Genomic DNA, 40,866 nt, shown 5'->3' with positions numbered 1-40,866 from the left:
CGAATTAACCTCCGCCCTGTCCCTTTTTGCAGACAGCCCTGTCCCCTTTTGAAAAATGCACAAATCACCCAGGTAATTAATGGCAACTTTATTATTCGTTTTAGTGAATATGCACATGGGGGACACAGTAAATCTCAAAAAGGGACGGGGCGATATAGCAGTTGGGGACGTAGTAAAATTGAATTTTACTACGTCCCCAACTGCTTAAATTTCTACCAGCACCGTCTTTATCTCATACGCTCCGACTTCCATCCTGATCTCTTTTTCTTCGCTCCACTCTCCAATCCTTCTTTCCATCAGATCGCCTTCCGCCCAGGAAGCGAACTCAAATCCCATCCGCAGTGTCACCTTCTGCCTGCTGCCCGCATATTCGTGGAAACGTACCACCAGATATTTCCCGTCTTCCGACTTCTTCACCGCATCCAGTTCCACCTGATCGTTATCGAATGTCAGGAAGCTTCTAAACGGAAGCACCGCCTTCCCCGGGACAGCCTGCAGCGGCTCATTTACATCGAAAGCTTCCTGTACGGTTCTTCCCTCCACGAAATCTCCGGCATGCGGAAGCAGAGAATAAGTAAACTCATGCATCCCCTGATCCTGCAGGTAATCCGGCTGAATCGCGCTTTTTATCAGGGTGATCCGCATCACATTATCTTTGATATCATGTCCGTATTTACAGTCATTTAAAATGCTTACACCGTAATTTCTCTCCGACAGATCCGCCCAGCGGTGTGCAACGGTCTCGAACTTTGCCTGATCCCAGCTGGTATTCCAGTTATTCGGGCGTCTGACATTGCCGTACTGCACATCATATGTGGCATATGTGGAACGGATATTCACCGGGAAGGCGGCTTTTAAGAGCTGCTGCCGCTCGTGGAAATCCACTCTTGTCCGGAAATCAATCCTCCTGCTGCTGCCATAGAGAATCATGTCCTGTTCAATTCTGGAATTCATGTATTTCCATTCCAGGTGAACCTTCATCTGCAGGCTGCCCTCGCTGCTCACCTCGAATTTTGTCAGCTCCGTAATCTCCCGCATCTTATCCTGATAGAAAATATCTATATCCCAGGCGTCGAAATCAAGCGGCTTGTCCTCAAACATCTGAAATACATTTGCCCTGGCGCCCTCCGGGATCACTTCCCTGTCAAATGTCCGGTCATACAGCCTTGTGATCTGTCCGCATTCATTCAGGCTGATCTCATAAACCGGAGTCGCAATCTTCCATCCGGACACTTCAAACGCCGGCTCTGCGCTCACTGCTCCGAATATATCTGCACCGACCGCCTCAACCGTCTCATATCCCATTCCCGGCACATCCCGCACTTCCACGTAAATGCCGTCGCCTTCCTTCTGCCACCGCAGTACATTTCCGCTGCCGTCCCGGTACGCTTTTGCCCCGGTATCGGGCAGGCGCACCAGACCGGTTCTCGCCCATGTGGAATCATTGAACACAGTCCAGACATTTTCCTGTTTTTCCAACACCGCATCATAGAAATCCTCCTGTACCTCTGCGGCTGTACGCTCGATCCGTTCATAATCTTTTCGGCTGTCCTCGTATACGTCGTGGACAGACGATCCCGGAATAATATCGTGGAACTGGTTTGTCAGAAGCAGTTTCCAACCCTTTGTCAGCTTCTCCTGCTCCGCCTTCGCCAGCTTTCCGTCCGCTCGGCGCACATCCTCTGCCATATTCTCTGCCTGACTGTTCCCTGCCGCGTCTTCCGCCGTAAAACCGTCCTCTTCCGACCCTCCCTGCGCTAGCGCGCCCATGACGGTCATCCACTCCGCCCTGCGGTAGAGCATCTCCATCCTGCGGTTCATCTTCTTGTTATAAGCATGACTGGTATAGGTTCCCCGGTGGTATTCCAGATACAGCTCCCCGTCCCACGTATGGACATATCTTCCGCTGTTCTCCACGTTCTCATGTAGCTTCCGGAAATATTCTCCGGCTCTCAACGGTTTCACAGACGGCAGCCCGGGTATCCGGTCGATCCTTCTCCGGTTCTCAAGCATGTCGCGGGTCACGCCTCCCCCGCCGTCACCATATCCATAAGCCATCAGAAGATCTCTGTTAATCTCCTTATCCCGGTATGCATCCCAGGTTCCCTTTACAACTCCGGGAAGGACATTACCGCTGTAGGTATAATGGCAGACACGCTCCTCATTTCCCGGCTCCGGATTCCACTCCTCCGGCACAGTAAGGAAATGTGTCAGTACCTCGCTGCCGTCAATTCCTCTCCACATAAACGTGTCGTGGGGCATCCGGTTGTACTGGCTCCAGCTTATCTTAATTGTCATAAATGTATGGATTCCCGCTTTTTTCAAGATCTGGGGCAAAGCCCAGGAATATCCGAACACATCCGGAAGCCATAAGAACTCCGGCTCGTGTCCGAACTCCTCCCGGAAAAACCGGCTTCCTAGGAGAATCTGTCTTGTCAGTGACTCTCCGCCTGTCAGGTTGCAGTCAGCCTCCACCCACATGACGCCGTCCGTCTCCCATCTTCCCTCTGCCGCTCTCTTTTTGATCTGCTCATAGAGTTCCGGAAACTCTTCCTTTACATATTCATAGAGCTGGGGCTGCGACTGGAGGAAAATGTATTCTGGAAACAGCTCCATCAGGCGCAGGACTGTGGCAAATGAGCGGGCTCCTTTTCCTTTCGTATGTTTCAGCCTCCAGAGCCATGCCATATCGATATGCGTATGTCCCACACACCAGACAGTTACATCGCTGTGTTTTCCCATGGAGTCAATCCGCTCATTTAACATCCGGTCTGCCCGGTATACCGACTCATAGAACCCCCCGCTTCCCGGATAAGCCCAGTCAATCAGCTTCAGCGACTCGTCAAGAGCCACTCGAAGTGCAGTTCTCACCGGATTGTGCTCATCCAGGCACTCCACTGTCTTCAGCACCATGGACGCCATATAATACAGATCGTCCGTCTTTTCATCAAGCCATGCCAGTTTCGCACACGCCAGACGGAACTCCTGCACTGTCGGAGGACCGGACTCCTCCACCCCGGACCAGAGACGAAGCGTCACATCCGCCGTGGTTCCGCACAGACTGTCGCTTAAGAAAACCTCTCTGTGATTCTCATCTACCCCCTGATAAATGCTGCCGTTCAGATAGAACATGAGCTCAAACCGTCCCATATTCGCCCGGCTCACTCTCCCGGCGTCAAGAAGGGCCACGATCTTCCTGCCCTTCCACGACTCAGGAATCTCAAGATCTTTATGCATCCACAGATACTGATCGCGCCCGGACCAGTAATCTCCCACTTTCATGGTTTCCCATCCGTCAAATTCCCGCGGCACCTCCGGATTGATCAGACCGCTTGTATCTTCAGATACGGAAAATTTCTCCAGATCGATACATTCCCGATATCTGTACTGTTCCAGTTCCTTGATCCTCCTGCCGTTTTTCTCATTTATAAAAAACATGTCCATATGTAATTCCTCGCTCCTGTGCGAAATATAATAATGTCAAATATATCTTTCTGATTTCCACCTGCAATTTCTTCTTAGTTTTATTCCTTCTCCGGATACACTCCGTATTTTCTCCACAGTTCCACCATCTTCTCATAACGAGCCAGAGGCATTCCCGTGTAGACACAGTTTGAAGTAGAGAAAATATATCCCTTTCCCCCTGCCATGCCTTCCCGCAGTGACCGCATAATATCCTGCTCACATTCCTCATCCGTCCCGGTCTGAAGCAGACCGCAGTTTACATTTCCGATGAGGGCAATCCTGTCCCCCACAATCTCCCGGACCTTCGGAAGCTCCACGCCGCCCTGGGGATCCAGGGAATGGATTGCATGGGGACCGCAGTCCGCCATCTGTTTGAGGATCGGCATTATATTTCCATCCGTATGTTTGATCACGTAGTATCCCAGCTTCCGGTACTCAGAAATAATTTCCTTCAGAAACGGCACGATCAGCTCGTCAAACATCTCACAGTTAAAGAACGGATTTACATTGAAACAATAATCCGAACAAAGTGTGAAGCCATCCAGAAGATGCCCGTGGCTGTCAAAATACTCCGCCATCTTTTCATGCTCTTCCACCCGTCTCTTTGAAATCTCGTTGAGCTCTTCCGGCTCCTCATACATCTTTGCGGCAAACTCCATCATATCGTCCCCGGTCGGAATCGCCCAGGTCGGGTCGCCGTGGATCATCAGATAATACTCGTCCCCTGACTTCTCCCGGATCGTCTCCAGAAGCCACTGCATATGATCCAGCGCCCTCACGGGAGTCTGGACAAAGATGGCGCTGTGATCATAGGCTTTTGCCGTATCGATATAAAGCTGTGCCATATCTTCAATATGTAATTTTTTCTCCTCGTAGCTCATCTGGTTCCACTGCTCGTAATTTCTGTGGTTCGGATGCACTTTCCCGAACTTTTCCATGGTCAGGAAATACACCAGTTCAAAATGGGGCACCCTGCCCCCGATATCCTCACAGAGCAGCGTCCGGATAAACCGCTCCCTTTCTGTCATCCTCTTTTCCGTCTTTCCATTCATTTCTCCTGCCATTTCTTTCTCCTTCCTGCCTTTCCTTTATTCCAGGTTGCTTTTCATACCCACGCCATCCCCCAGGCTGTACTGCCCCATGTTGTCACAAAGATCCGTAGTGGAGCGCCGGTTCTTGGACCGCGTCTTTTGCGGTCCTATGTACCGCTGCGCTTCACTCCCGAGCGAAAGCGTGGCCACCGGGGCAACATGGGGCAGTACAGCCGGATGACTGGCGGACGTGTGAAAAGTAACTATTTCAGCACCTCATCCCATGCCCGGAACACTTCATACACGTTTTCCGGATTTGCGCCCGGTCCGAACTCGCACTGGGCAACACACCCGCCGTCTCTCCACAGCGTCTCTTTCACTTTCTTTACAGCCTCAAAAATATCCTGCCGAGTTCCTTCTACCAGAAGATGTTGGCGGTCAATCTCTCCCCAGAACGTCATCTTTCCCGCATACGGCTCCAGTTTCTCAACGCCAATGCAGAAGATCTGGGCGTTCAGCGCATCCAGTCCCAGATCGATCAGTTCCGGGATAATCTGCAGTGTATTTCCGTCCGAGTGCATGAACATCGCCTTGTTGTGCCGTTTTGCTATGTCAATATAGTCTTTGTACATCGGCCTGAAGATCTTCTTCCACATCTCCGGGTTGATCAGAAGCGTATTCTGGCTGCCCCAGTCATCCATGATCCGCAGAGCATCAACATCTGTCTTTCCCCATTCCTCCAGAAGTTCGCAGTAAAATGCATGCATCTTCCCCAGAAATTTCTCCATGTTCTCCGGCATATCCATAAGATCCATATACAGGTTCTCCGTGCCGCGGATAAACTGCAGCTGCTCAAACGGTCTCGGACACACGCCGGAAAATACATACTTGTCCGTACTGCGGCAGAACGCATTTACCGCATCTCTGTCAAAGGTAAGCTGTTCCACCGGAATGTGAGCCGCCTCTACATCTTCCCAGTCCTCTCCTTTTATAATCGGTTCTTTTACCTCCCCGATAATCCCCGGGTGAATATTCTGGAAAATGCAGCCCCACTGGTCCCTGTAGGTTCCCGGTGTATACGGATCGCCCTCCTCAACAGTTCTGGTTCCCAGAAGCTCCGGCGCACACACAAAGTCACTCTCATACTCTCTCTGGATCTTATGCAGCATCTCCCCGTGGTTCATCTCCGCCCAGGGCAGCGTCCACAGATCCCTGGGCGCCCTGCCGTCCCTGTTTTCAAAATTCAGTGTTCTTTTTACAAGTTCTCTCGATGTCATTGTTCTCCTGACCTCCCTGCCTGTTCGTCTGATTTTCTGGTTCCCCTGTTCCGGCTCCATTATTCCGGAAAAACAGTTCTGCCTTTCTGCTATTGTATAAACTGCCCGCCGCATTCTCAACTACGAAATCTGATGATTACTCCCAAAATTAACAGCTCTCCCCATACTGCAGAATTCGAATTTTCAGAATCACTCTGAAAACACTTTTTATTTCCCAGAGACTTTAATTTCTAAAAAAGTTTCCCCATAATTTCAATTTTACAATTGACATGTTTAAACAAGCATGTTATATTCAAGTTGTTCAAACAAGTTTAGGTTTAAAATACTTGTTTCCGGAAAAAATATCTGAATCAGAGTAAGAAAGGAAGAGAACGATGGGAAAGTATGAAAATGATGTAAAAAGCCTGCTTCGTCTCGTTGGCGGGAAAGAGAACATCCAGGCAGTCTCCCACTGCATGACAAGAATGCGTTTTGTTCTTGTTGATCCGAAAAAAGCAGATGAAAAGGCAATCGAGGAACTGCCGAGCGTAAAGGGAACATTTACCCAGGCAGGCCAGTACCAGGTCATCATCGGCAACGATGTGTCTGTATTTTACAATGAATTTACCGCCTACGCCGGAATCGAGGGCGTGAGCAAGGATGCGGTGAAAGCGGCGGCAAAGACGAATCAGAATCCGCTACAGAAAATTATGGGCGCCCTGGGCGAAATCTTCGCACCGCTGATCCCTGCCCTGATCTGCGGCGGTCTTGTCCTCGGCTTCCGCAACGTCATCGGCGAGATCAACTTCTTTAACAACGGAACCCAGAGCCTTGCAGATATCTCCCAGTTCTGGGAAGGCACCTACAATTTTCTCTGGCTGATCGGTGAAGCGGTCTTCCACCTGCTGCCCGTCGGTATCGTATGGTCCATCACAAAGAAAATGGGAACCACACAGATCCTCGGTATCATCCTCGGACTGACCCTCGTCTCCTCACAGCTGCTCAACGGCTTCAGCGTTTCCAGCACTCCGGCTGACGAGATTCCGGTGTGGGATTTCGGATTTGCAAAAGTGGAAATGATCGGCTACCAGGGACAGGTCATCGCCGCCATGATGGCAGGTTTCGTCCTCGTCTATCTGGAAAAATTCTTTAAGAAAATATGTCCGGAAGTCATCAGCATGATCGTCGTTCCGTTCTGCTCCCTCGTTCCGGCAATTATCATCGCACACACCATCGTAGGCCCGATCGGCTGGGCAATCGGAGACGCTATCGGAAATGTTGTATACACCGGACTGACTTCCAACTTCCGCTTCCTCTTTGCTGCTGTCTTCGGACTGCTGTATGCGCCCCTTGTCATGACCGGTCTGCACCACATGACAAACGCCATCGACTCACAGCTGCTGGCGATCCCGCCGAAGACTACAATCCTCTGGCCCATGATCGCACTTTCCAACATCGCACAGGGCTCCAGTGTCCTCGCAATGAGCGTTCTCCAGAAGAAAAACGAGCGAGCACAGCAGGTCAATGTTCCCGCTTGTATCTCCTGTTACCTGGGCGTTACGGAACCGGCACTGTTCGGTGTAAACCTGAAATATGTGTTCCCGCTTGTGTGCGGTATGATCGGCTCCTGCTGCGCGGCCATGATCTCTGTAGGATGCGGCGTACAGGCGCTCAGCATCGGTGTCGGCGGTCTTCCGGGCATCCTCTCCATCAAGGCAGAGTACTACCTGTACTTCCTTATTGCCATGGCAGTTGCGATTGTAATACCGTTTACCCTGACATTCATTGTAGGTAGAATCAAACTTTCCAAAGAAGACAGATTCGGTAAGGAAACAGCAGGCGCAGAAAACGCAGCGGATACAGCTGCAGATACAACAGAGAGCACCGCAAATACAGCAGGAAACGCTGCAGACAGCACAGCGGTTTCCGACACAGCAAATGCGGCAGACAGCGCAGCAGATGACGTAAAAGAACTGAAATCCATCCTCGACGGAAAGGTAATGCCGATCGAGGAGGCGCCGGATGATGTGTTCTCCCAGAAGATCATGGGTGACGGACTTGCCATCGAACCGTCAGGCACAGTTGTAACCGCTCCGGCAGACTGCGATGTGTCCATCGTCATGGCAGATACAGGGCATGCATGCGGTCTCACCCTGGCAAACGGTCTGGAACTGCTCATTCATGTAGGTGTGGACACCGTGGACATGGGCGGCGACGGGTTCAAACTGCTCGTCAAAGAAGGCGATCATGTGAAATGCGGGGATCCGCTGATCGAGTTTGATCCGGAGAAAATCAAAGCGGCGGGACATCCGTGCACGACAATGCTGATCGTGACAGGAGAAGGCAGCGCGGCGAACATCACCATGCACTCCGGCATGGAGGCAAAAGCAGGCGTAACCCCGGTAATCACCTGGGAATAAAGCACGGCAATAACAAGGAAAGGGTTGGGAATATTATGAAGAGAGATTTCAGAAAAAGCACCGTATACCAGATTTACCCGAAGTCATTCTGCGACACCAACGGCGACGGGCTCGGAGATCTTCGCGGCGTAATCAATAAACTTGACTATATTAAAGAACTGGGCGTGGATTATATCTGGCTCACACCGTTTTTCGTATCTCCCCAGAACGACAACGGTTACGATGTGGAGGACTATTATAATATCGATCCCCGCTACGGAACGATGGCTGACGTGGAAGAGCTGATCGCGGAAGCAGACAAACGCGGGATCCGCCTCATGTTCGACATGGTGTTCAACCACGTCTCCACCAACCACGAGTGGTTTCAGAAAGCCATGGCAGGCGACCCTTACTACAAAGATTTCTTCTTCTTCCGCAAGGGGAAAACGGACGGAAGCGCTCCCACTAACTGGGAGAGCAAGTTCGGCGGAAGCGCCTGGGAATATGTGGAGAAATTCGATGAATACTATCTTCACCTCTTTGACGTGACCCAGGCGGACCTGAACTGGGACAATGAAAATGTCAGAAAAGAAGTACAGAAAATCCTCCGCTTCTGGATGGACAAAGGTGTGAAAGGATTCCGCTTCGACGTGATCAATCTGATCAGCAAGGAAGCCTTTGAGGATGATACGGCGGGAGACGGACGCAGGTTCTATACAGACGGTCCAAACATCCACAAATACTTAAAAGAGCTCAATGAAGCCACCTTCGGAACAGACGCGGAGATCGTCACCGTCGGCGAGATGTCCAGCACATCCATTGAGAACTGCTACCAGTACGCGGGCAGAGACACCCATGAACTCTCCATGGTGTTCAGTTTCCATCACCTGAAAGTGGACTTTATGGGAAATGAAAAGTGGGTGCTTGTCCCTGTTGACTTCGGCAAACTCAAACACATCATGTTCGAGTGGCAGACGAAAATGGCGGAGCACAATGCCTGGAACGCCGTATTCTGGTGCAACCACGACCAGCCCCGCCCGGTATCCCGTTTCGGCGATGAGGGAAAATACTGGAAAGAATCCGCAAAGATGCTGGGAACCATCGTTCACTGCCTGCGCGGCACCCCCTATGTATACCAGGGCGAAGAGATCGGTATGACCAACACAGACTTCACTGATATCAGCCAGTTCCGCGACGTGGAAAGTCTGAACTATTACCAGATTCTCCAGGACAAAGGGCTGTCCGCTTCCGACGCCCTCCGGATCGTGCAGATCCACTCCCGTGACAACGGGCGTACTCCGATGCAGTGGGATGCTTCCGAATACGCCGGATTTACCGCAGCTGACGGCACAGAGCCGTGGATCGGCGTGAACAGCAACCACATAAGAGTCAACGCAGCGGAACAGCTCTCTGACCCGGATTCCATTTTCCACTATTACCGGAAGCTCATCGCACTGAGAAAAGAACTCGATGTCATCGCTTACGGCGGCATCACTCCTCTCGCAGAGAAAGATCCCTGTGTCTTCGCCTATGAAAGAGAGTACGACGGACATAAGCTGATCGTAGCATGCAACTTCTACGGAAAAGATTACGAGTGGAAAGGCGCTCCGGATGTAAGCGGATATAAGCGCGTGATCGGAAACTATTCTGCTGAGACCACACCGGAAAACGGCGTGTGGAAAATGAGACCGTACGAAGCGGCAGTATGGTATAGGTAAAGGCTGGTATAGTTACTTTTTATACCGGCGGCCATCGTCCGGCTGTCCTGCCCCGTGACAACACGGAGCAGGACAGCCTGGTTATTGACGTGGGCGTAAAAATGACATAATACGAATATAAAAGAATCCCGACATTTATCTGCAGGCATCTTCTGAATCATCCTCTTATTTCTTAAAATATCTTTTTGTTTTCCCACGTCCTGTTATTCCGATCAATCCCGCATCCGCAAGCTGCTTCATGATCACATATGCTCTTGTTTCCCTGATATTTAACAATTCCCGTACCTCTTCAGAACTCATTTCCGAATGTTCAGAAAGATATTCCAGAATCATCTCCTGCTGTTTTGAAATTTTCACAGAATTTTCAGCCTTCTCTGATCTTTCTTCCGTTTCAGTAATTTCTTCACCGGCAGTATTCATGTTAGGAAGTACGATCCTGAAAGAATTCTGTGTAATCATGAGTTCCGGATGCCTGCGGCAGTTTTTATACAAGGAATATATCCTTCTTATGCCGGTTCCATATGCTTCTATAAAGCGGAGCCTGTGAAAAATTTCGGAGAGTTTTGGATTTCTTGACAAAGAAATTCCGTTACGAATGTCCTCCTGAGAAATTCCCGGCATCAGCCCTCCAATGGATACAACTTCCAGTTCTTTTCTGTTTATATTGATGATAATGCTGCCGCTGTAACTGTAATCGCGATGAATCAGTGCATTCAACAGGGCTTCTCTTAGAGCTGCTTCCGGGTAATCCCAATGATCTTCCCGCTCGAGCCCGCTGATTACCGCGTGATTCTGATTACATAACCTAAGATATTCATAAGCTTCCTCCAACTGTTTAAAAACAGACCCTGAAAATTCTTTTTTGTCTTGAAAAACAGTATTATCCTCATCAGAAAAGACTGCAATCTTCACAGTATGATAACACTGATCAGAAATAATCAGCCCAAGATTTGTATATAAGTCTGACTCAGGATTTTTTATCCCAAGCCGGAAATACTTTTTCTCAGAGAAATCTATTCCGTTTTTCTCAAAAACATCTTTTGCCTGCTCAAAGGTAAGTTCCTGCTCCACAGAACGAAAAGTTTCAAATTCATCACCATCTGTTGTTTTAATCATCTGTCGAATCTGTTCAGGCGATGCCGGAACTGATGATGCTCCCTGCCGGACATATACTCCGGAGGGTTTCAGTCCTTTTCCTTTCAGATAATACGGTTTACAGGACCCCTCTGCGATTTCTATACGGATAATTCTGTCATTTGCCAGTGTATATTTCACGAACATCGTTACATCCGGAAGAATCCCATCCCGAATTCCGTTTGTAATACGTGTATAGATATCATCAATATTTTCAAGTCCTGTCGGATTTCCTTCATCATTTACTCCGATGTATATAATACCGCCTTCTGTATTGGCAAATGCAATAACTTCTTTATAAATCTCAGGGGTGAACGTTTCTTTATACTCTATTTTTTCACTTTCATACTGCATGAGCAGCCCTCCTATGTGTGTTTTTTACATTATAAAATGAATTTTCACTCTTGTCGAGTGAAAAAAGTGAAAATTCACATTTTTCACAATTTTTTCATTGACATCCTCCCCTTATCGTGCTATCCTTAACAACATCAAACCGATGAGGCGGAGATAACGGCGATGATGCCTTTACAGAGAGTCCGGGATGCTGAGAACCGGATGAGAAACAAGTCGTCAAATGGACCGCTGAGGGTGCAGTCAAATGCGCAGGGTTCCCGGGAGAGTTCCTGTTACTCTCACCTGGAAAAGTCCTCGCAGAGTATTCTGCAACGTGCAGGCATACGTTAGTTGCCGGGGATATGATGGTATCCTGACAAGTGCATGACGTCATTGTCATGAATCAAGGTGGCACCGCGGATAAAGCGTTTTTATTCGTCCTTGACAGAAGATATCTTTCTGTCAGGGGCGTTTTTTTATTTCCATCATCTCCCTGCACGAAAGACAGACAAAATGTAGTAAGGAGGTATCTTATGAAATTTCTACCTGACATCGACACGGTCAGAGAGATCGCCCGCAGCGGAGAGTACCGCACTCTTCCGGTGAGCTGCGAGATCCTCGCCGACGGATGTACGACCATCGAAGCACTCCGTATCCTGAAAAATGTCTCCACCCACTGCTATATACTGGAGTCCGTCACAGAGCGGGAAAAGTGGGGACGTTATACCTTCCTGGGCTATGACCCGAAGCTCGAGATCACCTGTCTGGACGGCGAGATGAAGGCCGGAAGCATTACATTTCACACAGACGATCCTTCCACTTTCATCCGGCAGATTCTCTCGGAGCACAAAAGCCCCCGCTTCGACTACCTGCCGCCCTTCACGGGAGGGCTCGTAGGTTACTTCTCCTATGATTATCTGGGCTACAGCGAACCGTCCGTGCGCATGAAAGTACAGGACGAGGAATCCTTCCGGGATGTGGACCTGATGCTCTTTGACAAAGTGATCGCCTTTGACAGCGTCCGCCAGAAGATCATCCTTATCGCAAACATGTCCCTGGATGACCCGGAAACCAACTACAACAAGGCAGTTCTTGAGCTCCGGCAGATGCGCAGCCTGCTCCGCACCGGAGAAAAGAAGCAGGAACAGCCGGGACATCTGCTCGGCGAAGTCACTCCCCTCTTTGACCGGGAAACCTACTGCAGCATGGTAGAGCAGGCGAAGAGCCACATCCGGGAGGGAGACATTTTCCAGATCGTGCTCTCCAACCGGCTTTCCGCTCCTTTCGAGGGAAGTCTGCTGAACACCTACCGAGTCCTCCGGACGCTGAACCCGTCCCCCTACATGTTCTACTTCTCCGGAACCGATGTGGAGGTGGCAGGAGCCTCGCCGGAGACACTGGTAAAACTGGAAAACGGTGTGCTCCATACCTTTCCCCTCGCCGGAACCCGTCCGAGAGGGCGCACGGAGGAAGAGGATCTGGCACTGGAGAAGGAACTCCTGGCGGACGAAAAAGAACTCGCCGAACACAACATGCTCGTGGACCTTGGACACAATGACCTGGGAAAGATCAGCCGCTTCGGCAGCGTGAAAGTGGAAAACTTCCACACCATCGAGCGCTACTCCCACGTTATGCATATCGGCTCAACTGTAAGGGGTGAGATCCGGGATGACTGCGACGCCCTGGATGCGGTGGAAGCAGTCCTTCCCGCCGGAACCCTCTCCGGCGCCCCGAAGATCCGTGCCTGCCAGCTCATCGGAGAACTGGAGAACAATAAACGCGGCATTTACGGCGGGGCGATCGGCTACATTGACTTCACCGGAAATATGGACACCTGCATCGCTATCCGTATCGCATACAGGAAAAACGGAAAGGTATTCGTCCGCAGCGGAGCCGGGATCGTCGCCGACTCGGTTCCGGAAAAGGAATACGAGGAATGTATCAACAAGGCAAAGGCAGTCGTCACTGCCCTGAAACTTGCAGAGGAGGTGGACCTGTGATCTTACTGATTGACAATTACGACAGCTTTTCCTACAACCTGTATCAGCTCATCGGTGAGATAAATCCCGATATTAAGGTGATCCGAAACGACGAAATGTCCGTAGATGAGATTCGGAAACTCGCCCCGGAACGGATCATCCTCTCCCCGGGTCCCGGCCGCCCGGAGGACGCCGGCATCATCGTGGAAGCCGCCCGGGAACTGGGACCGGAGATCCCGCTTCTGGGCGTCTGTCTCGGGCATCAGGCAATCTGCACCGCATTCGGCGCCGACGTCACTTACGCCAGAGAACTGATGCACGGCAGGCAGTCTGTGGCACAGCTTGACCGGAATACTCCTCTGTTCGACGGACTGCCGGAAGAGATTCCCGTTGCCCGCTACCACTCCCTCGCCGCCGACGCGCAGACGATCCCGGAGTGCCTGAAAATCACTGCCGTCACAGCCGACGGGGAAGTGATGGCCGTTCAGCACGAGACGTTTCCCATATACGGCGTACAGTTTCACCCCGAATCGATCCTGACCCCGGACGGACGGAAGATCCTGGAGAATTTCCTCTCCGCGAAATGCGGAAGCGCCGGATAAGCACGCGGAGGGAACCGGCGCATTTTAAAAAATTTTATAAAAAGCAATCTCAACATATACTGCATATTACAGATTTTACAGAAAAGGAGCCAGCACCATGATCAAAGAAGCAATCGTAAAAATCGTAAACAAAGAAGACTTAACCTATGATGAAGCCTACGCCGTCATGAATGAAATCATGAGCGGAGAGACCACTCCCACCCAGAACGCAGCCTTCCTGGCAGCACTCTCCACCAAGAGCGCCCGTGCGGAAACCACAGACGAGATCGCCGGATGCGCCAATGCCATGCGGGATCATGCAGTGAAAGTCGAGACCGGGATGGACGTATTCGAGATCGTCGGCACAGGCGGGGACAATGCACACAGCTTCAATATTTCCACCACCTCCGCCCTTGTGGCTGCCGCAGGAGGCATGAAAGTTGCCAAACACGGCAACCGCGCCGCTTCCTCCCAGTGCGGTACTGCGGACTGCCTGGAAGCCCTGGGCGTAAATATCCGCCAGAGCCCGACCCGGTGTGTAGAGCTTTTAAACGAGGTAGGCATGTGCTTCTTCTTCGCCCAGGAATACCACACCTCCATGAAATATGTGGGAGCCATCCGCAAAGAGTTGGGATTCCGCACCGTGTTCAACATCCTCGGTCCCCTCACCAATCCGGGAGCACCGGCCATGCAACTCCTGGGCGTCTACGACGACTATCTGGTGGAACCTCTGGCACAGGTGCTCATCAGCCTGGGTGTGAAACGCGGCATGGTCGTCTACGGGCAGGATAAACTGGACGAAATTTCCATGAGTGCGCCTACGACAGTCTGCGAATTCAAAGACGGATGGTTCAAATCCTATGTGATCCAACCGGAAGATTTCGGATTTGAGCGCTGTACAAAGGAAGACCTGAAAGGCGGTACGCCTGAGGAAAATGCACAGATCACGATCTCTGTTCTCAAAGGAGAAAAGGGTCCCCGCCGGAACGCGGTTCTCATGAACGCAGGTGCTTCCCTCTACATTGGCGGGAAGGCGGAGAGCATGAAAGACGGTATTGCCCTCGCCGCAGAACTCATCGACTCCGGGAAGGCATATGAGACGCTGCGGAAACTCATCGAAGTAAGCAACCGCCCGGAAGAATAGAGCAGCGGAATAAAACAGAGGAATAGAACGGAGGAGTAAAACATATGAAGACCATCCTTGACCAGCTCGCAGAACACGCCCGCGAGCGCACCGAACAGGCGAAAATAAAGCTTTCCCTTCACGATATAAAAGCTCAGGCACTGGCACTGCCCGGAGGGAATTTTGCCTTTGAAAATGCCCTGAAGGGACCGGACATCTCCTTCATCTGCGAGTGCAAAAAAGCTTCTCCCTCAAAAGGGCTGATCGCCCCCGACTTCCCTTATGTGGAAATCGCCAGGGAATACAAGGCGGCAGGAGCAGACTGCATTTCTGTCCTCACGGAACCGAAATGGTTTCTCGGGAAAGACAGTTACCTGAAAAAAATCGCAGAAGCTGTCTCCATCCCCTGCCTGAGAAAAGACTTTACCGTGGATGAGTACATGATCTATGAGGCTGCTCTCCTGGGCGCCTCTGCCGTTCTGCTGATCTGCTCCATCCTCACGGAAGAACAGCTTGCAGAATATATCGGCATCTGCGATGACCTCGGGCTTTCCGCCCTGGTGGAAGCCCACGACGAAGAGGAGATCGGCGCCGCACTCCGCGCAGGCGCACGGGTCATCGGGGTAAATAACCGGAATCTGAAAGATTTCTCCGTGGACACAGAAAACAGCCGGAAGCTCCGCTCACTTATCCCGGCGGATGTTCTCTTCGTCTCGGAGAGCGGGGTTCGCACTGCCGGGGACGTGGCACAGCTGCGGGAGATCGGCGCTGACGCAGTCCTGATCGGCGAAACACTCATGCGGGCGCCGGACAAAAAGGCAAAACTTGCGGAACTGAGAGGGAAAATATGAACAGCATGACAAAGATCAAGCTCTGCGGACTGATGACAGCAGCCGACATCCTCACAGCCAACGAGCTGATGCCGGACTACATCGGCTTCGTCTTTGCCCCGAAAAGCCGGCGGTATGTTGTCCCCGGGCAGGCAGAAAGGCTGAAGGGACTGCTGGATCCCCGCATCCGGGCAGTCGGTGTTTTCGTAAATGAAGCGCCGGAACGAATCGCGGAACTTCTTGAAGAAGGAATCATTGATATCGCCCAGCTTCACGGAAGCGAGACTCCGGAGTATGTCAGGGTGCTCCGGGCGCTGACAGACCGGCCCCTGATCCAGGCATTCCGGGCGGATTCTCCTGCTGATCCGTCCGCTGATTCTCCGCTGTCCTCTGCTGCAGAATCCTTCTCCTCGGAGTCCTCCGCTAAAGAATCCTCCGCCGCTGAATCCTCCGCTGCAGAAACCTCCGCCGCTGAATCCTCCGCCGCGGACTACATTCTCCTTGACTCCGGCAGCGGCGGAACGGGAGAGACATTCGACTGGGAGCGGATCCGGCATATCCGACGCCCCTATTTTCTCGCCGGAGGGCTCACCCCGGACAACGCCGCCGAAGCAGTCCATCTGCTGCATCCCTACGCAGTGGACGTAAGCTCCGGCATCGAAACAGACGGACATAAGGACCGTGACAAAATGATAAAATTCGTTCACGCCGTAAGAGAGGCGTGCAGAAAGGAAGATGAACAATGACAAATCCAAAAGGACGTTTCGGCATCCATGGCGGCCAGTACATTCCGGAAACACTGATGAACGCCGTCATCGAACTGGAACAGGCGTATGACCACTATAAAAACGACCCGGATTTCAACCGGGAACTCAACTATCTTCTCAATGAATATGCGGGAAGACCTTCCAGACTTTACTATGCGGAAAAGATGACAAAGGACCTGGGCGGCGCGAAGATCTATCTGAAACGGGAGGATCTCAACCACACCGGCGCCCACAAGATCAACAATGTCCTCGGGCAGGCGCTTCTGGCAAAAAAGATGGGCAAGACCCGCCTCATCGCAGAGACCGGCGCCGGGCAGCACGGTGTTGCCACTGCCACAGCCGCCGCCCTGATGGGTATGGAGTGCGTTGTCTTCATGGGCGAGGAAGATACGATCCGCCAGGCGCTCAACGTTTACCGCATGAGGCTCCTGGGCGCGGAAGTGATTCCTGTCACATCCGGAACCGCCACATTAAAAGACGCGGTATCCGAGGCCATGCGCGAATGGACGTCCCGGATTGACGACACCCACTACTGCCTCGGCTCCGTCATGGGTCCCCATCCGTTTCCTACCATTGTGCGGGATTTCCAGGCGGTTATCTCCAAAGAGATCAAAGTGCAGATCATGGAGAAGGAGGGGCGGCTCCCGGATGCCGTGATCGCCTGCGTGGGCGGCGGTTCCAACGCCATCGGAAGCTTCTATCATTTCATCGAAGACAAAGAAGTACGGCTGATCGGATGCGAAGCAGCGGGACGGGGCATCGACACCTTTGAGACTGCCGCCACGGTAAACACCGGGAGAGTAGGCATTTTCCACGGCATGAAGTCCTACTTCTGCCAGGATGAGTACGGTCAGATCGCCCCGGTCTACTCCATTTCCGCAGGGCTTGACTATCCTGGCGTCGGCCCGGAGCACGCATGGCTCCACGACACCGGCCGGGCAGAATATGTCCCCGTTACCGACGACGAAGCGGTAAACGCCTTCGAGTACCTGGCGCGCACCGAAGGGATCATCCCCGCCATCGAGTCCGCCCACGCGGTTGCATACGCCATGAAGGCAGCTCCTCAGATGAGAAAAGACCAGATCATCGTTATCACGATTTCCGGCAGAGGCGACAAGGACTGCGCCGCCATTGCCCGCTACAGAGGGGAGGATATCCATGAGTAATATCAGAAACGCATTTGAAAATAAAAAGGCATTTATTGCATTTGTCACCTGCGGAGATCCGGATCTTGAGACCACCGGAGCCGTCGTCCGCGCAGCCGTGGAGAACGGGGCTGACCTGATCGAGCTGGGCATCCCCTTCTCCGATCCCACCGCGGAAGGTCCGGTAATCCAGGGGGCGAATATCCGCGCCCTGAAAGGGGGCGTCACCACAGATAAAATTTTCGACTTTGTCCGGGAACTGCGCCGGGATGTAACCGTCCCCATGGTGTTCATGACCTATGCAAACGTGGTATTTTCCTACGGAGCGGAACGCTTCATCTCCACCTGCCGGGACATCGGCATGGACGGACTGATCCTGCCCGATATTCCCTATGAGGAGAAAGAAGAATTTCTCCCGATCTGCAGGAAATACGGTGTGGATCTGATATCCATGATCGCGCCGACCTCGGAAAACCGCATCGCCATGATTGCAAAGGAGGCGGAAGGATTCCTGTACATCGTCTCGAGCCTTGGCGTCACCGGAGCCCGAAGCGAGATCACCACAGACCTTTCTTCCATTATAAATGTTGTCCGCCAGAATACGGATATTCCCTGCGCTATCGGTTTCGGCATCTCAACGCCGGAACAGGCGGGGAAAATGGCAGAACTTGCAGACGGAGTTATCGTCGGTTCCGCCATTGTGAAAATTATCGGGGAGCACGGGAAAGAGGCAGCACCCTATGTGGGAGAATATGTGAAAAAGATGACGGATGGGATGAGAAAATAAGCGCTGACCAGCCTGTGGCTTAAGCCACCATACCAAAAACGGAATAGAAAATCCCGAAGGTGTGCAGACCTTCGGGATTTTCGGTTCGGGATTTTCGTTTTGTGTTTTTCAAAAAAACCCTTGCATTTCCCCTCATCTTATGCTATGATAGACACCGGTCGCTGCGGAAGCAGTGTCATCCTATGGCCCCGTGGTCAAGCGGTTAAGACATCGCCCTTTCACGGCGGTAACACGGGTTCGATTCCCGTCGGGGTCACTTGAACACAGTAAGGCGAACAAAAGACGGTCGCTAAGTGCTCATAGCTAGGCGCAGTAGCCAAGTGGTAAGGCGTGGGTCTGCAACACCCTGATTCACCGGTTCAAATCCGGTCTGCGCCTCTTGTCAAAATAAGGAGAAACGTTGAAAAATCAGCGTTTCTCCTTATTTTTTTCCTTTTTTCGCCTGTATGCACATCTCAGGATACGGAACCGGCTCCATTGCTGTTCTTTATAGTTGTACAATAATGTTTCTGCAGCAGGCAATCTGAAGAAAGATGCATAAAATCGTTGACACAGAACGAGAAGAGATGTACAATATATACAAAACTGGTAGTAATACTACCATAAAGAAGAAGGAGGAACTATGAGCGGATCAATTACCCGGGAGCGACAGCGCGCCTGCCGTTCAGAACAGATCCTTGCTGCGGCCCTTGATCTTTTCTGCAAACGCACCATAGAAGATGTCTCGATCGAAGAGGTGGCAAAACATGCCGGAACAGGTCCGACAACTGTCTACCGTTATTTTTCCACTAAAGCTGAGCTTGCCGTCAGCAGCGCGGTTTTTTATTGGAAAACAATCTCCGGAAAATACGTAAAAAAGCTGGATTCTCCGACATATCGGGAAGCAGACGGCAGGGCGCAGATGGAGCAGATCATGGATATTTTTCAGGAGCTGTTTGAAACGGAATTTTCATTTCTGAAGTTTCTTTATGAATTTGACTCATTTATTATGAAATATCATATTCCATGGGATCGGCTGGAGGAGTACGAAGCTCAAATTCTGGATCTGAAGCAATATGTGACCCGGGCGTTGGAAAAGGGACTGGCAGATGGAAGCCTTTGCTTTTCATGGTCTGTAGACGAAACGTATTTTACACTGACTCACATCATGCTGAGTCTGATGCAGAAGCTGGCGGCCGGCGGCCGGCTGCTCCCTTCTGATGAGAGGGTCTCTCTTTTCCGGCAGGTAAAGATCGCCGGGGAACTCCTGATCCTGGGACTGTCGAACACACAGAGGCAAAGCTGACGGTAAATGAAGGAGGAAGGAAAATGAAGAAACTTACAACAGGAAAAATCTGGCAATTTGCAGCGGGCCAGTTCGGATGGGCGCTCCTGTCCGGTCTTATTTCCAACTGGCTGGTATACTTCTATCAGCCCGATGAGGTGGCAGTCAGCCAGGGGCAGACCGTATTTGTTCCTCAGGGTCTGGTGATCTTCGGAGTATTCACTGTGATCGGCGGCATTACAGCTTTCGGACGTATATTTGATGCCGTCACAGATCCGATGGTAGCTTCCTGGTCAGACCGTTGCAGAGCAAAAGAAGGCCGGAGAATTCCTTTTCTTAAGTGGGCTTCATTTCCCCTTGCGCTTTCTACCGTGCTGGTGTTCTGGTCTCCGGTAAACGGTCTGAGCCGGATCAATGGGGTCTTTCTCTTTGTAATGGTTCTTGTCTATTATTTTTCGATCACAGCCTACTGCACGCCGTATAATGCCCTGATCCCGGAACTGGGACATACGCAGAAAGAGAGGCTTGACATTTCCACAGTCATCTCATTTACCTTTATCGCCGGAACAGCGGTGGCTTACCTGGCGCCTGTGCTCTGGGGATTTCTGATCCCCGCCCTTGGGAGGGTAAACGCGATCCGTACTACGTTTGCCGTGATGGCGGTCATTGCATTTATCTGTATGCAGATTCCGGTATGGACAATCCGCGAAAAGGATTATGTAAATGCCGCGCCCACAGGGGACAGTGCTCTCCGGTCGCTTGCCGCCACGTTCCGGAACAGGGAATTCTGCAAGTTTGTGGGATCGGATATTATGTACTGGATCGGACTGACGATGTTCCAGACCGGACTTCCTTTTTTTGTCACAAGCCTTCTGAAGCTGCCGGAGTCCATGACCACACTTTACTTCGTAAGCATGACAGCGCTCTCTCTGATCTTTTATATACCCATCAACAGGATTGCTCCCCGAACCGGCAAGAAAAAGCTGATTCTCTTTGCATTTGCCGCATTTTCCATCGCATTTCTTTACACAGGCTTTATGGGAAGAATCAGCGTGATTTCGCCGGAGATACAGGGGTGGATCCTTACCGTGGCGGCTTCTCTGCCTATGGCCATCTTCGGCATCCTGCCCCAGTCTGTCATTGCGGATATCGCTGAAGGAGACGCGAACAGGACCGGAAGTAACCGGGAGGGAATGTTTTATGCTGCCAGAACTTTCGCTTTCAAGTTGGGGCAGAGCGTATCCATGCTGATATTTACGGCCGTCTCCACCATCGGCACGGCTACAGGCGCCGGCTATCGGATTGCCGCTTTTGGAGCAGCCGGATTCTGCTTCCTGGGAGGAATCCTGCTGGTCTTCTACAATGAACAGAAAATCAATGCCGGGATCGGATTGAAAGGATGAAAGTCGGATATATGAAAGAAGCGGGTGTAAATAGTTTTATTATAGACGAAAGAAATTATGTCTCCGCAATGGACGAAAAGGTGATCCCGTACCTGACAGAACACCGGAAAGTCTTTTTTCTGGAACGGGAAGCCGGGAAAAAGCTGTACTGTGTCTCCTATCGGGCAGACACACCCCGTGGCGTCATTCTGATCTCGCACGGATTCACGGAGACAGCGGAAAAGTATCTTGAGCCGGTTTATTATTTCTTAAAAATGAATTTTCATGTTTTCTGTGTCGAGCACTGCGGTCACGGGCGCAGCTACCGGCTGGCAGATGATCTTTCCCTTGTACATACGGACAGCTTTGACAGGTATGTAAATGATCTTGTCTATACAGCAGAATTTGCGAAGAGAAAATACCCGGATCTGCCGCTCTTCCTTTATGCACATTCCATGGGCGGAGGGATCGGGGCTGCGGCGGCATCCATATATCCCGGACTGTTCAAAAAAGCAGTCCTGAGTTCTCCCATGATCCGGCCGCTGACCGGAAATATCCCATGGACTGCCGCGCAGATAACCGCCGGCGTATTCTGCATGGCAGGGAAAGAGCGGGATTATGTTATGGGGCAGAAACCTTATGACGGACAGGAGCAGTTTGAAGACAGCGCAGCCACGTCACGGGCAAGATTCGAATACTACCGGAAAAAACGTGACGCGGATCCGCTGTTTCAGATGAATGCAGCCTCCTACGGATGGCTTGTGTCTGCCGGACAATTAAATCATTTTCTGATGCGTAAGAGCTGCCGGACGATTCGGACTCCTCTTCTGATATTTCAGGCAGAAAAGGAAACATTTGTATCCAATAAAGAGACAGAAGCGTTTGCGAAAAAATGCAGTCAAAACACGGCGGTTTCCCTCGTAAAGATTCCCGGGACAAAACATGAAATCTATCAGTCGGGAAATCGGGAACTGGAAGAATACTGGAACCGGATCTGCAGATTTCTTTCCTGATCCTGCTCCCCCTTCCCAAAATGGTTCTGAGTTATGAAAAGACAGGCTGCCGCACGAAGAAGTTTTCATCCCCGTGCGGCAGCCTGCATCTCTTTATCCGCCTGATTTCACCCTTTATTCTCCCTGTTATTCTCCATTTTCTTCCCGTACATTCTCCGGTACGCCTGATAGATCCTGGAGCCTGTAATTCCCCGGATCACGTTGGCGGCACATCTTCTCAATGCTGTCTCGTCCAGCTCACCGGATTTCAGTTTTTTCTTAAGTTCTCTGACGACGCCGCTTCCTCCCGGCATAATCAGATCATTTCCCGCCATGATCGCCTCGCTGTGGCTTCCCAGCCCTTTGCCGGTAGCGGACCAGTCAGTCATCACCACGCCGTCGAAGCCCCACTCATTTCGCAGAACGTCTGTGAGCAGATCATAGCTGTTGTTGACATAGGTGCCGTTTAACTTGTTATAGCTTGTCATCAGCGCCTTCGGTTTTCCTTCTTTCACAGCAATCTCGAAACCTTTCAGATAGATCTCACGGAGCGCTCTCTCATTTACATTGGCGTTCGTGCGGTTGCGGTTGTCCTCCTGGTTGTTGCAGCAGAAATGCTTCACCGTCACATAGCAGCCTCTTCTGGACTGCACGCCCCGGCTCATGGCTGCCGCCATCTTTCCCGTAAGCAGCGGGTCTTCCGAGTAATACTCAAAGTTTCTGCCGCACAGCGGATTCCTGTGGATATTCATGCCCGGCGCCAGCCAGTAAGTAACTCCGTAGGCTTCCATTTCCTTTCCCACAGCTTGTCCGACTCTCTCGATCAGTCCGGTATTCCAGGACTGAGCAAGGGCTGTCCCCACCGGAAATGAAGTGGCAAACTGATAGACACATGGCTGTTTTTCCGGATTTCCAAGCGCCGCCTTTTTGAAAAACTCCGGGAAATATTCCATAACGGAGATCATCGGATCCACCGGTTTGAGCCGTCCGCTTCTTGTCACTGTAGATCTTCTCTGAAGCCGGAGTCCTGCCGGTCCGTCCGCCAGACATACGTTAGGAAGACCCTTACCGATCAGCTCACCGGTCGTATAGCCTGCTGATCCCGGCGCATCGAAAAACCGCGGTCCGTTTCCCATCACACCTGCCCCTGCAACCACACTGCACAGCTCCTCCGGAGTAAGTACATTGAGGACTGCATCCGTCACAGCGGAGGAATACACTTCCGGCGCCTCATACACATGGGAAACTGTCTCAAACTCCGCTGCACTTACTGCGATCCGCTCCAGATCATTATCCTGCTGGTCCGCAGTGTCCGCCGTCATCATGGACTCCTTCTGCGGCGGATCGATCTCTTCCACAAGAGTTTCCGGTCCGTGGATATGCCTGCACTCCTCCGTGACAACCGCATCGTCAAGGACAAGCACTGCTGCCGCCTCGGTATTTCTGGAAGATGTCCCAAGACGCAGGATATAATCGCCTCCATCCAGGACGAACGCCCCGCGCTCCTCCCGGTAAGAAGCCAGCTCTTCCATTTTAAATGTAAGCTTGACGTTCTCACTTTCACCCGGCTTTAATTCTCCGGTCTTTGCAAATGCGACAAGCCTCTGATACTCTTTTGCCATCCCGGTCTGGGGGCAGCTGACGTAGAGCTGAACCGCTTCTTTGCCGGAATAGTATTCTCCGGTATTCGTCACTTTCGCCTCGGCCGTCACTTCTGTTCCCGCTCTGCTGACTCCCATTTGCTCCACAGAAAATGTTGTATAGGAAAGCCCGTAACCGAAGGGATAGCGCGGCTCCACATCATAGCTGTCAAAATAGCGGTACCCCACAAAAACTCCTTCCCGGTAATATTCCTCATCCACATTTCCGTTGAGATAACTGTACTCCGAAGCAAAGGGGATATCCTCGTATTTCACGGGCCATGTGTCCACCGTCTTTGCAGACGGGCAAACTTTTCCGGAAATGATGTCCGCGAACGCCTTTCCGCCTTCCATTCCCTGCTGCGAATAGTAGACCACCGCGCCGATTCCCTGAATCTCATCAAGAAAACTCATATCAAAAACAGATCCTGTATTGATCACAACGATCAGTTTCTCATAGTTGGCAGCACACATGGCAAGATTCATCTTCTCCTCATTCGAAAGGGAATATGCATGCTCGTCCAGTTTCCGGTCCGCCCCTTCTCCCGCCTGGCGGGCGATCACATAGATACACACATCGGTATCCGATTCCTCAACATCTTCTATGGTGACCGGCTGCCCGAAGGGGTACTGATACGGATCACTCATGATATTGACCATGTCCAGTTTCAGCATCCTGCGCTGAAACTCGGCTTTATACTCTTCCAGCCCTTTCCGGTACTCCTCTGCATACGCCTCGATCCAGCGCTTCGTCGTCACGGTATATCCCGCCTCTTCCATACCTTCCAGGATCGAAACTGCATGGCGCTCGTTCACTTCGCCGGAACCGGATCCTCCCTTGATAGTCATGCCCGCGCCCGCTCCGTACAGCGCCACCCTGCCCGGCGCCAGGGGCAGGACTCCGTCATTTTCCAGAAGGACGATTCCCTCCAACGCCGCCTCGTACGCCACCCGGGCATTTTCCGCCTCCAGAGACGTCACCGCATTGGTAAATGCCGTTTTGTTCCTGACTTTCATCTTCATAACTGTTTCCTCCTTACCTTTTTCTTTTATGCTTCCCGTGACTCGATCAGCACTTCTTTCCCTTTAAATGCGAAGCCATATTTCCGGATTCTTTCTTCCGGTATCCCATTCTCGATCAGCTCTCTGGCATAATCTTTCTCTTCGATCTGCCTCAGCGCATTTGCCGCCGTTTCCTCCAGGTTCTTCTCCCGACGGGCGTTAAACACCTTAAATTCTATAATAAACGCATCCAGATCCTCCCGCCGCGGCGTCAGCATCACATCATACCGCCCGAAACCGCTTTCCCGGTTCGAAGTCAGCCGGTATCTGTCCGAAAGATCCACCATCAGGCCGAGAACAAAGCCGTGGTAAAATTTTTCCGGCTCCGTATGCTCTGCATCTCCCGCCGTATCAAAATAGCTGAACGTTCCCCGCGCCACCCGGTTCATGTACTCGTTCATCGCATCCACATCTCCCGCAAGCAGTGCCCGGATAAATTCATTGTAACTGGACGCTGCAGCGGAGAACCAGCCTCTCACCATGTGCCGGAACATTACTTTCACCTCAAAATTCGTCAGCTCCAGTGTATAGATCTGCTTCCACTCCTCATACCCGGACTGGAACACTTCCATCTCCCTGACTTTCAGATACCCGCTGGCAAGCAGAAGACTCCAGATCGCCCTTTCATCCAGGTCAAGCTGATGATAAACGATCTGTTCGTCGATCTCTGTCACCACAGTTCCGCCCTCCAGAAGATTGCGGAAGTCGTCTTTCACTTTTCCGGAACTCTCCCGGATCAGCTTCCCTACCAGGCTGTTGCTGCTCGTATTCGCCCAGTATGGCGCCGTCTTTCTCTCATCCAGAAAATTAATAATCGACCATGGATTATAAATATCTTTCTGCTTTCCGAAAGTAAATCCATCGTACCAGGATTTCACTTCTTCCTTTTTCTCTGTCAGTCCAAATTCCTCCAACGCTTCAAAGACCTCATTCTCCGTAAAACCAAAACATGATTCATACATCTCCGTCGTTGAAATTACAACTTTCAGATTATTCAAGTCCGAAAAAATCGATTCCTTACTCACCCGTGTTATCCCTGTCATCAGCGCCCGTTCCAACCATGGATTTGTCTTGAAGGTATAGTTAAACAGGCTTCTTGTAAACGATACCAACTGTTCCCAGTATCCGTTCACATAAGCCTCCTGCATCGGCGTGTCGTACTCGTCAAGAAGAATCACGGCTTTCTCCCCGTAATATCTGAACAGATAATCGGACAGATTTCTTAAGGACGCCGCTGCCGTACTGTCATCCATATGCGCCGTCACTTCGCTGTAGTATTTCTTCTCCTTTTCATTGAGAAGCTCCCCTTCCGTCAGAAAATCAAACCGGTTGTAAAGCTCCTCGAGCACCCTGCAGATGCTCTCCCGCGCAGACGGATAAGTAGTGTCCTTGATTCCCGCAAATGTCAGGAAGATAACCGGATATTTCCCCTGGAGACCACGGAACTTCTCTTCTTTCCATATTTTCATTCCTTCAAACAGGTCACTGCGCCCCGCATAGTCGACAGAGAAGAACTTTTCCGTCATACTCATGTTCAGCGTCTTTCCAAACCGCCGCGGACGTGTGATCAGCGTCACGATATCTCCTGATTCCCACCATTCCCGGATGAAATCTGTCTTATCAATATAGAAATAGTTGTTCACTCGGACCGTCTCATAATCCTGATGTCCGATTGCCACTGTCCTTGCCATCTTTGCACCTCATATATTCATGATTTCCCCATATTTTCACGCCGCATATAACATATAAAAAGAACCGCCTGTACTTTTATAAAAAGTATAGACGATTCTTCCTGTTTTCACAACCGGATTTTCTATCTTCAGAAAAGTGTTTTACTTTAAAAGGCTCAAACAGCGCCGGATAACGTAATTCGCTCATAAGTATCCCTCCTGAATCACAATATGTATGAAATGTGTTCTGAACATATTCTGAATATGTTCTTATTCTAAAATTGTTTTCCCGATTTGTCAATAGAAACGCCCGCTGAAAATTTTTCATTTTCTGCCGGTTCCCCTGAGATATAATTTTTCTCATCTGTCTGTGTTAATTATTGAAAACAAAATTGAAATATTCTATAATCAAGGCTATGGAAAAAAGAACAATTGAAACAAAGGAAATGAAAAACAGAAAATTGAAGCAGCACATCTTTGACGTGGCTCTGAAGCTGATGAAAGAGATCGGATTTGACAATATCACGATCCGTATGATCTGTCAGGAGGCAGGAATATCTACAGGAATGTTTTATCAGCATTTTTCCAACAAGGAGGATCTGCTCGCATATTATTACGATGAGGCGCAGGAGCGGTTTGATGACGTTGTAAATGAAAAGCTTGCGGGAAAGGAGATCCGGGAACAGCTGATCGAATTCTACACCTGGCTTTTCGAATTCACCTCTGACCTGGGCGTGGATTTCTGCCGCAATTTCTTCAGCAGCAAAAACAAGGTTATGAATACCAACCTTTTCCATAACCGGATCATCGACATCACCAACCGCGCCATGGAGGATGCGATTGCCGGTGGATTTCAGCTCTCTCCGGGGCGGGCGCCTTACCAGGTCTCAAAGTTCCTGTGCGTCATGGCGAAAGGTGTGATCTTTGACTGGAGCGCCCACGAAGGCAGCTACGACATGACCGAATTCGGAAAGCAGCTGATCACACTGACCATCGACGGACTGCTGTAGAAACAAACCGTTCCAAATCTTACGGAGGTACCCCTATGCCCCAGAAAAGAGTAGACCGCTTTTTCCCCGCCGAATCCGTCATTCACAAAAAGAACGCCCTCTCCACCGTCTACTGCATGGAATTCGCAGAAGGAACCGGCACCATGACCTCATGGAAGGTCATGCCCGGCATCACTCTCATTTTCAATGATTTCCACACTCCCTGCGGATTTCCGGAGGAGGCGCGCTGCCCCGGGCTGTTTGAGATCAACCACTGTCTGGAGGGGCGCTTCGAGTGTACCATGCGCGACGGCCGCTGTGTGTGGCTCGGTCCCCAGGATTTTGCCGTCAGCGACATGGGACATCCGCCGACCGGCTGCAGTTTCAGCCAGGGCGTCTACCGGGGAATCAGCCTTGTTGTAGATCCGGAAAAAGCAAATCCGGAACTCTCCCGCATACTGGGAGAAGGAGCGCCGGACCTTCCGGAACTGTTCGCCCGCCTTCTGGATGAGCAGACCTTTCTCCTTCTGCGCTCCGAACCGAAGATTCAGCACATTTTCTCCGAAATGTACGACGCCCCGGAAGAAGGGCGCCTCGCTTACTATCGCCTGAAATCCGCGGAACTGATGCTCTTTCTCCGGGAATGTCTCTCCGCTGCCCGTCACAACAGCGCCTATCTGCACAACAGCACGGCAGAGGAGCGTGTCCGCCTGATCGCCTCCCGTATGACGGAGGATCTGCGGACTCATCTTCCCCTTTCCGAACTTGCCGCACAGTATCGCCTAAGCCTTTCCACCGTGAAGAAATATTTCCGAAAGCTGTACGGGGAATCCCCCTACGCTTATCTGAAACGCAGGCGCATGGAGGAAGCCGCCTTCCTTCTGACTGCATCGGATAAGTCCGTGACCTGGACCGCCGCGGCTGTGGGCTACCAGAACACAAGCAAATTTTCCGCAGCCTTCCGGGACATCTACGGAATTTCCCCCACGGAATATAAAAAGGAACACAAAAATACAAAAGCTTTTCAGAGCCATACGGCTCTATGGAGTAGCACAGACGCCTCCGGTTCTCTATAATTCTGCATTGCAGTTAGTTATAGCGAACCAAAGGAGGGATTTCATTGAACAACAAGAAACAAGGCAGCATTTCCCGTATGCTCGGCTACGCAGGAGGACACAAAGGCCTGACCATCCTCGGATGCACCCTGTCAGGAATCGCCGCTGTTCTGGGGCTGATTCCCTACGTGTGCGTATGGCTGGCAGCCCGCGACGTCCTGAATGTGTTTCCGGACGTGACAAAGGCTTCCGGTCTTGAGAGATGGGGATGGGCTGCCGTTATTTTTGCCGTGGCAAACATCTTGCTTTATTTTGCCGCGCTTATGTGTACACATATTGCAGCGTTCCGCACGGCGCGGAATATCCGCCGGGCGGGAATGGCTCACGTCCTGGGACTTCCCATGGGATTTTTCACCGGGAACCAGTCCGGACGTTTAAGGAAACTCATCGACGACAACGCAGGGCTGACGGAGGATCTGCTTGCCCACAAGCTCCCGGATCTGACCGCAGCTATCCTCACTCCCGTTGCAGCAGTCATCATGCTGTTTCTCTTTGACTGGAGAATGGGGCTTCTCTGCCTGCTGACCATGGTGCTTGCGCTCTGCTGCATGATGGCCATGATGGGCGGGAAAAATGCAGGCTTCTTCCACCGCTACCAGAAAGAGATCGAGAAAATGAGCGGGGAGGCAGTAGAGTATGTCCGGGGCATCCCGGTAGTAAAGATGTTCCAACAGACCATCTATTCCTTCAAGGCGTTCTACAATGCCATCCAGTCCTACAGCGACCTGGCAAGCCAGTACGCCATGAGCTGCCGGAACGGACAGACCGGATTCCTCACCTGTATCAACGGCGCCTTTGCCCTGCTCATCCCCGCGGCACTGCTCCTCGCATCCGGCGGAAATGTGAAGCAGGTTCTGGTAAACTTCATTTTCTACGCCCTTTTCGCCCCCGCATGCGGCGCCATGATCAACCGGATCATGTACATGAGCGAAGCCGTCATGGAGGCGGACGAGGCGATGGCACGTCTGGATGAGCTTCTGGCGGAAGAACCGCTTCCGGAACCGCAGGCCAGACAGAGAGCTGCAGATGCGCAGATCCGTTTCGACCATGTTTCCTTTACTTATCCCGGAACATCCCGGCCGGCTCTTGACGACGTAAGCTTTGTCGTACAGCCGGGAAGCACTGTGGCGCTTGTAGGGCCTTCCGGCGGCGGCAAGACCACCGCGGCGAGCCTCATCCCCAGATTCTGGGACGCCACTTCCGGCACAGTCTCTGTGGGCGGAGCCGATGTCCGCAATCTGGACAGCCGCGCCCTCATGAACCAGGTCGCCTTTGTCTTCCAGGATACCCGTCTCTTTAAAGAAAGTATCCTGGAAAATATCCGCGCCGCCAGACCCGGCGCCTCCCGGAAAGAAGTGGAGCAGGCCGCCCTCGCCGCACAGTGCGGGGATATTCTGGAGAAAATGCCCGACGGACTGGACACAGTGATCGGCACAAAAGGCGTCTATCTCTCCGGCGGGGAGAGTCAGCGCATCGCCCTTGCCCGCGCCATCTTAAAAGACGCGCCCATCGTCGTGCTCGATGAAGCTTCCGCTTTCGCCGATCCGGAAAATGAATATCAGATCCAGAAGGCATTTGAATCTCTGACCCGGGGCAAAACCGTCCTTATGATCGCGCACCGTCTTTCCACAGTCCAAAATGCGGACTGCATCCTTGTTCTTAAGGACGGAAAGATCGAGGAGCGGGGCTCTCATGAAGAACTGCTCGCCGCGGGAGGCGTATACGCTGAAATGTGGAGCGACTATCAGCGCAGCGCGCAGTGGAAAGTCGGAAAGGAACGGGAAGCCGGAAAGGAGGACGAGGCATGACGAAGAAATTACAGCATATATTTGCCCTCACCGAACAGGGCGCGAAAGATCTTGTAAAAGCGGTCATCTGGTGTTTTATCTGCAATATCAGCCTGATGATCCCTGTGGGCGTGGTCATGTGGGTGATCATGCACCTGACAGACGTACTGGAATACGGGGGCAATCCCATGGAGCACTTCTGGCTCTATACACTCAGCGGCGCGGCAGTGGTCGTCCTGCTGTTCATCCTTCACTATTTCCAGTATGCGTCGCTGTACCTGGCAACTTATAAGGAAAGCGCAAACCGCCGTATCGGTCTGGCGGAAACACTGAGGAAACTCCCCCTCTCCTTCTTCGGGAACCGGGACTTAAGCGATCTGACTTCCACCATGATCGCCGACTGCTCCGCGCTGGACCAGATGTTTTCCCACTACATCCCGCAGCTCTTTGCGTCCATATTTTCCACTGTCGTAATCGGAATCCTTATGTTCCTCTGCGACTGGCGCATGGCGCTGTCCGTACTCTGGGTGCTCCCCGTGGCGGTTCTCCTCACGGCAGGTTCCAAAAAGCTGCAGGATGCCTTCGGGACGAAAAACATTCTCACCAAGCGTGCCGTCGCGGAACATATTCAGGAAGGACTGGAAACGGTGCGGGATATCCGCGCGTGCAGCCGTCAGGATACTTACCTGGCGGAACTGGATGAGAAACTCTCCGATATGGAGCGCAGCTCCATCCACTCAGAGCTTGCCACCGGCGTGTTCGTGTGCTCCGCCCAGGCATTCCTCCGTGTGGGGCTTGCAACTACCGTTCTCACAGGCTCCTCCCTGATGGTTGCAGGGGATCTGGATTTCCTGTTTTTCCTGGGCTTCCTCTTCGCCGCGGCAAGACTTTACGATCCTCTGGGAATGGTGCTCCAGAACATCGCCGCCACCTTCAGCGCGAAGCTTAAGATCGAACGGATGCGCGCCATCCAGGAACAGCCGGTTCAGGAGGGAAGCGAAGAGTTCCATCCGAAGAATTTCGACATTACATTCGACCATGTACGGTTCTCCTATCATGATGGCGAAGGCGTTCTCGACGATGTCAGCTTCACTGCGAAACAGGGTGAAGTCACTGCCCTGATCGGACCTTCCGGCGGCGGAAAGTCCACGGCGTGCAAGCTTGCCGCCCGCTTCTGGGATGTAAACGGAGGCAGGATCACTCTGGGCGGCACGGACATCTCCGGCATCGATCCCGAGACCCTGCTCACCCACTATGCCATGGTATTCCAGGACGTGGTTCTCTTCCGGGATACGGTCATGGAAAATATCCGTCTCGGACGCAGGGACGCCACAGATGAGGAAGTCCTTGCCGCTGCCCGCGCCGCCCAGTGCGACGAGTTCATCCGCAGGCTGCCCGACGGATACCAGACCGTAATCGGCGAGAACGGCTCCACTTTATCGGGCGGAGAGCGTCAGCGCATCTCCATCGCCCGGGCGCTCTTAAAAGACGCTCCGGTCATCCTCCTGGACGAGGCAACTGCAAGCCTCGATGTGGAAAATGAAAGTGCCGTACAGGCTGCCCTCTCCCGGCTGATCTGCGACAAGACCGTGCTGATCATCGCCCACCGCATGCGGACCGTGGCAGGCGCAGACCACATTGTCGTCCTTGACGGCGGAAAAGTTGCGCAGCAGGGGACGCCAGAGGAGCTGATGAAAGAAGGCGGGCTGTACCGGAGGATGTCCGAGCTGCAGCAGCAGACCGCAGCGTGGACGCTGGGGCAGAAATTTTCTTTCCCGGGATCTAATAAAAAGAATTGAAAGACGGGTGAGTATCCTCTATAATTCAGGTTAAGAAGAGCAGATTGGAAAGGCTCGGAAGAAGGAGGGATCTTGAATGTTTACACCTTTTAATTCGGAGAGTTTATGGATCGGCAATGATATGGGAAAATACAATGCAGTTCTTGACCTGCTGGCGCAGGAGGGTATTCCTTACCGGCAGAAAGCCAGAAGCCACATGGGACAGTTCAGTGGACGCGGCGGATCCATGCGGGGAACTTACGGAACGCTGGGGATGCGCGGGGACTGTCTGTATGAATACGAGGTGTTCGTATACAAGAAAGATTTCGACCGGGCGAAATTCCTGCTGAACAGGCACAGGGAGATGCTTCGGTAAACAACATTGAATAATATCCTGATAACGCGGGAACCCGTCGACTTTGCAGCCGACGGGTTCCCGTTGTTTTATAAGTTATCTAAAAGGAATGAGAGTAAAGTGCGGCACCTCCTGGTGCCTTGCTTTATGAGGGGGGATTTGATAGTTGTTTTATCAACTATCTGAGTCTTAGTATAATAGGAAAATGTGGACAAAGTATGATGAGATTATAAAAGAAAATGAAAAAATATAAAAATGCGATTAAAATTTCAGAACCGGTTTTCTTAAGAGACCGGTTCTTCCTTCTCATAACGCTCGATCACACATTCATGCCTGCGTTTTCCCGGTGGTGCATCTTTGTTATAACTGATTCCCACCAGAAGAATATCTCCACCATAGTTTCTGACCGCATCCGGGTAGTTTCTCTCCCTGATCTGACGGATCGCCCCCTCTGCTGACTGATTCCACTTCAGTTCAATTACCAGAACAGGCATCATCGAATCCCGTTTCGGGAGATACACGATATCCGCATATCCGTTACCGGCAGGCAGCTCCTCAAATTTCACAAACTCATCTGCATAACTGAAATATGCACGCTTGATCACACTTCTCAGCGCCTGTTCATTATTGTAATACAGCGGTGCTTCTTCTCCGTGAATTTTCTCAATCTGCCTTGCTACAGCTTCTTCATTTCCATGGACAGTATCATAGATCAGCTGACTGCTTTCCTGTACCCGGCGGATTGTCTCGTCTCTCTTTACCTCCCGGATCGTATGGGCAAACTCCTGCCGGATCTCCTCGTTCGGGATTCTCGCTTTCTGCGTCTTTCCATCATAGGCAAGATACCCCAGATGGATCAGCAGGGTAAGCACGTCATCCCTGTTCCGGAAAGTCACCAGATCATTTGCGAACGCCCTGGTATCCACTCTTACCTCCACTCCGCCGATCAGATCAGCGACTGTCCTGGACAGCCCGTCAAAATCAAGACTGATATACCCCATCAGGCTTTCAGCCGCCGAGGTCTGTGTCCAGTAGGAATCAAAATCATCATTGCGGACCGCCTTCATGACAGAGTTCGGATTATATACAGAACCGACTCCCGGGAAGGCATATCCGTCATACCACTGCTTCATTTTTGTAAAATCCCGATGATACTCCTCGCAGAGTTTCTCAACTTCTTCTTCCGTAAACCCGACATAAGCCCCGAACTGACGGGGCTTGACCATCGTAAATTCCTCAAAATCCGAGATAGCAGACTGGGATCCGTCTTTTTTTATCGGAAGAATCCCCGTCATATAAACAGCGGCAAATATTTTATCCGTCATACCACTGTTTTTGAACAGCGACCGCAGAAACTCCAGGTATTCTCTCTGAATATCCGGCTGGTCTTTTGCCTCGCGAATCGGCGCATCCCACTCATCGATGATTGCGATAAACCGGTTTCCCGACAGTCTGGCTGCATTCGCAAGCGTGGGGGCGAACCCTTCCGCAGCCTGAAGCCCCGGATATATTTCCATCAGTTCACTGACAAGATTTTTTCTTATATAAGGAACAATATCAGACAGGGAAGTCTCTCCAATCACGCCGGTCATGTCCAGATAGATCACGTCATACCGGTTCCGGTACTTCTGATAGCTTTTCTCTTTCGCGATAAGCAGATCGTCAAAGAGCCCCGACGAATCACATGTCCTGTCGTAATATGCACACAGCATCTGTGCAGCAAATGATTTTCCGAAACGCCTGGGTCTGCTGATACAGGTCAGTTTCTGCTTTGTGCCGATAGTGTCATTAATCAGAGCGATCAGCCCTGACTTATCCACATATCTGCTGTTCCTTATTTCCCGGAATCCGCTGTTCCCGGGATTCAGGTAATTTCCCATACTGCACGCACCTCCTGCTTTTCCGCTGACTGCTTTCCTGTTTACAGTTAAAATAATACCATGACGGCAGATGAGAAACAAGCTGTTTTCACCCGCCCCGGTATTAAGGTGCATATCCTGACAAAGCCGTCATTCGTCCCGTACTCTTACTCTACGCACCGTACATCTCCCGGAATTTCTTCGGAGTCATATGATATCTTTTTCGGAACTGTTCTGTAAAATAACTCTGGGTGCTGTACTGCAGAATACTGCTGATCTCACTGACAGAGTACCGGGTATACTGAAGCAGCTGCCGGGCGCGCTCCAGTTTTTTGCGCTGAATATATTCCGGGATCGTACAGCCGGTTTCCTTACGGAATTTGCGGGAAATCCACCTCTTGGAAATTCCGCAGTGCAGGGCAATTTCCGTCAGACCGATATGGTTCTGGACATTATTTTCTATAAAGCGGCAGCATTCCGCAATATCCGGGGAATACTTCTTTTTTGTCCCCTGTACCTCTCTCACTTTGCTGATATAAGTATTTACCGCGCTGATATAAAGCCGCCCCGTATCCACAGGAGGAGGCAGAAGATCCATCTCCTGGCAGAATGTGTCGCTGATTAAGTAAGCTGTCTCCGAATCCAGCCCGCCCTGGATCGCAGCCCGGCAGAACAGCGTGACGGATGCGACAAACTCATAGCGTTTCTGTCTGGTGTCATTTTCCGACATTCTTCCGATCATCCCGGGAACCGGTCTGCTGCGGTACTCGCGGAATACTTCCGGATTGCCCTCACGGATTGCCTGTTGGAAAAGTTCCTCATATGCCCACGGAGTGTGTGCCTCCCCGTTTTCCGCAGCCTCATACTGATTTTTCACCAGGGTGCCTCCGATATTCTCTTTCGTATTTCCTTCCAGAAAATCCTGGGAAAGCATACGGATATTGTCTGTTGATACCAACTGGCCTGAAATAATATGAACCGCCAGACGGAGAGTGTTCATCACATTCTGCACAGAACAGTTCGGTCCATAGCGCAGCAGATTGAGAACCGCATCTGTTTCTTCCGCATAAGGGGACGCTTCCAGATGGCGGCGGAGCAGTTTTTCACCGTATTTTACCGGTCCCACCGGGCCAAGCATCACATAACTGCTGCTTCCCAGACCTGCAAGGGCAAAAAAGTAAAGCGACTGATCGCTGACCAGCAGCGGGTGTTCCAGATCGCATCCGTTTTCTTCAAACTGGCTTGCCGCATAGGCGATCATCCGTGGCAGACGCACATCCGGATGCGCCAGAATAATCCCCGAACGGGTATCGGCAATCGAGATCGTAATCCCTGTCGCCAGCTGCAGCGTCCTGAGAAAATCATACCTGTGTTTCAACATCTCCCCTCCTTTGAATCCGAATGATTCCCATTTTTCCTGTATTATACACTTTTTTTGATAAAAAATGTACTTTTTTAATATAACTTTCTGCATTTAATCCCTATAATAGCAGGAAAAGAACACAAGTCCAAAAAGAAGAAAATGGAGGTACAAAAATGGGAAAACGCAAGAAACTTTCAGCAAGTGAAATCGACGGGGTAGCTTACCACCGTGCCAGGTGGTGGCAGATCGCGCTCGGACAGACAAACGGACTGATCTCATCGGCGTTCGGCGTCATGATCGGGGTAATCAGTTATCTGGCAAACTCCGGATACGGAGTGGTCGTAAGCGTGGTCGGCATTATTCTGACCGTGTCCAGGGTATTCGATGGTCTGATCGACCCGTTCATCGCCCTTGTCATCGACAAGATGGATACGCGCTTTGGAAAGATCCGTATTATGATGACCATCGGCTTTCTGATCCGTACTTTTGCAGTATTCATGCTGTTCGTATGGGGCAGCGGAAAATTCGGCATCGTATTTTTTATCGTAATGTATCTGGTCTACATACTTGGGAATTCCATCGGGGATATCGCTGCCAACATGATCGGACCGGCGCTCTCCAATGACCCGAAACAGCGCCCTGCCGTATTCTACTGGGGCATCGCATTCAACGCTTTCGGGGCGATCTTCTTTAACCTGATCGTCACACTCGCGATCCTCCCTGTGTTCGGCAACCAGTACACCAATGAGATGCTCGCCATGACATGTATCGTCTATGTGATTGTAGCTCTCGTTTTCCACATTCTCTGCTGTATCGGTATCACCGGTATCGACCGTCCGGAGACATTTGAGAGCATAGCCGAGGAGGAAGTCGGATTCTGCGATATGTGGGATTTTCTGAAGAGCAACCGCCCCTTCCAGATGTATGTCATCGCGGCAGTATCCGACAAGATTGCCAACCAGGCGTCAAGCCAAGCTGTGGTATCGACCATCTTCTTCGGTATCCTCATGGGGAATATACAGTTCGGATCTATATTAAACGTACTGACTGCGCTTCCGGCAGTCCTGCTGACCTTCATCGGAGCCCGTTATGCCGGTAAACACGGCGCTAAGAAAGGCGTCGTTGTGTGGACATGGGTGGCAACCATTTTTGCTGCCGCTTCGATGCTTTTCTGCATCGCCACAGATATGCGCTCTATCCTTGTTACGCCGGTTCTCCTGGTCATCTTCGTAGTGCTCCGGCTCGGCATGGAATTCGGACGACTCAATGTAAGTACGGTAAACGGAGCCATGAGAGCAGATATCATCGACTATGAACTGGACCGTTCCGGCAAGTATCTGTCCGCGGTAGTAACATCTACTTATAACTTTATTGACCAGATCGTATCCTCCCTGGGTATGCTGATCACCACATCCCTGCTCGCGCTGATCGGATATACCCACACCATGCCGCAGCCGACGGACGATCCGACCACACCGCTGAAAGCAGTCGGTATCATCATCATTTACGTGCTGCCGATTCTGGGATGGCTCTGCACGATCGTGGCAATGAAGTTCTATACTCTGGGTAAGGAAGAAATGGTTCATGTCCAGAAAAGAATCGAGGAAAAGAAGAAACATCTGCAGGAACATACCGCACAGTGATAAAGGAGGTATAAAACATGAAGCTGCCGGACAGATATTACACGCCCTGTACTGAGCCGGGAACCGTCGAGCATATCCGGTACACGTCCCGCGCTTACGCTTTGGAAAGGTTCTACGGGGAGGAGTGCCCTCCCCTGGAAAAATCCATGTATGTCTATCTGCCTTATGGCTATGACAATTCAAAAAAATACAATGTCCTCTATCTGCTGCATGGCGGCACAGATGATGAAGGATACTGGTTCGGGGAGGGGCGCTTTCCGGCGTCCGACACCCGGATATATACGGATGCGGGGAATATTACCCGGAACCTGGCAGACCATATGATCCAGGAGGGTTCTGCGAAGCCTCTGATCATCGTGACCCCCAGTTTTAATGAAGATGTCCCCCGCTTCCAAAAACGCCCGGACTATGCAGACGCTTATTTTTCCAACAGCAGTTACTTTTGGATGGAAATGGAAAACGACATCATGCCCTGTATACAGAAGCGCTATTCCGTCTATGCAGAGGGCACTACCCGGCAGGACTTTGCCGCGGCAAGGGAGCATCAGGCATACGCGGGCGCATCCCAGGGTTCCGTCACCGGTTACTTCTCTGTCATGGAACATATGGCAGACCTGTTTGCCTATATCGGCAGTTACTCAGCAGGAATGATCCGCTTTGAGCTGCAGCCTGCTTTTCACGTAACTGCCGACAAAGAAAGGATGGAGGCGGCTGCCCGCGCGCTGCGCGCAGCTCCTCCCCTGCGGTACTGGTATAACGGGTGCGGTGACCGGGACCAGATGTTTGACACGCATCTTGCAACCTATCAGTATATGCTCGATGCCTGCCCGGAACATCTGACCGAAAAGAACTGCTGCTTTGCCGCAGGTCCCGGCGGAGAGCACAACTACCGCCAGTGGATTACCGATCTGTACCGCTGTCTGAAGATCTTCTTTAAAAAATAGCAGTACTTTATATTCGCTTTATCTTAACAGGCATCATCGGTGCGGGGTAAATAAGAAACAAGCTGTTTTTGTTTGCCCCGCCGGTCTTATCTCTGTCGCTCTGGGTCCCGCCGCTCTCATCCTTTTCTCTGCTCCCTCACCATCCTCCTGCATGACAGATACGCCGCCAGGAAATAACCTCCGTAGACCACCAGAAACAGAACAACTGTAAAGACCACATTGGATGAGATGTGGATATTCATAAATTCTTCAATCATTTCTATCGCTTTTCGAAGGAGCACGGCTGAGAACACGCCCGCCACAACGAGGGGAGCCGCGAAAAACACTGCTGTCTGGAAGAACACAGTGCGGTCGATCTGCCTGTCATCAGCGCCCAGTTTCCGAATCAGCGTGTACCGGTAAACATTATCCGCTGTCTCGGTGAGCTGTTTCAAAGCGAGCAGAGCCGCACAGATCATCAGAAACACCAGTCCGATATAACAGCAGAGAAATACAAGCAGGGCACTGGAACCGTAGTACATATCGTACATCATATTTTTCTCTGTGTAGCGGTAACCATGGCTTTCATCCAGTCCTATGGGAATCAATTTCTGCAGCACCTCATCAGAATCCGTCTGTTCCCTGTACTTCACCAGCAGGATATTCATATCTTTCTCCAGTTTCTGCGCGGTACTGTCCGGGAGAATCAAAGTCCCCCGGTCGTTATTTCCAACCTGAGTCATAAAAAATGTCTCATGGAGCAGTTCAGCAGAGGCACGTTTCAATTCATTTCCTGCGACTGTGAGCGTTGGATGTTCCTTGTAAGCCCGCTCCACATAAGCGATTGTCCCCTCATAGTTGCAGTTCAGCAGATACTCATCTTCATTCAGTGATACCGGCGCCTTCCCCTGCATGGCGAGAGCCCGGTTGAAATCGGACAGGGAGACCGCATTTACCGCAACTTCCGGAAGCGCTGCGTCAAACTGCCAGAGGTTCAGCTTCTGCCCTTCAAACAGATCTCCGTAAGTCAGATCTGCTTCCAGAAGGGTGATCTGTTCCATTTCTTCCGCATAACTTTCCATATCGATCCCCTGACTCAGCAGATAGTCCGCCACGTTGCTGTCCCCGTCTATCTCCACATCAGAGAGTACATTCAGGTCATAGGGCGTGGATACCTCCGACAGGTCATTCATGGCTATGGCCGTACTCACTCCCGCTGACACCGTACAGATCGTAACTGTCAGAAGCCCGCATACCACTGCTATAGTAATATAATTCGTATGAATCCTGCTGCCGACCTGGCGCACCAGAAAGGTATTAAGCCCCCGCAGATAAACCCGGTCATTCATCCGCACCGCGCTTAGGATCACTGTGGCAGCCGTATAGAAAAACAACACCGTTCCCACTGCCAGCGCTGCACTCGCGACCTGGAAATCCATGCTGTCCCGCTGCGGCAGGAGCCCGTTTTTCCAGAACAGGGTACATCCGAAAATCATCAGTCCTGCCGCAAGGAAAAACAGCACGGCGCTTACGATCCTGCCCGGCTCCCGGACATTTTCATTTTTCCTGCCCGCACGTAAAAGGTCGATCAGCTTCACCCCGGAAATGGACCACACATTAAAGATCATGACAATTCCGAAGATAACGGCAAAGCAGACCGCCGTTTTCTCCAGGGCATCTACGGAAAACACAAAGCCAAACTCCGTCATGTCAACAGCAAACAGCTTCAGCGACACAAGGGAGAGTACCTGGGAAAACGCCACGCCGGGCAGGATCCCAACCGCAAGCGAAAGCAGCCCTACACACAGGGTCTCCCCGGCAAAAATCCGCGAGATCCGTCCCTTCTTCATGCCCAGCACCATATAGATGCCCAGTTCCTTCTTCCTTCTGCGCAGGAGGAATCCGTTTGCATAAATGACAAGAAATGCAAGCACTGCCGCGATCACCACCGACAGCATGGAGAGCAGAATGCCAAGCTGTTCATAGAGCAGTTCTTTCGTAGCCCCGATCTCTGCAAACGCTGACTGGTCGGCAATGGAATTGAATGCGTAAAACAGGCTGACTGAGAGCATCAGCGTGAGAAAATAAACGAGATAATCCCGGATATTTTTTCTCACATTTTTCAGGATCAGTTTCACAGAACTCATTTCTGCTCACCTCCCAGAACGGATACCACTTCCAGTATCTTCGCAAAGAAATCTTTCCGCAAATCCTGCCCCCGGTTCAGCTCGTTGAAGATCTTCCCGTCCTTGATGAACAGGATCCTCGTACAGTAGCTCGCGGAAAATGCATCATGCGTAACCATGAGGATCGTGGTATCAAGCCGTTCGTTGAGCTCGGTCAGCATGGTCAGGAGCATCCTGGAGGAATTGGAATCCAGAGATCCCGTGGGTTATGTATCATTAGTATAACAAACCCCGGAAGGCTTGCTTCCGGGGTTTTATTCCTGAAATGAGTAATCGAAAACGAAAATGCATAATTGAAATCAAAAATACC

Annotated in this window: 28 protein-coding genes, 2 tRNA genes and 1 pseudogene; 21 read left to right on the top strand and 10 right to left on the bottom strand. The window is 51.4% G+C overall.

Translation table 11 applies throughout. From position 1 onward, the window contains the following. Positions 1-204: 204 nt before the first annotated feature. The 3 genes from B5F07_RS19095 to B5F07_RS19085 all read right to left on the bottom strand — a co-directional run bounded on the left by B5F07_RS19095 (position 205) and on the right by B5F07_RS19085 (position 5,773). A complete protein-coding gene (locus tag B5F07_RS19095; protein WP_330397895.1) occupies positions 205-3,444 on the bottom strand; it encodes an alpha-mannosidase in 3,240 nt (1,079 codons plus the stop codon). Positions 3,445-3,524: 80 nt separating this feature from the next. Continuing rightward, complete coding sequence (locus tag B5F07_RS19090) at positions 3,525-4,529, bottom strand: uroporphyrinogen decarboxylase family protein (RefSeq protein ID WP_087162801.1); 1,005 nt, start codon at positions 4,527-4,529, stop codon at positions 3,525-3,527. 230 nt (positions 4,530-4,759) lie between these two features. Continuing rightward, positions 4,760-5,773, bottom strand: coding sequence for a uroporphyrinogen decarboxylase family protein (locus B5F07_RS19085; protein WP_087162804.1), 1,014 nt, complete (start codon positions 5,771-5,773; stop codon positions 4,760-4,762). 374 nt (positions 5,774-6,147) lie between these two features. On the opposite strand from B5F07_RS19085, the gene treP reads away from it, so the two are divergent. Both treP and treC read left to right on the top strand, forming a co-directional pair. Beyond that, positions 6,148-8,172: a PTS system trehalose-specific EIIBC component gene (treP, locus tag B5F07_RS19080; protein ID WP_087162800.1), complete on the top strand. Its 2,025-nt coding sequence runs from the start codon at positions 6,148-6,150 to the stop codon at positions 8,170-8,172. Positions 8,173-8,207: 35 nt separating this feature from the next. Then, the gene (treC, locus tag B5F07_RS19075) at positions 8,208-9,869 is read left to right on the top strand and encodes an alpha,alpha-phosphotrehalase (RefSeq protein WP_087162799.1); all 1,662 of its coding nucleotides are present in this window, start codon (positions 8,208-8,210) and stop codon (positions 9,867-9,869) included. Positions 9,870-10,034: 165 nt separating this feature from the next. Here the strand turns inward: treC and B5F07_RS19070 are convergent, their stop codons facing one another. Further along, complete coding sequence (locus B5F07_RS19070; RefSeq protein WP_087162798.1) at positions 10,035-11,357, bottom strand: RNA-binding domain-containing protein; 1,323 nt, start codon at positions 11,355-11,357, stop codon at positions 10,035-10,037. A 512-nt stretch (positions 11,358-11,869) separates the two neighbouring features. On the opposite strand from B5F07_RS19070, the gene trpE reads away from it, so the two are divergent. The 12 genes from trpE to B5F07_RS19005 all read left to right on the top strand — a co-directional run bounded on the left by trpE (position 11,870) and on the right by B5F07_RS19005 (position 22,207). After that, a complete protein-coding gene (gene trpE, locus B5F07_RS19060; protein ID WP_087162797.1) occupies positions 11,870-13,336 on the top strand; it encodes an anthranilate synthase component I in 1,467 nt (488 codons plus the stop codon). Then, on the top strand, positions 13,333-13,917 hold the full coding sequence (locus B5F07_RS19055; RefSeq protein WP_087162796.1) for an anthranilate synthase component II: 585 nt from the start codon (positions 13,333-13,335) through the stop codon (positions 13,915-13,917). The genes trpE and B5F07_RS19055 overlap by 4 nt, the downstream gene beginning before the upstream one ends. A gap of 97 nt (positions 13,918-14,014) precedes the next feature. Continuing rightward, positions 14,015-15,040: an anthranilate phosphoribosyltransferase gene (gene trpD / locus B5F07_RS19050; RefSeq protein ID WP_087162795.1), complete on the top strand. Its 1,026-nt coding sequence runs from the start codon at positions 14,015-14,017 to the stop codon at positions 15,038-15,040. Between the two features lie 44 nt (positions 15,041-15,084). Continuing rightward, a complete protein-coding gene (trpC, locus tag B5F07_RS19045; protein ID WP_087162794.1) occupies positions 15,085-15,870 on the top strand; it encodes an indole-3-glycerol phosphate synthase TrpC in 786 nt (261 codons plus the stop codon). Positions 15,871-15,875: 5 nt separating this feature from the next. Beyond that, positions 15,876-16,595 (top strand): phosphoribosylanthranilate isomerase, encoded by a 720-nt coding sequence (locus B5F07_RS19040; RefSeq protein ID WP_087162803.1) that lies wholly within the window; start codon positions 15,876-15,878, stop codon positions 16,593-16,595. Beyond that, entirely contained in the window at positions 16,592-17,782 is a 1,191-nt protein-coding gene (gene trpB, locus B5F07_RS19035; RefSeq protein WP_087162793.1) for a tryptophan synthase subunit beta, read from the top strand. The genes B5F07_RS19040 and trpB overlap by 4 nt, the downstream gene beginning before the upstream one ends. Next, positions 17,775-18,548, top strand: coding sequence for a tryptophan synthase subunit alpha (gene trpA, locus B5F07_RS19030; protein WP_087162792.1), 774 nt, complete (start codon positions 17,775-17,777; stop codon positions 18,546-18,548). Before trpB ends, trpA begins: the two co-directional genes overlap by 8 nt. Positions 18,549-18,732: 184 nt before the next feature. Next, positions 18,733-18,804: transfer RNA gene (locus B5F07_RS19025), tRNA-Glu, on the top strand. Positions 18,805-18,854: 50 nt separating this feature from the next. Continuing rightward, a tRNA-Cys gene (locus B5F07_RS19020) sits at positions 18,855-18,926 on the top strand. A 244-nt stretch (positions 18,927-19,170) separates the two neighbouring features. Next, a complete protein-coding gene (locus B5F07_RS19015; RefSeq protein ID WP_087162791.1) occupies positions 19,171-19,833 on the top strand; it encodes a TetR/AcrR family transcriptional regulator in 663 nt (220 codons plus the stop codon). 23 nt (positions 19,834-19,856) lie between these two features. Further along, the gene (locus tag B5F07_RS19010; RefSeq protein ID WP_087162790.1) at positions 19,857-21,215 is read left to right on the top strand and encodes an MFS transporter; all 1,359 of its coding nucleotides are present in this window, start codon (positions 19,857-19,859) and stop codon (positions 21,213-21,215) included. Positions 21,216-21,226: 11 nt separating this feature from the next. Beyond that, complete coding sequence (locus B5F07_RS19005; protein ID WP_087162802.1) at positions 21,227-22,207, top strand: alpha/beta hydrolase; 981 nt, start codon at positions 21,227-21,229, stop codon at positions 22,205-22,207. Between the two features lie 107 nt (positions 22,208-22,314). On the opposite strand, the gene B5F07_RS19000 is transcribed toward B5F07_RS19005, so the two are convergent. Then, on the bottom strand, positions 22,315-24,849 hold the full coding sequence (locus B5F07_RS19000; RefSeq protein ID WP_087162789.1) for a glycoside hydrolase family 3 protein: 2,535 nt from the start codon (positions 24,847-24,849) through the stop codon (positions 22,315-22,317). 26 nt (positions 24,850-24,875) lie between these two features. Then, positions 24,876-26,579, bottom strand: a complete 1,704-nt coding sequence (locus tag B5F07_RS18995) for an AAA family ATPase (protein ID WP_087162788.1) — start codon at positions 26,577-26,579, stop codon at positions 24,876-24,878. A 425-nt stretch (positions 26,580-27,004) separates the two neighbouring features. On the opposite strand from B5F07_RS18995, the gene B5F07_RS18990 reads away from it, so the two are divergent. The 5 genes from B5F07_RS18990 (at position 27,005) to B5F07_RS18970 (ending at position 32,603) form a co-directional block, all read left to right on the top strand. Continuing rightward, a complete protein-coding gene (locus B5F07_RS18990) occupies positions 27,005-27,568 on the top strand; it encodes a TetR/AcrR family transcriptional regulator (protein WP_162613180.1) in 564 nt (187 codons plus the stop codon). 35 nt (positions 27,569-27,603) lie between these two features. Continuing rightward, positions 27,604-28,623: an AraC family transcriptional regulator gene (locus B5F07_RS18985; protein WP_087162786.1), complete on the top strand. Its 1,020-nt coding sequence runs from the start codon at positions 27,604-27,606 to the stop codon at positions 28,621-28,623. Between the two features lie 77 nt (positions 28,624-28,700). Next, entirely contained in the window at positions 28,701-30,470 is a 1,770-nt protein-coding gene (locus tag B5F07_RS18980) for an ABC transporter ATP-binding protein (RefSeq protein WP_334293374.1), read from the top strand. Next, positions 30,467-32,248, top strand: coding sequence for an ABC transporter ATP-binding protein (locus B5F07_RS18975; RefSeq protein WP_087162784.1), 1,782 nt, complete (start codon positions 30,467-30,469; stop codon positions 32,246-32,248). The genes B5F07_RS18980 and B5F07_RS18975 overlap by 4 nt, the downstream gene beginning before the upstream one ends. A gap of 76 nt (positions 32,249-32,324) precedes the next feature. Beyond that, complete coding sequence (locus B5F07_RS18970) at positions 32,325-32,603, top strand: hypothetical protein (RefSeq protein WP_087162783.1); 279 nt, start codon at positions 32,325-32,327, stop codon at positions 32,601-32,603. Positions 32,604-32,866: 263 nt separating this feature from the next. Here B5F07_RS18970 and B5F07_RS18965 read toward each other — a convergent pair whose 3' ends face one another. Next, positions 32,867-34,462 carry an AAA family ATPase gene (locus B5F07_RS18965; protein ID WP_087162782.1) on the bottom strand — a complete coding sequence of 532 codons (1,596 nt, stop codon included), beginning with the start codon at positions 34,460-34,462 and terminating at the stop codon, positions 32,867-32,869. Positions 34,463-34,613: 151 nt separating this feature from the next. After that, positions 34,614-35,822 carry a helix-turn-helix transcriptional regulator gene (locus tag B5F07_RS18960; protein WP_162613179.1) on the bottom strand — a complete coding sequence of 403 codons (1,209 nt, stop codon included), beginning with the start codon at positions 35,820-35,822 and terminating at the stop codon, positions 34,614-34,616. Between the two features lie 155 nt (positions 35,823-35,977). Between B5F07_RS18960 and B5F07_RS18955 the strand changes: the two genes are divergently transcribed. Continuing rightward, the gene (locus B5F07_RS18955) at positions 35,978-37,447 is read left to right on the top strand and encodes an MFS transporter (RefSeq protein ID WP_087162780.1); all 1,470 of its coding nucleotides are present in this window, start codon (positions 35,978-35,980) and stop codon (positions 37,445-37,447) included. A 17-nt stretch (positions 37,448-37,464) separates the two neighbouring features. Then, on the top strand, positions 37,465-38,391 hold the full coding sequence (locus B5F07_RS18950; protein ID WP_087162779.1) for an alpha/beta hydrolase: 927 nt from the start codon (positions 37,465-37,467) through the stop codon (positions 38,389-38,391). A gap of 116 nt (positions 38,392-38,507) precedes the next feature. On the opposite strand, the gene B5F07_RS18945 is transcribed toward B5F07_RS18950, so the two are convergent. After that, complete coding sequence (locus B5F07_RS18945; protein ID WP_087162778.1) at positions 38,508-40,517, bottom strand: ABC transporter permease; 2,010 nt, start codon at positions 40,515-40,517, stop codon at positions 38,508-38,510. Then, positions 40,514-40,762: pseudogene (locus B5F07_RS18940) on the bottom strand (ABC transporter ATP-binding protein); the annotation flags it as partial. The gene B5F07_RS18945 and the pseudogene B5F07_RS18940, both read right to left, overlap by 4 nt. Between the last annotated feature and the right edge of the window lie 104 nt (positions 40,763-40,866).

This window comes from Lachnoclostridium sp. An169 (assembly GCF_002160525.1).
Lineage (GTDB): Bacteria > Bacillota > Clostridia > Lachnospirales > Lachnospiraceae > Mediterraneibacter > Mediterraneibacter cottocaccae.
Note: the sequence above shows the minus strand (reverse complement) of the source record. Positions and strands in the feature narration are given on the sequence as shown.

Bases quoted from the DNA above. Each gene is read 5' to 3' on its own strand.
- B5F07_RS19095 (WP_330397895.1), bottom strand. From the start codon at position 3,444: ATGGACATGTTTTTTATAAATGAGAAAAACGGCAGGAGGATCAAGGAA.
- B5F07_RS19090 (WP_087162801.1), bottom strand. From the start codon at position 4,529: ATGGCAGGAGAAATGAATGGAAAGACGGAAAAGAGGATGACAGAAAGG.
- B5F07_RS19085 (WP_087162804.1), bottom strand. From the start codon at position 5,773: ATGACATCGAGAGAACTTGTAAAAAGAACACTGAATTTTGAAAACAGG.
- treP (WP_087162800.1), top strand. From the start codon at position 6,148: ATGGGAAAGTATGAAAATGATGTAAAAAGCCTGCTTCGTCTCGTTGGC.
- treC (WP_087162799.1), top strand. From the start codon at position 8,208: ATGAAGAGAGATTTCAGAAAAAGCACCGTATACCAGATTTACCCGAAG.
- B5F07_RS19070 (WP_087162798.1), bottom strand. From the start codon at position 11,357: ATGCAGTATGAAAGTGAAAAAATAGAGTATAAAGAAACGTTCACCCCT.
- trpE (WP_087162797.1), top strand. From the start codon at position 11,870: ATGAAATTTCTACCTGACATCGACACGGTCAGAGAGATCGCCCGCAGC.
- trpD (WP_087162795.1), top strand. From the start codon at position 14,015: ATGATCAAAGAAGCAATCGTAAAAATCGTAAACAAAGAAGACTTAACC.
- trpC (WP_087162794.1), top strand. From the start codon at position 15,085: ATGAAGACCATCCTTGACCAGCTCGCAGAACACGCCCGCGAGCGCACC.
- B5F07_RS19040 (WP_087162803.1), top strand. From the start codon at position 15,876: ATGACAAAGATCAAGCTCTGCGGACTGATGACAGCAGCCGACATCCTC.
- trpB (WP_087162793.1), top strand. From the start codon at position 16,592: ATGACAAATCCAAAAGGACGTTTCGGCATCCATGGCGGCCAGTACATT.
- trpA (WP_087162792.1), top strand. From the start codon at position 17,775: ATGAGTAATATCAGAAACGCATTTGAAAATAAAAAGGCATTTATTGCA.
- B5F07_RS19015 (WP_087162791.1), top strand. From the start codon at position 19,171: ATGAGCGGATCAATTACCCGGGAGCGACAGCGCGCCTGCCGTTCAGAA.
- B5F07_RS19010 (WP_087162790.1), top strand. From the start codon at position 19,857: ATGAAGAAACTTACAACAGGAAAAATCTGGCAATTTGCAGCGGGCCAG.
- B5F07_RS19005 (WP_087162802.1), top strand. From the start codon at position 21,227: ATGAAAGAAGCGGGTGTAAATAGTTTTATTATAGACGAAAGAAATTAT.
- B5F07_RS19000 (WP_087162789.1), bottom strand. From the start codon at position 24,849: ATGAAGATGAAAGTCAGGAACAAAACGGCATTTACCAATGCGGTGACG.
- B5F07_RS18995 (WP_087162788.1), bottom strand. From the start codon at position 26,579: ATGGCAAGGACAGTGGCAATCGGACATCAGGATTATGAGACGGTCCGA.
- B5F07_RS18990 (WP_162613180.1), top strand. From the start codon at position 27,005: ATGAAAAACAGAAAATTGAAGCAGCACATCTTTGACGTGGCTCTGAAG.
- B5F07_RS18985 (WP_087162786.1), top strand. From the start codon at position 27,604: ATGCCCCAGAAAAGAGTAGACCGCTTTTTCCCCGCCGAATCCGTCATT.
- B5F07_RS18980 (WP_334293374.1), top strand. From the start codon at position 28,701: ATGCTCGGCTACGCAGGAGGACACAAAGGCCTGACCATCCTCGGATGC.
- B5F07_RS18975 (WP_087162784.1), top strand. From the start codon at position 30,467: ATGACGAAGAAATTACAGCATATATTTGCCCTCACCGAACAGGGCGCG.
- B5F07_RS18970 (WP_087162783.1), top strand. From the start codon at position 32,325: ATGTTTACACCTTTTAATTCGGAGAGTTTATGGATCGGCAATGATATG.
- B5F07_RS18965 (WP_087162782.1), bottom strand. From the start codon at position 34,462: ATGGGAAATTACCTGAATCCCGGGAACAGCGGATTCCGGGAAATAAGG.
- B5F07_RS18960 (WP_162613179.1), bottom strand. From the start codon at position 35,822: ATGTTGAAACACAGGTATGATTTTCTCAGGACGCTGCAGCTGGCGACA.
- B5F07_RS18955 (WP_087162780.1), top strand. From the start codon at position 35,978: ATGGGAAAACGCAAGAAACTTTCAGCAAGTGAAATCGACGGGGTAGCT.
- B5F07_RS18950 (WP_087162779.1), top strand. From the start codon at position 37,465: ATGAAGCTGCCGGACAGATATTACACGCCCTGTACTGAGCCGGGAACC.
- B5F07_RS18945 (WP_087162778.1), bottom strand. From the start codon at position 40,517: ATGAGTTCTGTGAAACTGATCCTGAAAAATGTGAGAAAAAATATCCGG.